The organism is Pseudomonas fluorescens group sp. PF-1, from assembly GCF_054481335.1.
The window spans coordinates 56,104-112,699 of sequence record NZ_JBTMNG010000003.1; the positions used below are offsets into that span (position 1 = coordinate 56,104).

Genomic DNA, 56,596 nt, shown 5'->3' on the forward strand with positions numbered 1-56,596 from the left:
CCGCAGGCTCAGATACTCTTGAAGTGCCTGTCGCAGCGTGTTCATCACACACCCCCCGGCCACGGCAGCGCCAGTGTCCGCAATGCCGTGATGTCGACCTTGGTGTAGATCGTGGTGGTCTGTGGATGGCGATGACCCAGCAACTCACCGATCTCGCCCAGCGAGGCACCTTGGCGCAACATCTCGGAGGCCAAGCCGTGGCGAAACTGGTGCGCTCCCCTCGTAGGGGTATTGATGCCGGCGCGCTCAAGCGAATGCCGGACCAGGGAGCACACACCGCTCGCGCCCTGGAAACCGCGGCTCGGCGCTCTGGCTCGTAAAAATACGCGACGGCTGGCGCTACGCGGGCGCCCAAACTGCAGGTAGACAGCAATCGCTTCGCCGACCTCGACCGGCAAGGGAAGCTCGTATCGCTGGCCACCTTTGCCGCCCACATGCATCTGTCCCGCGTTCCAGTCAATGTCATCGAGTTCGAGAAATGCTACTTCACCCGAACGCAAGCCCATTCGTGCGAGCAACAGCAAGATCGCATAGTCACGGCGCCCTGTCGGCTGATCCCGATCGATGCTGTCCAGCAACTGACGGACTTGGTCTGCTCCAATCGCGCGCGGAATCGACGTCATCGACCAGTTGGCCACGACCGGCACGGCGGCGGCCAGGTCCAGGGTAATGTCGCCACGATAACGCGCATAGCGCAGAAAGGAGCGCAGTGCGGTGGTCATGAGCTTTGCCCGCTTCAGATGCAGACGTGGCACTCGGTGCTGCACAAATCCCACCACATCGCCGGCCCCCAGGCGCGGGAGAGTGGCGGGGCCCTCGCCAAACTGGTGCTTGAGAAAATCCCGAACGAACGGCACGTAGTTGATGATCGTTGCTGTGGCCAAACCACGTGCTTCACACAGATACTGCGCATAGTCCTGGACACAGTGCTCAACTGCGGTCAGTCGGGCGGGCTCGACCTTCTCCTTGGGAATCACGCCTTCACCACGCAGAAAGGTAATGAGGTGTTGCAGCGCCGCCGTATCACCGCGACCAGGGCGCAGATGCCGGGCGCGATCACGTAAATACTCGACGGCGTGCGCACTGCAGATGCTTTGCACCTGGATTCCGCGTTGCCCTAGCCATCGACTAAAACCCGCAGCGATCCGGACGTGCCGCCTCAGCGAAAAGGCGCGGTACCCCTGTTCGCCCACGAAGTTCGCAAATGACACAAGGTGTGCCGCCACCGGCCCTTCAGGCGGCCGCAATAGAACGACTTGCTCATGGATGAAGTAGGTCATGATCGACTCCTCTCCCCGAATGACGGGGGTTGCTGAGAGGAGTCCAGATTATCTTTCTCTAGGTTGCCGCAAGTACTTGATAAATCAGGAGCTGACAACAGGACAAGACATAGTCAGGAAGGGTAGATAGTGCCGTAGCGTATGTGGTGACACCTTGCGTTGCTGCAACTGGGGACACTTCTTTGTCGCCACGGTGACAGCCAAGGCAATCGCCTCACCGGTGGGCACTGGAAGGGGAAATTGCTGCAGAGCATGCAAATAGAGGCCGATTGTGCGCTTAGCGTAGCGCTGGACAAGTAGGGCTTCGACGTAAGGAACGGCGGTGGCGCTGAGCGGGCTGTCGTTGAGCTCGTCGCGGCAAGAAAGTCTCGCCAGGTATTGATCCGCAGACATGATGGGCTCCTGTAGAGGGACGGGCCCTACAGGAAACCACCGAAAATTATGGCGTGTCCGAAACGCGCCAGGAGACCCGTAAAGCAGGCGGACTATGCGATCACGAAACCGAGTACGGGCGAACTGAGCATAATTTCCGACTGCGGATAATTGCGGCCGATGACGAAGGGGCGGATGGCGCGTTCGGCGGCGTTGTTATCGATCGGCAGGTGCCCGCCTTCGACGTAGCGCACCAGTCGGCTCCAGTTGCTGGCCAGGTAATTCAGCGCTTTGCCCAGGGCGTTCTGCGCAGTGATCTGGGGCTGGGTTTTCTCCAGCCAGGTTTGCAACTGGGTCAGGATCGGCAGGCTGTGTTGCTGACGGCCCTGATGGCGTTGCTCGGCGCTGGCTTCCTTGAGGTCGCGTTCGATGCTGTACAGCTTGTTGATCAGGTTCAGTGCCACGTCGGAACGCCCGGTTTTGCCCTTGGGCTGCACCTTCTGTGCTTCGATAAATTTACGCCGCGCATGCGCCCAGCAGGCCAGGCGCTCGACGCCCGCCTGTGCGGCCACAGCGTTATAACCGGCGTAGTCGTCGGTCATTAAATAACCGCGATAACCGGCGAGCAGGCGCAGGGGTATCTCCTGCGCACGGCTGGTTGTGTAGTCGAAGAGGATCACCGGTTTGTCCGGCGGGCCGCCGGTTTTCACCCACATCCAGGATTGGCTGCTCGGCTCACGCCCCGGCTCTTTGAGCACCTGCACACGGGTTTCGTCGCAGTGCAGCAGCGGGTAGTCCAGCAGTTTGTCGCGCATCAGGTTGAGCAAGGGTTGCAGGTGCGCAGCGCTCTGGATCACCCAGCGCGCCAGGGTTTGCCGTGGGATGTCGATGCCGTGGCGGCTGAGCATCTTTTCGAAGCGATACAGCGGGATGCCGTCGACATACTTGGTGCTCAGCAACATCGCCAGCACGCTGGGGCTGGCCAGGCTTTTTTCGATCAGTTGCGCCGACTTGTCAGCAGTCTCCGGGGCGGCCTCACAGCCCTTGCAGGCGTAGGTCTTGCGGATGTGTTTGATCACCCGCACCTGCATCGGGATGATTTCCAGCTGCTCGCTGGTCTCTTCACCGATCACCTGCTTGCGGCAACCGCATTCGCAGGTCAGCTCGTGCTCGGGCAGCTCGTGGATGACTTCGACGCACGGCAACTCGGCTGGCAGTGGCTTGCGCTTGCCACGACGCTTGGTCGGCGCGACGACTTCTTCCTCAATCTCTTCGGCAGCAGCTTCGGGCGCGGCTTCGGTGAGGCTTTCGGCTTCGTTGAAGATCTCCAACTGCGGCGAGTCAGGATCGGCGGTCTGCTCGGATTTACGGCCGAACAGGCGCTGAATCAGCAGCGCGTTTTGTTCGCGCAGGTGCTCGATCTGCCCGTCCTTAGCCCGCATCTCCTTATCTTTCGCAGACACCTGTTCATGCAGCGACAGCAGAAGCTGTTTCAGCAAAACCGGATCATCGGGAAGGGTTTCGGGCACGGAAATCATGCCGTGGATTATACCGGCTCAGGTGACGAAACGTGGCGTCAGCACCTTGTGCGGTTGGTTGCCCCAGAGGTCGATTCCCTCCAGTAACTGGTTCAACTCCCGCACAGTCAGTTCGATGGCTTCATCACCCGCATCTGGCTTGGTCTTGAAACGCTCAGCCTCCAGGCGCTTGAGCCACAAACAGAAGCCGTTGCGATGCCAGTACAGAACTTTCACTTGGCTGCGCGTGCGATTGAGGAAGACGAACAGCACGGGGTCGAACACCGCCACCTTGATATCCAAATCGACCAGGGCGGCCAGGCCATTGATGGATTTGCGGAAATCAACCGGCTTGGGGTAGAGGTAAACGGTTTTGACCCTGGGGTCGGGACGCATCATGAGCTGGCTCCAGAAAGAAATCGGGAGCACAGCATCAGGTTGTGCAGGGGTCATTTGAAGGTGGGGTTTATGGAGCGCTTACGCATCAACAGCTTGCTTTACAGCTCACCTGCCGAAATCGGCAACGCTACGGGCTTACCCTGTTCCGCATGGATTTCCGAACGGGTCGGGCTCCTCGATTTCGCCGGCGGCACCACATCCACGAGGGGCTATCGGTAAGAGCCCCTGCCTGTCCGCATACCTTTTGGTTCAAGCCTGTCAGCATCTTAGGCTTGGCTACTATGACGACGTTTATATGAGGTTCACTTGTGTTAGCCGTACCCGTTCATCCCTAGCACCTCTCCGCCTTGATGCTGGCAGATTCAGTCTGGCCTCGCGGTTCGACCTACCGAAATATCGGCGGTTACATTGTCCCCAGAGCTTCAGACCCGGCTGTTGCCGGCCACGCCTGTCTGGGTAGGGAACGAGTGGTGGAACAGTCGGTTCCGTCGGGCGTTAACCTGCGGAACAGAAACCCATGCGACTTTCAGGTCGCACTGCCGAAATAGAATTGGTTGCCTTTCTTGGTCTGATGCATCTCAGGGTCGCGCTTGCCTTCCTTATTCTTGGTCGAACTGGGCGCATGAATGATCGTGGCATCGACGATGGTGCCGTGGCGCAGCAGTAAGCCGCGGTCGCCGAGGTAATCATTAATGACGCCCAGAATCCCGGCGGCCAGGTCGTGTTTCTCCAGTAGGCGGCGGAAGTTGAGGATGGTGGTTTCATCCGGGATGCGCTCCAGGCTCAGCCCGGCAAAGTGGCGCAAAATCGTGGTCTCGTAGAGTGACTCCTCCATCGCCGGATCGCTGTAGCCGAACCAGTTCTACATCAGGTGAACACGCAAAATCGCCATCAACGGGTATGAAGGCCGTCCACCTTCGCCTTTGGGGTAATGCGGTTCGATCAAAGCGATCAACCCCTTCCACGGCACCACCTGATCCATCTCGATCAGAAAGCGTTCACAACGGGTTTGCTTACGCTTACCAGCGTACTCAGCATCGGCGAAGGAGATCTGCTTCATTGATTCACTCGAAAAAACGGATGGGCGTATTTCACCAGATTCGGGAAGTCTTTTTCAGAGTTTCCTTAAGTGCTTGCCAATGATCAGTTGCTGGGTCTGGACGGTACCTTCATACGGGCGCACATCGCGATAAAAGCGCTCAACCTTGTATCCGTTGATATGCCACAGGTCTGCGCTGATACATGCGCTTGTTGCCACAGTAATCGTCGCCGTCTTTCACGGCGCGATTACTGAGCGTGGCTGCATCCGATCCGACATCGGGCTCGGTCAGTGCGGTAAAAACCTGTTCGTTGGCCACTGCACACTCAAGTCAGTTAATTGAGTTGGGTCACGAATTTGGTCGTGAGGTAGCCGTCGAAGGTTTCGCTACCGCCCTCACTGCCGTAGCCACTGTCCTTGATGCCGCCGAAGGGCGTCTCCGCGACGGCGAGCCCCAGATGGTTGATCGACACCATACCTGCCTCAAGCCCACGGGAGATGGTATGCGCGTTCTTACTGGACGTTGTGAAGGCGTAGGATGCCAGGCCAAACGGCAAGCGATTAGCGCGCTGCAAGGCCTCCTCCACTGTTTTGAAGCGCACGATACCGGCCAGCGGTCCAAACGGTTCGTCGTTCATGAAGCGGGAATCTTCCGGCAAATCGGTCATTACGGTGGGTGCAAAGAAGTTGCCGTCTCCCGGTAACGCACTTCCACCTGTCAGGATGCTCGCCCCCCGTTGCCGCGCATCCTCAACAAACCTTTCCATGGCGGTGACGCGACGATGTTGCGCTAATGGCCCCATCTGGGTGCCAGCCTCCAGGCCATCGCCCACCTTCAAGGACTGGGCTTTGGCCACGAAGCACTCGACGAAGCGGTCATAGGCCCCTTCTTGAACAAAAAAGCGTGTGGGGGAAATACAGACCTGCCCCGCGTTGCGGAACTTGAAACCGGCCAGCGCTTCCGCAGCGCTGTCGATGTCGGCATCGTCACACACGATCACTGGCGCGTGGCCGCCTAGCTCCATCGTGCAGCGTTTCATCAGGGAGCCCGCCAGCGCAGCCAGATGCTGGCCCACCGGGGTCGAGCCCGTGAACGAGATCTTGCGCACGACCGGCGACTTGATCAGGTGGTCCGAGATCATCCCTGAGTCCCCTGAGACCAAGTTCAGCACACCCGGCGGAAGACCGGCATCGTGGAACAGCTGAGCGATGGCGACCACCGCACTGGGTGTATCGCTGGAGCCCTTGAGGATGACTGAACACCCGGCGCCCACTGCTGCCGCCACCTTGCGGAAGGCCTGGCTGAAAGGGAAGTTCCACGGAGAGAACGCGACGCACACGCCAATCGGCTCGCGCAAGACCATCTGTTGCACCTGACTATTGCGTGCCGGGATGAGCCGACCGTAGATGCGGCGGCATTCCTCGGCATGCCAGTCGGCATGTTCGGCGCAAATGGTCACTTCGCCCACCCCCTCAGCCAGGGGCTTGCCTTGCTCCAGTGTGATGTTGCAGCCGATGGTCTGTGCGCGCTCGCGCATCAGTTCACCCACCTTGCGCAGGATCTGACTACGCTGCAAGGGCGAGCTGTGCCGCCAGGACTCAAACGCGCGCTGCGCGCTCGACAGAGCCAAATCCAGATCAGCGTGCGTGGCGTGCGGCAATTTTCCGATCGGAAGATTCGTGGCAGGATTCAGCACATCCTGTTCACGGCGGCCTCCGCCTTGAAGGAATTGGCCATCAATATAAAGACTAAGCTCGGTATACATGGGGGCCTCCGAAGTTTCAGGGAATAAGGACCGTACGGCCGATCACCTTGCCGTTATGCAGGTCCTGCATGGCGGCGTTGACTTCGGACATAGGGCGGCGTGTCACGGGAATCGCAGACATTCCTGTACGCTTAACCAACTTCACCAACTCCCGTAACTCGGCCAGTGAGCCGACATAGCTGCCTTCAATAGTCAGCGGGCGCATCGGGATCACTGGCAGCGACAGGGTAATGTCGCCCCCCATCAGGCCGCAGATGACGATGTGCCCACCACGCGCACAACTCGCGATGGCCAGGGTTACCGTCGCCGTAGCGCCCACCAGATCAAGGACTGCACGCGCACCACCGTCGGTGGCTTGCATGATCTGTTGTGCGGCATCAGCGGCCTTGCCGTCGATGGCCGCTAACGCACCAGCCGCGAGCGCTGCCTCGCGCTTACTCGCGTCGATATCGACCACGACAGCGCCTTTGGCACCCATTGCCTTGAGTACCTCAATAGCCATCAGGCCCAGACCGCCGGCACCGATGATGACCACCGGACCTTCATGAATACGGTTACCAAACTTGGAGATAGCACTAAAAGTCGTTACACCAGCGCAAGCCAGCGGTGCCGCCTCTGCGTCGTCAAGTCCCTCGATATCCACTAAGTAGCGCGGATGCGGCACGACGACGTACTCGGCAAACCCTCCCGCCCGCATGACGCCCAACGCCTGCGGTTTGATGCAGATATTTTCCTCGCCGCGCTGGCAGGCTGCACATTCACCACAACCAATCCACGGGTGTACAAGGCTGCGCATACCAATCTTTAGGTCTCCCGCCTCGCTGCCAGCAGAGATGACTTCACCACATACTTCGTGGCTGAGGATCATCGGCGGCTTGATTCCGCGATCGGCTAGCATCAGGCGCTTGCCAGCGCCCAGATCGTAAAAACCTTCCCACAGGTGAAGGTCGGTATGACACAAACCGGCAGCTTTCACCCGCAACAGCACCTCGGTGCCCTGCGGTTGCGGGATCGGTTTGTCTGTCAGCTCTAGCGGCTGGCCGTGGTGTGTGACGCAATAACAACGCATAGAATGCCTCTTGATTGAAGATAGGAAGTTGAAGCTGCTGAGCGCGAGCGTTTGGCAAGTCGATCATGAAGTCCAGGCTAGATGCGCAGCCCGGCAGCAAGATCAACTCGTCGACCGTGCCTGCGTCAGTTGGCGGTGTAGCCGCCATCGACCACCAGCTCTGCGCCATGCACGAAGGACGACTCGTCCGACGCGAGGAAGAGCACTGCCTGTGACACTTCGATTGGCTGAGCCGGACGCTTGAGCAGGGTTGGTCCGAGCAGGGCCGGGCGGATGACGGAGTCAGCCAGCAGATCCCGCGTCATTTGTGTCTCAATTACGCCTGGATGCACCGAGTTGACACGGATGTTGAAGGGGGCCAGATCCACCGCGCACGACTTGGTGAACATGCGTACAGCTCCCTTGGATGCTTGATAGGCGCTGGCACCGGGGGCGCCGACCAAACCATAGATGGACGATACGTTAACGATATTGCCTTTGCCTGCTTTCTTCATGAATGGAATGACCGTCCGCGTGCCAATGAAGACACTACGCGCGTTAACATCGAAGATGCGGTCCCAGTCCTCATTGGTCGTGTCTTGCACAGGCTTTAAAATAAGGATACCGGCGTTGTTGATCAGCACGTCGATGCGACCTGCACGTTCGATAACCTGCCCCACCGCTGCATGCCAGTCAGCCTCGTTTGTTACATCCAGTTTCAGGAAGTCGGCCTTGCCGCCGCTCTTGCGGATACCGGCCACCGTGGTCTGGCCCAATTCCACATTCATGTCTGCCACAAACACCCATGCACCGTGCGAAGCGAGCAGTTCGCTGTGCGATTGCCCCATGCCCATTGCGCCGCCGGTAACGATAATGACTTTGTCTTGTACGCGATTCATGTTGCCCCCCTTAGTTTTCAAGTGATTTTTTACTGAAACTGGAAGCCTTGATAACCTTGATTTCGGACTTCGGTGAGCTGCTGCCGATAGGCACCGAGTCCGGCCAGGTAGAAGTACACGGTGTTGGTTTTGCCTGGGATATTGGCGCCGAAAATCCATGACTCTGCTTTCGGGAAAAGTGTCATGTTCGCAATGTCCTGGCAGGTCTTGGTCCAGCAGGCCTCGGCCTCGGGCGTAGGCTCCACCGTCTTGAGGTTCTTGGCATTGGTTTCCTGGATCAGGTCGCTAATCCACTCGACCTGGGTCTCGATTGAAGGCGGCAAGTTGGTGAAGGGGCCGTTGGGGCCTAGTACCATGAACATGTTGGGGTAATTCACGTTCGCAACTCCGAGGTAGCTGCTCGGACCGGCCTTCCAGTGGTCTTGGATGGTCAGGCCTTTACGGCCTCGGATATCGATCTTGGTGTAGTTACCGTCCACCGCATCGAAGCCGGTGGCAAAGATCAGCATATCCAACTCATGTTCGACCCCATCTGCGGTTTTCACCCCTTTGGGGGTGATCTCTGCTATCGGGTTGGCCTTGACGTCCAGCAGGCTCACGTTCGGGCGGTTGTACGTTGCGTAGTAACCGCTGTCGCACAGAGGGCGCTTAGCGTACAGGTCGTTCGGCGTGAGCTTGCGAGCAGTTTCCGGATCCTTGACGATTTCGGCAATCTTGGACCGGATGAAATCCTGCGCGGCCTTGTTGGCACGTTCGTCTGTGGCGATGTCGCAGAAGGTTTCAAACATGAAACGAAAGCCGCCACCATTTTCCCAAGCCTTCTGGAAGACTGCCTGGCGTTCCTCATCAGAAACACTCATCGCCGGCACCGTGCTTTCCTCGAAGCCGAAGGCGACCATGGAGTTTTTCACTTGCTCCCAGATTTTGTCGTAATTCTTCTTGATGTTGTCGACATACTCTCTGCTGACCGGGCCGTTACCGACCGGTACGCTGTATTGCGGCGAACGCTGGAACACTGTGAGATGCTCGACCTGTGGCGCAATGGCGGTGATCACCTGGGTACCTGTGGATCCTGTACCGATCACGCCCACACGTTTTCCCTCGAACTGAACATCCTGGGGCCAGTTACCCGTGTGGTAACACTCTCTCTGGAAGGTCTCTAGGCCTTTAATTTTTGGAATATTAGTGGCGGAGAGCAGACCAAGCGCAGTCACGATAAACTTGGCAGTGTACGACTCACCCGTGTCGGTATGCACCTCCCAGAGGTTAGTCGTTTCGTTGAAATGCATCGCGGTGATCCCAGTATTGAACTGGATATCCTTGCGCAGATCATGGCGGTCCGCCACTTTCTCGAGGTATTTGAGGATTTGCGGCTGGGTAGTGTACCGACTGGTGATATCCATCTCCTGCAACAGTTCTTTGTCCCACGAATAGCAGTAAACATGGGTTTCAGTATCGGACAGGGCGCCCGGATAGCGGTTCCAGTACCACGTTCCGCCCACATCACCTGCCTTGTCGAAGACGCGAACATTGAGACCCTGCTCGTCGCGCAGTTTTTTCAGCATATACAGACCGCCAAACCCTGCGCCAACGACGATGGCGTCGAAATCTTTAGTTGCTACCACGACGTTTCTCCTTTTTATGGCCAAAGCTCCGCCTGGCGGAAGCCTGTGCCCGCATTAACTTTTTGAGATGATGAAGCTCCGGGCAGCTAAACCCGGAAATAGCAAGGGGCTACCCCGTCACGCGGATTTGAACCACTTAGCGATATGGCTGAGCTCGGCATCGGCCTCGAGGGCACGCCCCGCCAAGATCGGGAATACGTGCTGCATGCCATCCACTACAGACAGGGTCACATCCACACCGGCGGTCTTGGATATTTTTTCCAAGTCAGTGGCGTTGTCGAGTAGCGTCTCTAGCGAGCCAACCGAGATATACAGGCGCGGGAATTCCTGGTAGTTGGCTTTAAGTGGATTAGTAAGCGGATTGGTTCGCGAACCGGTCTCGCCAAGGAACATACCCGACATCCTCTGAAGAACAGCTTTACTCACCAACGCGTCAGTTGCATGGTTGGCCTCCAGAGTCTGGCCAATATGCTCCATATCGAGCCATGGGGAAAAAACGATGACGGAACCCGGCAAGGCCATGCCCTCGTCGCGCAATTTGAGCACTGTTGCAATTGCGAGGTTGCCGCCAGCCGAGTCACCGCTTGTCGTAATGTTTTGCGATTTGAAGCCGCGTTCAAGAAGCTCGCGGTACACGGCTGTCGCATCCTCTATCTGTGCGGGAAAGGGATGCTCGGGTGCACGACGGTAGTCGATGACAACCGCTGTGACACCCAATTGTTTGGCAAGATGTCCTGCAAACTTGCGGTGGCTCGCGGCTGACCCAACAGCGAAGCCCCCCCCATGGGTGTACAGAATCACCTTGGAGGAATCGGCGCTCTCCGGCAGCGCCCAGATGGACTCGACTCCAGCAACAACGTCTGATTTGTAGGTCACACCCTCGGGCTCCAGCGTAGGCTGGTGCCATTCGTCAAACAGGCTGCGTAAGTCAGCAATTGTCAGATTGGGATTGGCCGCCATACGGTCGGTCCAGGACTGATACAGAGCGCGCAGAAAATCTGCTTCGGAAGAGGTATTCATGCTAATTGGCTCTATTATTATTGTGAGTGTGGAACAGCTAGCACGTATACTGATTGTTGAACCGATTGGGGGTATTGAACGTTTTTTACATTTTTTGGAATAGAATTGCTAATCGCGGGCGGCCAAAGGGCACCTCTAAAAACACAGATCCGGGCTTAGCCAGACGGCAAAAAAGTGCAGTTCCTTACATTCGAGCACCGGGTTAGGTGTGCAGTCCCGGGAAGTCATGGTGCATTCTTGAACCCTCATCAGGAGGATGCGCTATGGCAACAGGTCTTCATGGCTCAGCCCGCACAACGCCGCGAGTTCGAGCCGAGCTCCAAGCGTCGCAAGAGTCGACGCGCGCCCTTGCCGCCCGCTACGGACTGAACGTCAAAACCGTAGCCAAGTGGCGTACGCGCTCGACGACAGCTGACAAGCCTATGGGGCCTGCCAAGCCGCGTAGCGTCCGACTCTCGGATGCTGAGGAAGCGATGGTGGTCGAGCTCAGGCGCTGCACCCTGCTTCCCTTGGACGACCTGCTGGGGCATCTGCGTGAACCCCTCCCTCAACTGACTCGCAGTGCCTTGCATCGCTGCCTGGTACGCCATGGCATCAGCAGACTGCCCAGCAAAGAGCCGGTCGGAGCCAAGCATGGAAAGTTTGCGCCAACCGAAATTGGCTACCTGCATATCGACAGCAGTGAGCTCCGTCTGGAGCAGGGAAAACAGCACATGTTCCTGGCGATTGATCGCGTCACCAAGTTCACCCATGTGGCGTTTTTCGATGCTGCAACAAAGCAGAACGGCGCGGCGTTTCTCGAAGAGGTGGTGACGGCATACCCGTACACCATTCACACAGTTCTCACGGACAACGGCGTGGCGTTCACCGAGCAGCCACGGTATCGCAACGGCCTGACCAATCGGTTTGGTGGGCACATTTTCGACCGTGTCTGCCAGGAGCATGGCATCAAGCACAAGCTCACCAAGCCCTATCACCCGTGGACCAACGGACAGGTCGAGCGCATGAATCGCACCGTGAAGGAGGCCACCATCAAGTCGTTCCACTATCCGGACTTCGATGCGCTGAAGGCCCATGTGCGGGCCTTTGTTACGGCATACAACTTTGCCAAGCATCTGAAGGCTTTACGGTGGCGTACTCCGTTCAAAACGATCTGTGATGCCTGGACTCGAACGCCGAACCGTTTCAAGCTTGACCCGCACCACCTCATCCCGGGACTGCACACCTAGGCTCTCGCAGAGCATCGTGAATGGCCGTCTGCCGTGCGCAACCAGCGACCTTGCTCAGGCCATTTCCCGGAGACTCGACCTCCGCTTGGGGTTGTAGAACGCCGATTTAACGCACGAGTCAGGGGTCTGGAGCCCAATGCGTGGCTGCGCTACGTCCTCGAACGCCTACCGCAGGCGCGCAGAGTAGAGGACTGCGAAGCGCTGCCGCCGTGGGCCTACAAACCAGCGACGACAATGTAACGCACCGACTCCATCGTCGGCAGATGGAGTTTACGGAGCGTTTTCCTCGCTCTGCCTGCACAATTATGATTGGCTTCAAGAGGAATCCTGTGATGCGCAACAAGTGAGAGAAAGAAAGTTTTCGCGTATTTTCGGAGAATGGAGAGCCCCATGGAGGCTCCGCCACCCGCGCGCGTGGCAAACAGCTCGAAATATGCGAAAAATTTTCTTTCGGAGCTTATCACCCGATATGGATGTTCATGATCAGCACGTCCGTGCACGTATAACTTCCTCAAAAGCCCTATCTTTAGGTATTATTTTTTATATCCATGCATTGCAGTCGATCGACTATACTCCGTCGGTGTCACGTTGAGAAATTTTCGGAAGAGGCGCGTCATGTGACTCTGGTCGGAGAATCCGCTACAGGCAGCGACAACCTTCAACGGCATGTCCTGGCGCGCAATTAACTGCTTTGCATGCTCAATCCGTTGCCGCATCACATAGACATGCGGAGAGCAGTTAAACTCGTTCTGGAATTTCCGAATAAGACTGAATACGGTTAGATTTGTCAGCCCGGCCATATCCTCCAGCGAAATATTCTGATCGATATTCTCCTTAATGTATTGAACAAGGAGCCCACACTGTGCCGACGAGAGCTTCCCATAGGCGCAATGTTCTCGAAAAATGATGTTCGCGTAGCGGCGCAACACATGAATACACAATTGGTTTTTCAGCGACTCCACGTAAAGACTTCCCCCAAGCCCGCCCTCTTTCAATTCACTTTCAAGCATCGCCACCAAAGTTGGCAGGGTCGGATCTTTGGCGCTGACCAGATCGTACATTTCGACGTCCTTGATGTCGCGCTCGAACACCTCGCCTGCGACACGCGCGACGGCGGCTTGTGATAGGTACAGGTGGGAAACATCGATCGGTTTGTTCCAGCGCCATTGTGATTGCTCGCCGCGGGTGAGAATCGACATGACGCCGGGCTCTACTGTTTCGGAATGCCATGGCCCACTGCTACGCCGACTCATCTCGGACATGCCGCGCTTATAGATGACGATCATGAAATCACGCATCTCAGGTATCGCTACGTCCAGATCGGTGTAGCGATACCCCTTAAGCGTCATGCCTTCCCAAGATAGGGGAGCGCTGTCTAAGGTGAGTTCACCCGGAATCCACTTTGGTACTTGTTCTGGCGAGATAAGTTTTTTCATCTTACTTTCTGCCTCTTATGTCTCCATGTGGTCTGGAACCAATGCTCTCTCGCATTGTTTTTCCATTCCATCAAAGACTTTCTTATATTTTTTTTCAGCATTTTGCATGAGTCAAAAAATGACTTTTCTATTCGACAACCCTGCATTTCAAACGAATTAGCTATCAATCCAGCATGCCCTCAAAGCACACCACAACTCCTGCTGATCGTCAAGGCATGAAGGGATGCTTTCCGACTTACAGCAACCCTTGAGCAGCACGGGCTTTGGCGATCCTGCAGGACTGAAATATCGGGTTACTTCTCCTCAGACACTTAGGACTTTCGAGAAGCCTCACTTCGCTCGAATCTTGATCAGCCCTCACGACAATGGCAATTGTGGATATGAACATGCGTTCTTCAAGCCATACCGGGCTGACTTCACTCAGAAAAACACCCCGCAGGCCTGCGCCCATCGGGGTGTTTCCACCCGGTGGACGACGCCGTGTCGCTTACTGCTTCTGCAGGTCGAACTGTTTGTCCTTGATGTGATCAGCAGGCCAAGGAAGCAGAAGACGAAGACAATGACCCAAGTATTTCTCCTGGGGGCGTCCACACTTGTTTGAATGGCTGTCGTGGTGCTCATAACGAACGAAGCCTTTTGTTGTTCTAGCGAAACGGGAAAAGTGCCTCCTCCCCGCGCTGCTGGACCCATCTGGACGCGCGTCCGGGATACCTATGCCACCGAGCGAGTGCCAATGGCATGGACGCGCGGGCAGGGTTAGCGCTGAGCTTCGCGGATCATGTTGCGGGCGATGATCACCTGCTGGATCTGGGTCGTACCCTCGTACAGGCGGAACAGGCGCACGTCGCGGTAGAAGCGCTCGATGGCGTATTCGCTGATGTAGCCTGCGCCGCCATGAATCTGGACTCCACGATCGGCTACGCGACCGCACATCTCGGTGGCGAACATCTTGGCGCAGGAGGCTTCGGTACTGACGTTCAGGCCCTCGTCGCGCTTGCGTGCAGCGTCCAGCACCATGCAGCGGGCGGCGTAGATCTCCGCTTTGCTGTCGGCCAACATGCCTTGGATCAGTTGGAACTCGGCGATGGGCTGGCCGAACTGCTTGCGCTCGATGGCGTACTGCAGCGTGTCTGCGAGCATGCGCTCGGCAGCGCCGACGGACAGCGCGGCGATGTGCAGCCGGCCCTTGTCCAGCACCTTCATGGCGGTCTTGAATCCCACGCCTTCCTTGCCGCCAATCAGGTTGGCGGCAGGAACGCGCACGTTCTCGAAGATCACGTCGGCTGTGTGGGCACCCTTCTGGCCCATCTTGTGGTCGCGCTTGCCGATGGTGATGCCCAGCGTGCCGGCTTCGACTATGAACGAGCTAATGCTACCAGCGCCCTTGATCTCCGGATTGGTGCGGGCCATCACAGTGAAAATGCCGGCGTGCGGCGCGTTGGTGATGAAGCGTTTAGTGCCGTTGATGACATAGAAGTCGCCGTCGCGCACTGCAGTGGTCTTCAGTGAGGCTGCGTCGGAACCCGAATCAGGCTCGGTCAGGCAGAAGGAGCTGAGGCACTCGCCGGCCGCCAGCTTCGGCAGGTATCGGTCCTTCTGCTCAGGGGAGCCGTCGAGCAGGATACCGATGGAGCCGATGCCATTGTTGGTGCCGATGTAGGAGCGGAATGCGGGGGAGGTGCGGCCGAGTTCGAAGGCGATGTTCACCTCTTCTTCCATGGTGACGCCCAGACCGCCGAACTCTTCCGGGATGGTCAGACCGAACAGGCCCATCTCACGCATCTGCTCGATGATGTCCTGCGGGATGGCGTCGGTCTCGGCAACTTCGTTTTCGCGAGGGATCAACGCTTCGTCGACGAACTGATGGATCGAATCCAACAGAAGCTGCAGGGTTTCTGGGTCACGGATCATGTGCTCTCCTCAAGGGCCCACAGGTGGGCCCGGCTGGCGAGGCACTGTCACCCGAGGATCAACGAGCGGCAGCGCCTATGTTGTTAACCATGTTGATCAGGCGGGGCCCGATGTCGTCCTCGAGCCTCTCCCGTGTCAGTTGGAAGCTCGGTCCTCCGCAGTTGAAGGCCAGCAGCCCGTACTGCGGATGTAGCAAGGGCACGGCGACGGAATTGACGTCGCGATGCCATTCGCCGATAGACAGGCAGTAGCCGTAGTCGGCGTAGTCCCTGAAGGCGCGGTCCAGCCCCTTGCGGATGGACGGCCATTGCTCCAGATCGCGCTGGCGGATGTGATCGAGCAGAAACTCCCGTTCGTTCTCCGGCATCGCCGCCAGGCACGCCCGCCCAACCGAACTCTGGGCCAGCGGCAGGTAGCTGCCGATCTGTCGGCGCATGGTCATGTTCCCCTCGCCTTGCACCACATCCAGATAAACCATCTGCAGTCGATCACGGGCAGCCATGGCAACCGCGGCCTGAGCGTGATTCGCCAGTTCCTCCATCAGTGGGTGTGCTACGGAGCGAATCGACAAATTCGAGAGCATCGAATAGCCGAAGCCCAGCACTCCCACATCCAACTGGTACTTTCCCGAATGAATTTCGCGCTTCAGGCAGCCCAGCCGCATCAAGGTGTTGGTAAGCCTTGTCACCGTCGGCTTAGGCAGGCCGGTCTTCCTGGCCAGGTCCTGATTGCCGAGCACGTTTTCACGCGGACTGAAGCAGCGCAGCAACTCCAGCCCCCGCGCCAGCGCGGTAACGAACTGGCCGCTATTTTCCTCTTCACTCAGGGCTGACACCGGATCGAGAAGCCCCTTCTCAAGCAGCTCCAGTTCAGTCTCGTGATCAGTCGATACGGATGCCTGCGAATCCGTCCTGTTGTGGCGCATGGTAGAACCCTCAACTCCAAAAAATCAATAAAATAAAATCAAGTTTCGTATGGCGAAATTGTAGTGAGCATCCGTACAAAGAGCAACCGGAAAACATTCCGGTTTGAATTGCCTGATTTTACTGGATTTTAAGCGGTTTTTGATCAATGGCGTTTACATCGGCACCAACCTGTCACTATGATTTGTTCGTATTCGAAATGTGATTTCGTGCAGCGAAACAAAAGGCGAGATTTTAGACGTCATGAATTCAGAGCAAGCGAAACAGGTCCTAGTGACTTTCCAGGAAACCGGCGTGGCCGTTGTACGGATCAGTCGCCCCGAGGCGAAGAACGCCCTCAACAGTCATGTGCGTCAGCAACTGGCCGAGCATTTCCGGGCCTTGGCCATCGATCCGCAGGTACGGGTGATCGTCCTCACCGGTGGCGAAGAGTGCTTCGTCGCTGGCGCAGATGTCCGCGAGTTCGCCCAGGCCAGCCCGATCGAAATGTATCGCCGGCACACCGAGTACCTGTGGGAGGCCATCAGCCGCTGCCCGAAACCGGTGATCGCCGCAGTGAACGGCTTCGCCCTGGGCGGCGGCTGCGAGCTGGCCATGCACTGCGACATCATCGTTGCCGGTGAGTCGGCGCGCTTCGGCCAGCCGGAAGTGAAGCTCGGGCTGATGCCCGGCGCTGGCGGCACCCAGCGCCTGATCCGCGCGGTGGGCAAGTTCCAGGCCATGCGCATCGCTCTGACCGGCTGCCTGGTCAAGGCGCCGGAGGCGCTGGCCATGGGCATGGTCAGCGAAGTGGTGGCCGATGAGCGCACCCTGCCGCGTGCCCTAGAGCTGGCCGCTGAGATAGCCGCACTGCCGGCGCTGGCGGTGGCGCAGATCAAGGAGGTGATGTTGGCCGGTGCTGATCTGCCGCTGGACAGTGCTCTGGCACTTGAGCGCAAAGCCTTCCAGTTGCTGTTCGACTCCCGTGACCAGAAGGAGGGTGCCGCAGCCTTCCTCGAAAAGCGCAAAGCCAACTTCCAGGGGGAGTGAGACATGACTCGTATGATCGATCGCATGGCCATCGTGGGTACCGGTGTGATGGGCAGCGGCATCGCCCAAATCGCCGCGCAGGCCGGCATCCAGGTGAAACTCTTCGATGCCCGAGAAGGCGCTGCGCAGGTCGCCCGTGACAACCTGGAGCGCACCCTCGGCAAGCTGGCAGACAAGGGCAAGATCAGCGGCGCCGACGTCGAGGCCACACTGGAGCGCCTGCAGGTGGCCAGCACCTTGGAAGAACTGGCTGATGCACAACTGGTGGTCGAGGCCATCGTTGAGCGCCTGGATGCCAAACAGGCGTTGCTCGGCGAGTTGGAAGCCGTGATCACCGCCGATTGCATCCTGGCGACCAACACTTCGTCGCTCTCGGTCACCAGCATCGCCCGTGGCTGCCGACACCCCGAGCGGGTGGCCGGCTTCCACTTTTTCAACCCGGTACCACTGATGAAGGTGGTCGAAGTGATCGACGGCCTGGCCACCGACGCGCAGGTGGGCGACTGCCTGCAGGCGCTGGCGGCGCGCATGGGCCATCGCGGCATTCGCGCCAAGGACACCCCGGGATTCATCATCAACCACGCCGGCCGCGCCTACAGCACCGAGGCGCTGCAGATTCTCCGGGAAGGCGTAGCCGAACCGGCGGATGTCGACCGCATCCTGCGCGAGGGGCTGGGGTTTCGCATGGGCCCACTGGAGCTGTTCGACCTGACCGCGCTGGACGTGTCGCATCCGGTGATCGAGTCGATCTACAACCAGTTCTACCAGGAGCCGCGCTACCGTCCCTCGCCGCTGACCCGGCTGATGCTCGAGGCCGGTTATGTGGGGCGTAAGGTGGGCCGTGGCTTCTACCGCTACCAGGACGGGCAAATGATCGACCCGCCAGTACCGCAGGCGGTGCCGACAGTGGAGGCGTTGCCGCCGGTGTGGATTGGTGCCGAGAACGACACCGACCGCGAATGCCTGACCGGTTTGCTGGAGCAGCTCGGCGCTCGCATTGAGCAGGGCACCACGCCGTCGTGCGAGGCACTATGCCTGCTGGCGCCCTATGGCATCGACGCGACCAGCGCCTGCTCCCGCTTCGCCACCGATCCGGCACGGACGCTGTGCATCGACCTGCTACTCGACCCGATGCGGCACCGCTGCCTGATGCAGTCCCCTGCAACCCGTCCGGCGATGCGCGATGCGGCCCATGCGCTGCTGGCTGGCGACGGGGTCGGGGTTACCGTGATCAACGACAGCGTCGGCTTCATCGCCCAGCGCATGCTGGCGATGATTGTCAACCTAGCTGGTGACATCGTGCAGCAGCGCATCGCCAGCGTGGACGACCTCGACGAAGGCGTGCGCCGTGGTTTGGGTTATCCGCAGGGACCGCTGGCCTGGGGTGACAGCGTTGGCGCCGCGCGCTTGCTGCTGATTCTTGAACGCATGACCGCGCTGACCGGCGACGCCCGCTACCGCCCGGGACCCTGGTTGCGCCGCCGGGCCGCCCTCGGCCTGTCGCTGCGCCATGCCGAACCGGCGCTGGGTTGAGTCTTCACTTTCACTTCAATAAGGAGCCTTCAATGCTCAATGCTTTCCTGTACGCCGGCCTGCGCACGCCCTTCGGACGACATGGCGGCGCCCTGGCGCCGGTGCGTCCGGACGACCTGGCCGCGCATGTGATCCGTGAATTGCTGGACCGCCACGGGGTGCCGGGCGATGCCATCGAGGACGTGATCCTCGGCAACACCAACCAGGCAGGCGAGGACAGTCGCAACGTGGCGCGCCATGCTGCATTGCTCGCGGGCCTTCCGGTCACGGTGCCGGGACAGACGATCAACCGCCTGTGCGCCAGCGGGCTGGCGGCGGTCATCGACGCGGCGCGGGCGGTGACCTGCGGCGAGGGCGAGCTGTTCGTGGCCGGCGGCGTGGAAAGCATGTCGCGCGCGCCCTTCGTAATGGCCAAGGCCGAAGCCGCCTACAGCCGCGACCTGACGGTCTACGACAGCACCATCGGCGCACGATTCCCAAATCCGAAGATCGTCGCCGCCTTCGGCAACGACAGCATGCCGCAGACCGGCGACAACGTGGCCCGCGAATACGGCATCAACCGCGAGCAGGCCGACCGCTTCGCCGCAGCTTCCCAGGCGCGTTACGAGGCGGCCCGCCAAGCCGGCTTCTTCAACGACGAGATCGTCCCGGTGAGCGTTTCCACCGGACGCAAGACCCCGCCGAACGTTGTCGAGCAGGACGAACATCCACGGCCGGAGTCCGACGAGGCGGCCCTGGCACGCCTGAAGCCGCTGTCCGAGGGCGGCGTGGTCACCGCCGGCAACGCCTCAGGCGTGAACGACGGCGCTGCCGCGCTGCTGATCGGGTCCGCAGCAGCGGGTGAGCGTTATGGCCTGGTGCCTATGGCGCGCGTGCTGTCGGCCGCAGCGGTGGGTGTGGAGCCGCGCATCATGGGCGTCGGTCCGGTGGAGGCAATCAACAAGGCCTTGGCCCGGGCCGGGCTCGGCCTGGCGGATATGGACATCATCGAGATCAACGAGGCCTTCGCCTCCCAGGTGCTCGGCTGCCTGAGCGCTCTAGGGGTGGCCTTCGACGATCCGCGGGTCAACCCCAACGGCGGAGCCATTGCTGTGGGCCACCCGCTGGGAGCGTCCGGCGCGCGCCTGGCGCTTAGCGCCGCGCGGCAGTTGCAGCGCAGCGGCCAGCGCTACGCTGTTGTGAGTTTGTGCATCGGAGTCGGCCAAGGGCTGGCGATGGTCATCGAGCGCGTGTGACTGAGCAGCTAAAGAAGGTGAGATGAAGATGGGTGCATTAAGCGGATATCGTGTACTCGACCTCAGCCGCGTACTGGCCGGTCCCTGGTGCGGCCAAGTGCTGGCGGACCTGGGAGCGGAAGTGATCAAGATCGAACGGCCTGGCGTGGGCGACGACACCCGCGGCTGGGGTCCCCCCTTCATGAAGACCGCGGATGGCGCGGACAGTCCCGAAGCTTCCTATTACCAATCAACCAACCGCAACAAGCTGTCGGTGGCATTGAACCTCGCGACTCCCGAAGGCCAGGCGCTGGTACGAGCCTTGGCTTGCGAGTGCGATGTCCTGATCGAGAACTACAAGGCCGGTTCGCTGACCAAGTACGGGCTGGACTACGAGAGTCTGGCGAAGCTCAATCCGCGCCTGGTGTACTGCTCCATCACCGGTTTCGGGCAGACGGGTCCGCGTGCGGAAGAGCCCGGCTACGACTTCATCATCCAGGGCATGGGCGGCCTCATGAGCATCACCGGCGAGAAGGATGGCGTGCCCGGGTCCGGCCCGCAGAAAGTGGGTGTCGCGGTGTCGGACGTGATGACCGGTCTGTATTCCGTTATAGCCATCCAGGCCGCATTGCTGGCGCGCGAGAAGACTGGCCGTGGCCAGCATTGCGACATGGCGCTGCTGGACGTGCAGGTGGCGATGCTCGGCAACCAGAGCCAGAACTACCTCAGCACCGGGCGCTCGCCCGGCCGACTGGGCAACGCCCACGTCAATATCGTGCCGTACCAGGTGTTCTCCGCCAGCGATAGGGATTTCATCATCGCCTGTGGCAACGAAAGCCAGTTTGTCGCGTTGTGCGAGGCTATCGGCCTGCCGGAACTGCCCAGGGACTCGAGGTTCACCAAGAACGCTGATCGAGTGCGTAACCGTGAGGTGCTCGTCGGGAAGCTGGCCGAACACTTTCTGGGTGACACCGCTGACAATTGGGTTACCAGAATCCACGCGGTCAAGGTGCCTGTCGGTGTGATCAACGACATCGGCCGGGCCCTGGAAGAACCGCAGGTGCTGGCCCGCGACATGCTGGTCGACATCCCCCATGCCTTGAATTCCGGGTTCCGCATGGTCGGCAGCCCGGTCAAGCTGTCCGACACCCCGGTGGAGTACCAGCGTCCGGCACCACAACTCGGTGAGCACACCGATGACGTGCTCAAGCGCCGACTCGGGCTGGATGACGTCCGCTTGGCCGAGCTCAAGGCCCAAGGTGTCATCGAGCAACTCGGCGATCTCTGACGCTGCTCTTGCGCCGGAGTCGCCTTTGCCGCTCCGGCCCTCTTCCCTTTCTGGAGGCTGCCATGAAAATCCTCGTCGCCATCAAACGCGTGGTCGATTACAACGTCAAAGTCCGCGTCAAGGCGGACAACTCCGGCGTTGACCTCGCCAATGTGAAAATGTCCATGAACCCCTTCTGCGAGATCGCCGTGGAAGAAGCCGTGCGCTTGAAAGAGCAAGGCATGGCCACTGAAATCGTCGCCGTCTCCGTCGGCCCGACCGCCGCCCAGGAACAACTGCGCACTGCCATGGCCCTCGGCGCCGACCGCGCCATCCTGGTCGAGAGCAATGACGAGCTGAGCTCCCTGGCGGTGGCCAAGCTGCTCAAGGCCGTGGTCGACCAAGAGCAGCCGCAGCTGGTGATCACCGGCAAGCAGGCTATCGACAGCGACAACAACCAGACCGGCCAGATGCTCGCCGCCCTCACCGGCTTCGCCCAGGGCACCTTCGCCTCCAGGGTCGAGGTGAATGGCGACAAGGTCAACGTCACCCGCGAGATCGACGGCGGCCTGCAGACCGTGGCCCTCAACCTGCCGGCCATCGTCACCACCGACCTGCGCCTCAACGAGCCGCGCTATGCCTCCTTGCCCAACATCATGAAGGCCAAGAAGAAGCCGCTCGACGTGCTTACCCCCGGGGCACTGGGCGTCTCCACCGCCTCGACCGTGAAGACCCTCAAGGTCGAAGCACCGGCTGCCCGCCAGGCCGGGATCAAGGTCAAGTCGGTGGCCGAGCTGGTCGAGAAACTGCAGAACGAAGCGAAGGTGATCTGATGGCCATTCTCGTCATTGCCGAACACAACAACGTCGCCCTGGCCGCCGCCACCCTCAACACCGTGGCCGCCGCCCAACAGATCGGTGGCGACATCCATCTGCTGGTCGCCGGCCAGGGCTGTGGCACGGTGGCCGAAGCGGCCGCCCAGGTCGCCGGCGTGGCCAAGGTGCTGCTCGCCGATGCCCCGGCCTACGCTAACCAACTGCCGGAGAACCTGGCGCCGCTGGTGGCCGAACTGGCCCGCGGTTACAGCCACGTGCTGGCCCCGGCCACCACCCACGGCAAGAACTACCTGCCGCGCGTCGCGGCCATGCTGGACGTCGACCAGATCTCCGAGATCGTCAAGGTCGTCTCGGCCGACACCTTCCAGCGGCCGATCTACGCCGGCAACGCCATCGCCACCGTGCAGTCCTCGGCGGCCATCAAGGTGATCACCGTGCGTGGCACCGGCTTCGACGCCGTGGCCGCCCAGGGAGGCAGCGCCAGCATCGAGGCCATCGGCGCCTCCTGCGATGCCGGCGTCTCCGCCTTCGTCGGCGAGGAGCTGGCCAAGTCCGAGCGTCCCGAGCTGACTTGCGCCAAGATCATCGTCTCCGGCGGCCGCGGCATGCAGAACGGCGACAACTTCCAGCTGCTTTACAGCGTGGCCGACAAGCTCGGCGCCGCCGTGGGTGCCTCGCGTGCCGCGGTGGACGCCGGCTTCGTGCCCAACGACATGCAGGTCGGCCAGACCGGCAAAATCGTCGCGCCGCAACTGTACATCGCCGTGGGCATCTCCGGGGCCATCCAGCACCTGGCCGGCATGAAGGACTCCAAGGTAATCGTGGCGATCAACAAGGACGACGAGGCGCCAATCTTCCAGGTTGCCGACTACGGCCTGGTCGGTGACCTGTTCGAAGCACTGCCGGAACTGACCAATTTGCTCGACTGATCCCCCACGCGGCAGAAGCCGCAAATTTGGCCCCGGCACCGATCGTGTGTTTGAGGGCATGGGCAACTCACCGGGTTGCCCATTTTTTTGCCTGCAGGTTTTCTGCGAAGAAATTTGAGGTCACAAATGCAACGCGAATACATGGAATTCGACGTCGTCGTCGTCGGCGCCGGCCCCGCCGGACTGTCCGCCGCCTGCCGACTGAAGCAGAAGGCCGCCGAAGCCGGCCAGGAGCTCAGCGTCTGCGTGGTGGAGAAAGGCTCCGAAGTCGGCGCCCACATCCTCTCCGGCGCGGTGTTCGAGCCGCGTGCGCTCAACGAACTGTTCCCCGACTGGAAGGACCTCGGCGCGCCGCTCAATACCCCGGTCAAGCGCGACGACATCTACCTGTTCAAGAATGCCGACGCCGCCACCCGCATCCCCGACTTCGCCGTGCCGAAAACCATGCACAACGAAGGCAACTACATCATCTCGCTGGGCAACCTGTGCCGCTGGCTGGCCCAGCAGGCCGAGAACCTCGGCGTCGAGATCTACCCGGGCTTCGCCGCCCAGCAGGCGCTGATCGACGACCAGGGCGTGGTACGCGGCATCGTCACCGGTGATCTGGGCGTCGACCACGCGGGCAAGCCGAAGGACGGCCTGTACACCCCCGGCATGGAACTGCGCGCGAAATACACGCTGTTCGCCGAAGGCTGCCGCGGCCATATCGGCAAGCAGCTGATCAACAAGTACAAGCTGGACACCCAGGCCGACGCCCAGCACTACGGCATCGGCATCAAGGAACTGTGGGAAATCGATCCGGCCAAGCACGAGCAGGGCCTGGTGGTGCACACCGCCGGCTGGCCGCTGAACGACGACAACCCCGGCGGCTCGTTCCTCTATCACCTGGAGAACAACCAGGTGGTGGTCGGCCTGATCGTCGACCTCGCCTACAGCAACCCGCACCTGTCGCCCTTCGACGAGTTCCAGCGCTACAAGCACCATCCGGTGATCAGGCAGTACCTGGAAGGCGGCAAGCGCATCAGCTATGGCGCCCGCGCCATCTGCAAGGGCGGCCTCAACTCGTTGCCGAAGATGGTCTTCCCCGGCGGCGCGCTGATCGGCTGCGATCTGGGCACCCTCAACTTCGCCAAGATCAAGGGCAGCCACACTGCGATGAAGTCCGGCATGCTGGCCGCCGAGGCGATCGTCGAGGCGCTGGGCGTCGGCCGCGAGGGCGGCGACGAGCTGAACAACTACGTCAAGGCGTTCGAGAGCAGTTGGCTGTACGACGAACTGTTCTGCAGCCGCAACTTCGGCCCGGCGATCCACAAGTTCGGCGCCATCCTCGGCGGCGCGTTCAACTTCGTCGACCAGAACCTGTTCGGCGGCAAGATCCCGCTGACCCTGCACGACAACAAGCCGGACTACGCCTGCCTGAAGCCGGCTGCCGAATCGCAGAAGATCGACTACCCCAAGCCGGACGGCAAGCTGAGCTTCGACAAGCTGTCCTCGGTGTTCCTCTCCAACACTAACCACGAGGAAGACCAGCCCTGCCACCTGAGGCTGGCCGATGCCTCGATCCCGCTGGGCAAGAATCTGCCGCTGTACGACGAGCCGGCGCAGCGCTACTGCCCGGCCGGGGTGTACGAGATCGTCACCCAGGAAAACGGCGAGAAGAAGTTCCAGATCAACGCGCAGAACTGCGTGCACTGCAAGACCTGCGACATCAAGGACCCGGCGCAGAACATCACCTGGGTGGCTCCGGAAGGCACCGGCGGACCGAACTACCCCAACATGTAAGGCGGAGCCCCCGAGGGTCCGCCCGTTAGTGAGCGGACCTCCTCTGCAGTAGCGAAGCCCGATGTCATTTTCAGAAGACGACTGCACCAGTTGATTGGGCGTAATGGCTGTTGTGCAGCCAGCTCCTGACAGTTCAATATCAGAAGTGATCTGCACCAATCTCGACTATGCTCAATACTCGTGTGCACCAAAGCGAGGTGAGCATGGCGACGGACACCCCACGGATTCCAGAACAAGGCGTGGCCACTCTGCCTGATGAGGCTTGGGAGCGTGCGCGCCGTCGTGCGGAGATCATCAGTCCGTTGGCGCAGTCGGAGACGGTCGGGCACGAAGCGGCCGATATGGCGGCTCAGGCGCTGGGCTTGTCTCGGCGCCAGGTATACGTTCTGATCCGGCGTGCCCGGCAAGGCAGCGGCCTCGTGACGGATCTGGTGCCCGGCCAGTCCGGTGGAGGTAAAGGTAAGGGGCGCTTGCCGGAACCGGTCGAGCGCGTCATCCACGAGCTACTGCAAAAGCGGTTCCTGACCAAGCAGAAGCGCAGCCTAGCGGCCTTTCACCGCGAAGTCACTCAGGTGTGCAAGGCTCAAAAACTGCGAGTGCCGGCGCGCAATACCGTGGCCTTACGGATCGCTAGCCTTGACCCGCGCAAGGTCATCCGCCGGCGGGAAGGCCAGGATGCCGCTCGTGACCTACAAGGTGTGGGCGGCGAGCCTCCTGCCGTGACCGCGCCGCTGGAGCAGGTGCAGATAGACCATACGGTCATCGACCTGATCGTGGTCGATGACCGCGACCGGCAACCTATTGGCCGCCCGTACCTGACCCTCGCCATCGACGTGTTCACCCGCTGCGTGCTCGGCATGGTCGTCACGCTGGAAGCGCCGTCTGCCGTTTCGGTTGGCCTGTGCCTCGTGCATGTCGCCTGCGACAAGCGCCCTTGGCTGGAAGGACTGAACGTGGAAATGGATTGGCAGATGAGCGGCAAGCCCTTGCTGCTCTACCTAGACAACGCGGCCGAGTTCAAGAGCGAGGCCCTGCGCCGGGGTTGCGAGCAGCATGGCATCCGGCTGGACTATCGCCCGCTGGGACAGCCGCACTATGGCGGCATCGTGGAACGGATCATCGGCACGGCGATGCAGATGATTCACGACGAACTGCCGGGAACGACCTTCTCCAACCCTGACCAGCGCGGCGACTACGATTCCGAAAACAAGGCCGCCCTGACGCTGCGCGAGCTAGAGCGCTGGCTCACATTGGCGGTCGGCACCTACCACGGTTCGGTGCACAACGGCCTGCTCCAACCGCCGGCCGCGCGCTGGGCCGAGGCCGTGGCGCGTGTCGGCGTACCGGCCGTCGTCACACGCGCTACTTCGTTCCTGGTCGATTTTCTGCCGATCCTCCGGCGCACGCTGACCCGCACCGGCTTTGTCATCGACCACATCCACTACTACGCCGATGCGCTCAAGCCGTGGATTGCGCGGCGTGAACGCTGGCCGTCCTTTCTGATCCGGCGCGATCCGCGCGACATCAGCCGTATCTGGGTCCTGGAACCGGAGGGACAGCATTACCTGGAAATTCCCTACCGTACCTTGTCGCATCCGGCTGTCACCCTCTGGGAACAACGGCAGGCGCTGGCGAAACTGCGGCAGCAAGGGCGCGAACAGGTGGATGAGTCGGCGCTGTTCCGCATGATCGGCCAGATGCGTGAGATTGTGACCAGCGCGCAGAAGGCCACACGCAAGGCGCGGCGTGACGCGGATCGCCGCCAGCACCTCAAGACATCAGCTCGGCCGGACAAGCCCGTTCCGCCGGATACGGATATTGCCGACCCGCAGGCAGACAACTTGCCACCCGCCAAACCGTTCGACCAGATTGAGGAGTGGTAGCCGTGGACGAATATCCCATCATCGACCTGTCCCACCTGCTGCCGGCGGCCCAGGGCTTGGCCCGTCTTCCGGCGGACGAGCGCATCCAGCGCCTTCGCGCCGACCGCTGGATCGGCTATCCGCGCGCAGTCGAGGCGCTGAACCGGCTGGAAGCCCTTTATGCGTGGCCAAACAAGCAACGCATGCCCAACCTGCTGCTGGTTGGCCCGACCAACAATGGCAAGTCGATGATCGTCGAGAAGTTCCGCCGCACCCACCCGGCCAGCTCCGACGCCGACCAGGAGCACATCCCGGTGTTGGTCGTGCAGATGCCGTCCGAGCCGTCCGTGATCCGCTTCTACGTCGCGCTGCTCGCCGCGATGGGCGCGCCGCTGCGCCCACGCCCACGGTTGCCGGAAATGGAGCAACTGGCTCTGGCACTGCTGCGCAAGGTCGGCGTGCGCATGCTGGTGATCGACGAGCTGCACAACGTGCTGGCCGGCAACAGCGTCAACCGCCGGGAATTCCTCAACCTGCTGCGCTTCCTCGGCAACGAACTGCGCATCCCGTTGGTTGGGGTAGGCACGCGCGACGCCTACCTAGCCATCCGCTCCGATGACCAGTTGGAAAATCGCTTCGAGCCGATGATGCTGCCGGTATGGGAGGCCAACGACGATTGCTGCTCACTACTGGCCAGCTTCGCCGCTTCGCTCCCGCTGCGCCGGCCTTCCCCAATTGCCACGCTGGACATGGCTCGCTACCTGCTCACACGCAGCGAGGGCACCATAGGGGAACTGGCGCACTTGCTGATGGCGGCGGCCATCGTCGCCGTGGAGAGCGGCGAGGAAGCGATCAACCATCGCACACTCAGCATGGCCGTTTACACCGGACCCAGCGAGCGGCGGCGGCAATTCGAGCGGGAACTGATGTGAAGCCTGCGCCGCGCTGGCCGCTGCATCCCGCCCCGAAAGAAGGCGAGGCGCTGTCCTCATGGCTCAACCGCGTGGCCCTTTGCTATCACATGGAGGAGCCCGACCTGCTGGAGCACGATCTTGGTCACGGCCAGGTCGATGACCTGGACACCGCGCCACCACTCTCGCTGCTGGCGTTGCTTTCCCAGCGGAGCGGCATCGAGCTGGACCGGCTGCGCTGTATGAGTTTCGCCGGATGGGTGCCTTGGCTACTGGACAGCCTTGATGACCAGATTCCAGACGCCTTGGAAACCTATGCGTTTCAGCTCTCGGTGTTGCTGCCAAGACTCCGCCGTAAGACGCGATCCATCACGAGCTGGCGTGCCTGGCTGCCCAGCCAGCCGATAAACCGCGCCTGTCCGCTCTGCCTGAGCGATCCGGAGAACCAAGCCGTACTGCTCGCGTGGAAGCTGCCCCTGATGCTGAGCTGCCCGCTGCATGGCTGCTGGCTGGAATCCTATTGGGGCGTGCCAGGGCGGTTTCTCGGCTGGGAGAACGCCGACGCCGAACCGCGCACCGCCAGCGACGCGATTGCGGCGATGGACCAGCGTACCTGGCAGGCACTGACAACCGGTCACGTGGAGCTGCCGCGCCGACGCATCCACGCCGGATTGTGGTTTCGACTTCTTCGCACGCTGCTCGATGAGCTGAACACCCCGCTTTCCGCGTGCGGAACCTGCGCGGGGTATCCCCGCCAAGTCTGGGAAGGCTGCGGGCATCCGCTGCGTGCTGGGCAAAGTCTGTGGCGACCGTATGAAACCCTGAATCCGATAGTACGGTTACAGATGCTGGAGGCGGCGGCAACGGCAATCAGCTTGATTGAGGTGAGGGACATCAGCCCGCCAGGCGAGCAGGCAAAGCTATTCTGGTCCGAGCCCCAAACCGGGTTCACCAGTGGCCTGCCGACGAAAGCGCCGAAGCCCGAGCCCATCAATCACTGGCAGCGTGCAGTCCAGGCCATCGACGAGGCCATCATTGAAGCGCGACACAACCCCGAGACGGCACGCTCGCTGTTCGCGTTGGCTTCCTATGGTCGGCGCGATCCCGCTTCCTTGGAACGGTTGCGCGCCACCTTCGTGAAGGAAGGCATCCCGCCGGAATTTCTGTCACATTACCTGCCTGATGCACCCTTTGCATGTCTTAAACAAAATGACGGGTTAAGTGACAAATTTTGACGGATAGAGCTTTCCGGCTCACACTGTCACATAATCGAACGTATATGTGACAGGTACGACATGCTGATAGGCTACATGCGGGTATCGAAGGCGGACGGCTCCCAGGCTACCGATTTGCAGCGCGACGCGCTGATTGCCGCCGGGGTCGATCCAGTACATCTTTACGAGGACCAGGCATCCGGCATGCGCGAGGATCGGCCCGGCTTGACGAGCTGCCTGAAGGCGTTGCGAACTGGCGACACACTGGTCGTGTGGAAACTGGATCGGCTCGGACGCGACCTGCGACATCTCATCAACACCGTGCACGACCTGACTGGGCGCGGCATCGGCTTGAAGGTATTAACCGGGCACGGCGCGGCCATCGACACCACGACCGCCGCCGGCAAGCTGGTCTTTGGCATCTTCGCCGCCCTGGCCGAGTTCGAGCGCGAGTTGATCGCGGAGCGCACGATTGCCGGCCTAGCCTCGGCCCGCGCGCGCGGGCGGAAAGGCGGCCGGCCGTTCAAGATGACCGCCGCCAAGCTGCGGCTGGCGATGGCGGCAATGGGTCAGCCAGAGACCAAGGTCGGCGACCTGTGCCAGGAACTTGGCGTCACGCGGCAGACCCTGTATCGGCATGTTTCACCCAAGGGTGAGCTACGTCCAGATGGCGAGAAGCTACTCAGCCGAATTTGATGCCGGCATGAGGCAACGTAGCGACAGCGTGGTTTGTCTCAATGGGAAGCGCTCATGATCGATCTTTGAAGGCCCGCAGCAGTCGTGTCACAGACAGGACGAACAAACCGGTCAGCGTGAGGGCTGCGATACCCCAGTACTCTCCGATGAACGCGCCGGCCGTCGTGCCGGCCAGCACAATGGCGAGAATCGGCAAATGGCAGGGACAGGTGAGCACGGCCAGCGCGCCCCACAGGTAGCCGGTGATCGGTTTGTGCGTCTCGGACGGCAAGCGCTCGGGGCTGTTCATGGCAGACTCTCCGCGTGCTGTGCCGGCTCGGTCGGCATGGTGGCCAACTGCACCTCCAGATCGGCCAACGCTTCGCGCCGACGCTCGACGAACTGGCGCAGAACGGCAAGCTGCGCGGCCGCTTCATCGCCGTCCGCAGCATCCAGCGCCCGGCACAGCCGCGCCAGCGCGTCCAGGCCGATGCCCGCCTCGAAGGCCGCCCGCACGAAGCACAGCCGTTGCAAGGCGGCATCATCGAACAGGCCATAGCCGCCCGGGGTGCACGCCACCGGACGCAGCAATCCGCGCAGCAGGTAGTCGCGCACGATATGCACGCTCACCCCGGCATCAAGGGCCAGCCGGGACACGGTGTAGGCGCTCATTGAAAACCTCCTTTTTTTATCCAGCGCAGCAGGAAAGCTGCTTCACGTCCTTGTTGAAGGTCTGCGCCGCAAGCTTCAACCCCTCGACCATTGTCAGGTAGGGGAACAACTGGTCGGCCAGTTCCTGCACCGTCATGCGGTTGCGGATGGCGAGCACCGCCGTCTGGATCAGTTCGCCCGCTTCCGGGGCCACCGCCTGCACGCCGATGAGCCGTCCGCTACCTTCCTCGATGACCAGCTTGATGAAGCCGCGTGTGTCGAAGTTGGCAAGCGCTCGCGGAACGTTGTCGAGTGTCAGCGTGCGACTGTCGGTCTCGATGCCATCGTGGTGCGCTTCCGCCTCGCTGTAGCCCACGGTGGCGACTTGCGGGTCGGTGAACACCACTGCCGGCATCGCGGTCAGATTGAGGGCTGCGTCGCCGCCGGTCATGTTGATCGCGGCACGGGTGCCGGCGGCCGCTGCCACGTAGACGAACTGCGGCTGGTCGGTGCAGTCGCCGGCCGCGTAGATGTTCGGGTTGCTCGTGCGCATGCCTTGGTCGATAACGATGGCCCCTTGCGCATTGACAGTGACCCCCGCCGCGTCCAGCGCGAGGCTGCGCGTATTCGGTGCCCGACCGGTGGCAACCAGCAACTTGTCAGCGCGCAATTCACCGTGTCCGGTGGTCAGCACGAATTCGCCGTTCACATGGGCGACCTGGCTGGCTTGCGTGTGCTCCAGCACCTCGATGCCCTCGGCGCGGAAAGCGGCTGTCACGGCCTCGCCGATGGCCGGGTCTTCCCGGAAGAACAAGGTGCTGCGTGCCAGGATCGTGACCTGGCTGCCGAGCCGGGCAAAGGCTTGCGCCAGTTCCAACGCCACCACCGACGAACCGATCACGGCCAGGCGTGCGGGAATGGTGTCGCTGACAAGCGCTTCGGTGGAAGTCCAGTAGGGTGACTCTTTCAGGCCCGGAATCGGCGGCACGGCCGGACTGGCACCGGTGGCGACCAGGCAGCGGTCGAACGTTACCTCGCGCTCGCCACCCTCGTTCAAACGGACGACCAGGCTCTGGTCGTCCTTGAAACGCGCTTCACCGTGCAAAACGGTGATGGCTGGATTGCCGTCCAGGATGCCTTCGTATTTGGCGTGCCGCAGTTCATCGACACGGGCCTGCTGCTGGGCCAGCAGTTTGCTGCGGTCAATCGCAGGCACAGTTGCCGCAATACCGCCGTCGAACGGACTTTCCCGGCGCAGATGGGCAATATGGGCAGCGCGGATCATGATCTTGGACGGCACACAGCCGATATTGACGCAGGTGCCGCCGATGGTGCCGCGTTCGATCAGCGTGACCGTCGCGCCTTGCTCGACGGCCTTCAGCGCCGCCGCCATCGCGGCCCCGCCGCTGCCAATGATGGCGATATGCAAACCGGCGCCCTCAAGTGCATCACGGATTTTTGGTTCATCTTTGAAATCACCAACCCGGATCGAGCCTTGATAACCCAATGCGGCGATGGCGGCCAGCAGTTGGTTGTGGCTCACGGCGGTGTCTGCCATGACTTGCGCGCGGCTTTCTGGATAGGACACCACAGCGGCATTCACGCCGGGAATCTTTTCCAAAGCATCTTTGACATGGGTGGCGCAGGATGTGCAGGTCATGCCATTCACGGTGATTTCGGTCATTTTTTTACTCCATTGAATTTCGGGGTGCAGCAGGCATCGGCTTGGCGTTTTCGTTGGATGGCGTAGATGGTCAAGCCGATGAAAATCGCCAGCGCAGGCAGCAGCACATAGTCCAGATAGCCGGTCAGCGCGGACAAGCCGACCACACCGAGCAAAATGACCAGAACAGGGGTGAAGCAACACAGCGCCACGAGGGTTGTGCCAATGATGCTGACCCGCAGCAGTGTCTTCGGGTCTTTCATGATCAGTTCTTGACTGATGATGGGTAGCCCGCATCCTCGGTAGCCTTGGTCAGTTTCTGCACGCTGGTCTTGGCATCATCGAAGGTGACCACCGCTTCGCGCGTCTCGAAGGTCACGTCAACTTTACTGACGCCATCGACCTTGGAAATCGCCTTCTTGACAGTGATCGGACAGGCCGAGCAGGTCATGCCCGGTACGGACAGCGTAACGGTCTGGGTGGCGGCCCACACGGGGGCAACAACGGCAGCGAGGGCAAGGGCGGAAAGCAGCTTTTTCATGGTGAACTCCTGTGATCAATAGAAAAATGGCACGACGTAGGGAAATCCGAGCGCGACCAAAACCAGCACGGCCACGCCCCAGAAAATGAGCTTGTAAGTAGCTCGCACTTGGGGAATCGCGCAAACCTCACCCGGTTTGCAGGCGGCTGACGGCCGGTAGATGCGCCGCCAGGCGAAGAACAACGCCACCAGCGCCACGCCGATAAAGATGGGGCGATAGGGTTCCAACACCGTCAAGTTGCCGATCCAAGCGCCGCTGAACCCCAAGGCGATCAGAACCAGCGGCCCGAGGCAGCAAGCCGAGGCGAGGATGGCGGCCAGCCCGCCAGTGAAGAGCGCGCCGCGCCCGTTTTGAGGTTCAGACATACGTTTGTCCTTTCGAATCTGAATTGGATAGCTTAAGCTTACTTCCGTAGTTATGTACGGAGTCAAGCGATATGGAAAACAATTTGGAGAACCTGACCATTGGCGTTTTCGCCAGGACGGCCGGGGTCAATGTGGAGACCATCCGGTTCTATCAGCGCAAGGGCTTGCTCCCGGAACCGGACAAGCCTTACGGCAGCATTCGCCGCTATGGCGAGACGGATGTAACGCGGGTGCGCTTCGTGAAATCAGCCCAGCGGTTGGGCTTCAGCCTGGATGAGATCGCCGAGCTGCTGCGGCTGGAGGATGGCACCCATTGTGAGGAAGCCAGCAGCCTGGCCGAGCACAAGCTCAAGGACGTGCGCGAGAGGATGGCTGACCTGGCGCGCATGGAGGCCGTGCTGTCTGATTTGGTGTGCGCCTGCCATGCGCGGAAGGGGAACGTTTCCTGCCCGCTGATTGCGTCACTGCAAGGGAAGAAAGAACCGCGCAGTGCGGACGCGGTGTAGCCCGAGGGAACTACGCCTTAGCGTGCTTTATTTTCCGTTTTCTGAGGCGACTCCAACGTCAGAAAAGACCGTGCGGTCGACTTTTGATATTTCGTGCTGTCGCCTTCTGAAAGTGACACCACGGCCCCCATCTTGCGGTAGCGGAAGTGGTAGCCGGCCAGCAGGTTGTCGTCATAGAAATCGAACTGCGTACCGTCCGCGGCCACCGCCTTGCCGTCGCCCCAGAGCTTGGGCAGGTCGAGCTGCAGGTAGAGCTCCACCAGCTCACGGTTGGCCTTGTCCAGCTTCTCCAGCGAGAGATGACGGCGGTTGGTATAGGACAGCATGTGCGGCGTGACATTACCGGCCAGATGGCGCGCGGCCTGGTTGGGACCGAGGTTGCAGCCCATGGCAAAGATCGTCATCAGGTAGCGCTCGGCCGGTTCTTTGAGCTTTGGCTCGTTGCCGGACATCGGCCCGAAATGCCGAGTGAACTGAATCCAATGCTCAATGTTGGCCATGATGTCGAGCACGTGCCTGGCCGGCATGCGCTGCATAAGCGCCGTCTGTAGCGAGATGGCCGAAGGCGGGATGTCTCGTGCGATCACTCGGCGCAGCACCGGTTCGCCGGCCTCGTTGATTGATACGTCCCCCCGGCAAGTGGGGAATTTTTCATCCAGTTGCTGCGCGGTTTCCTCCAGCTGGGTCTTGAGAGAGGCAACAAACTCCTTCGCCGTGCCAGGCAGTCCCACCTTGTCGCAGTAGGCCGGTAGTCGTTGGAGACATTCTTCCCAGGGCAGTAACTGCTTACGGTAGTCGGCGAAAGATTCCGACCCCAGCACGCACATATCACCCGAGCGCAGCTCACTGGCCAGGTAGGAGAACACGCAGACTTCCAGATAGCGCCGGTTGGTCGGTGGCCCTTCACTGGCAGGACGACGCACGACTTTGACCCAGCGCTCCGACGCAAACGACAAGTCGACGTGCTCGTCGATCCATTCGCGGTGTAGATTCTCGCTGTCCTGGATCAGTTGAAGTGCCTGAATCAGCGACCGATCCTGAGTCGTGGGTTCCAGTTGGAGAAGGTGACTGAGACGGAACAACAGCGAGCGATGGGATCTGAAGTGCTTCCAGATCAGCGGCAGGTAGTTATTACCGCCGGTAGCCTGGACTTCGGCGCAAGTCTCGCGCAACCGATCCAGATTGCCATCGGGAGAGAGGTATTCCCGAATCAGGCTGCCAGCCTCCTGGTCATCCGGTTCTTGAACCAGAATCTGCACCACGCCGTCCAGGGTCGCGGCCAACTGCTCCAGCTTCTGGCGTTGCCGCGCCTGGATTTGCTCCAACTCCTCTTTGGCGCGTTTGTGGATCGTCGAAATCCGTCGGATGAACATCTCGGCCAGGTGATCCCGGGTCCGCACGCGCATGCGGTAGATCAAGGCCAGCATCAGCGTGTAACGTTTCGGCAACGAGCAGTCCTTCAGCTCGGCGACGTCTGACGCCGCGGCTTGGGCTGCGAAGTGACGGATCTTAGTGTCGACTATTCCATCAAAAATGGCCGCCAGATCTCCGAAGCTCTCTAGCCAAGCCAGATGATCAATCAGCACCTCCAGGTGTTTGCGAGATGGCTTCTTGGGTGCCTGTTTCAGCGCATTGAAGTCGCTCTGGCGTCGGCCGAAGTCAGTGTCGAGCAGCTCCTTTAGCTTGTGGATCACCTCGATTGGCGTTCTGGTTACTACGAGGTTGAATATTGCCTCTTGGGATTCGGCTTGAATCCTCTCAGCGAGATCATTCAGGGTTGAGTACGCAGGAAGCTCATAATCCTGGCGGATCAGTTCTTCAATCACGGAGTTAATGATGTCGGCACGCTGGTCAAGCACGAACGACATTGCTTTGGCATGCCGCTCGGCGAGTTCGATAGCATCAGAGCCGTAGAATGCAGTCACACCGAGGCGAGCTCGGATCGCGTTCATGTGGCGATATTGCTGAAACCACTTGTATTCCGCGAATTTCACCTTGCTACGCTGACCCAACTCTTCGCGAATGAACGCCACCAGTTGATCAGGTACGTCGGTGATATCAGGGAAATATCGGAGTACCTGAAAGGTCTTCAGGAGAACGGCGAGATTGAGGTGAAAGGGGGCCTTGGACTTGCTTCGTACCCACTTAATCTCATCATCTGAGAAGGAGAAATCCCGCTGCAGCTCAGCTTTTGAATACGCCTTTGACAGAGTGGGGTACGCCGTGCGCTCTAATGAAGCCATAGGACCTCCTTTTCTGAGGAATCAGAAAAGATAGTCCACAATCACGGGCGGTGCGGATGACTTATAAAAGTTAACAATATCAATACCTTGCGCGCGAAGTGAGTGAATTTTCCCTTTATCTCGGCATGACCCCTCTCTGGCAAAGAACCTGGCGAACAAAAGCGGCTCGGTGATTACTCACACCTTGGCCACTACGCCAGCCCATTCTGGTCCGGTACCGGCCCAGCACACTGCAAAAACGAAACAGCATCAGACCGTTGATTGATCATCGAGGCCGGCCGGGAGATCTTCACGATACACCCGGCCAGGCACGCAAAACTCGCTCCCTCACCTCACGCTTCCCGTCAGCACGGGCTGTAACGACCGCACAGCGCCCTGGAGGCTCAGGAAGGGTTAACCTGGCCCTGAAGGCTACAAAACCGCATATCCCCTCCGAACGGCCCTTATCGGCAGTTTCCGGCCCGTTTGAAACCCGCAGCTTCGGCGTCCGCAGCGCTCGCAAACTCTACCCGGTTGCGCGTTCCGACTTTTTCATAGCTCGGACAGCCCACTGGCAGGTGGTAAACATTGCTATTGCGGTTGCCAATCACCGGCGAAAGCGAGCTGGAGGCGTATCCACCAGATACCTGGTGCTGAACTGGTTCGCTCCGAATGGCCTGTGCCATTGTGCCCGCTCCCTTCACTCGCATACCGAGATTCCAGGATCTTTCACCTGTTACGAATGGGTTGCTATGCCCCATTACTCTGGCGATCCGCCGGTCACGCTCCTGTTCCCACGCGCTCACCGGGTATTGACGATCCCAGGCCATCAGCAACTGCTGTTGTGCTCTGGACATCGATAGCCCGTAACGGTCGTGCATGTAGAAGTAGATTCGGGCTACCGCGCCCTTCACCTGGTCGCGAGGCTCTGTCACGCGCTGCTGAAAATCTGTTCTGGTCGGGCAAGCGCCGTATTGCATCGGTGTTGAGGGTAAAACGCCATAGCGAAAATTGCTTCGGTCAGCATTGACCTCGCCAACACTCACCGCAAGGTTGTGCATGTCGGCTTCCATTTTGCGAAATACCGGATCGGTATCGATGCAGTTCTTGCGCCCCCCGTTCTGCCAACACTGCCGCTGGCTGCCGAAGGCGTATGCTGGCAAGACGTGCTCCCATTCGATGCGCTGCGCGCGATTCTCCTGAGCGCGGACTTCGTACCCGCACGAGGCGAAGTCCACACGGCCTCCGGATCGCCCTACCCACTTCCAGTCGCACCCACAGTAAAGATCGCCGGCTTCGCTGGTGTTGCGGTCGTAGTAGACCTTCTGGCGTAGCTCAACCTTGGCCTGCTCGAAGGTCGTAGGTGCGGAGGCAAGAGCGAAGTGAGACGTGGCCATCTGCATGGCCAAAAACATCATGAGGATCGATTTCACGGTCTTTTCCTTAAAACAAGGGTGATTCCAGGCTATTCAGGGGAAAAAAAACCCAAGCAAGGCTTGGGTTTGAGCGCTGCTCGCAGTAGCTACCGCAGCGGGGTAAGAAGCTCGCCAATGCGACGAACCCTGCGAAAGATAATTTGCGCGATCGATTCATGGCCCGTGGCAATGACACCAAACAACCCTGCCAGGAGAAGTGCCCAGAAGCTGTTGCGCTTCCAGTCGCTTGCCTCGGCCAAGGCACTCTGGCGATGCTGTTCGGCTCGATCAGAAAGAGACGGGCTTTCTGGGCCAAGCGCAGTTGCCTCGATGGCGTAGGCAATGCCGGCCGGCACGGAGAAGTCGCCCTTAATTTTTCCCTCTCGCAGATTTTTCGCTGTCAGAACAACCCACTTCGAGGAGCTGCCGCCGGCAACAGATGCTTGGGCTAGCACATACGCCCTGGCCACCTCGTCCAGATCCTCTCTGGAGCTGAGCAGACGCTGAAGCGTCGGTAGGTTCTTAGACTCAACCGCGGAATAAAACTCGCTGGGCTTGCTTGCCGTGCTTGCCGTGCCCGGATCTAGTATCCCCAGAAACGCTCCCATGATGTGCGGCATCATGCCGACCATGACGGCGGGAACGATGTTGAACAAGCGTCCGGTAATAACCGCAAGGCCTACACCCGCAATCATTGCAACCGCGCTGATCATTTTGAGAGCTGTGCTATTGAGGATCGAGTCGACGGCTGATTCGACCCCCATCAACCCGCCAATACCGCCGCCCTCGTGGCCCGATGCTTGGAAGGCCTTGGCGATCGCATCAGGAACCAGGATCTGGTCAATAGCCGTTGTTGGCTCTGCGGCGATACCCAGCGCGTAAAATACGCCCCCGAATACCGCCAAACCCAGGGCGGTACCACCGTAGATGAGCGTGCCTTTGCGTAGCTTCTTCGCCCGCGAGATCAGTTCCTGGAGGGGCGCGTCAAAAGGCGTCGGCGCTTTTGCCGGCAAAGCTGGTTCGGGTTGGGCTCGATGTGTCTTCGGCGCTGTCGACTCTGCTTTCGCTTCGTTTGAGGCTTGTTCGTGCTTGGCGGTGGCATGTACCGGCTGCCCAACCGGCTGCCGTAATAGCTTCAGATCCTGACCGAGCACACGCTGTGTCTTGCCTGCAACGAGACCACGAGATATTTCCTTTCTACGAGCACCGTAATTAGCGAGGAGCTTGTCGAGCTCTGCATCAGGAACGTCCTTCGCGGCGACTTTTCCATCAACAAGCAGCGTGTACAACTGCGGGTCAACCTCTGGAGTCTGCCTGGACAGTTCCAGCTCTTGACCGAGAACGCGCTCGGTCTGGCCAGCCATCAGCCTATTCAAGGTACTGTCCTCCACGACGCCATAGTCATTCAAGAGACTCGATAGCTGCGCTAAGGGAATGTTTTCCTTCGCAACGAGACCGTCGACCCGCAACCGGAAAAGTTGGACTGGTTCGGTCATCAGTGAAGCTCCTTCACTTCATCAGTCCTGCCCAGGCGCTTCTGGAGATCGAGACGCATGCCCTGGATCTCTTTCTCTGCGGCCTTGCGTTGAGCTACGCCCTCACGCTGGATTTTGATTACGTCTTCGACGGTCTGGATCAGCGTGGCCTGGACCTTCTGCAAGGTGTCCACGTCGATTACCAACCGCTGGTTAGCTTTGGCCGTCTCTACGGAGTTGCGGTGCAGCAGCTCGGCGTTGCGTTTGAGGAGATCGTTGGTGGTGTCGTCGATTTTGGTGGCCAGCTGGACGGCGTTCCGCTGCTCGTTCAGCGTCAAAGCCAGCATGAATTGGCGCTTCCAGGCCGGCACAGTGATTTCCCGGATGGTGTGGAACTTGTCCACCAGCATCTGGTTATTCGCTTGAATCATCCGAATCGTCGGGAGGCTCTGCATCGCAGACTGCTGGAGCGCCGTGAGGTCGCCAATACGCTTGTCGAGGTTGGAGATCAGTGCATCCAGATCCGCAACTTGCTGCAAGCGGGCCGGGTCGTTCCCGATGTTCGCCCGAAGCTGAGAAACCTGCATCTGTAGCTCCGCAAGGCGCTGCTTACCGGCGGCAATGTGGATGCCAAGCAGGCGATGCTCCTCGCGTACCGCAACGAACATGGACTCGAGGCCGGTATTCCGAGCAGAAATGCCCGCTTGTGTTTGGTCGACTTCAGCAACGAGCTTTTCAATTTGCTCTCGCGTGGTGTCGAACTGACCCATGACGGACTTGCCGCGCAGGGTTACTTTGTCGATCAGCGGGCCGATGACAGGGATGCGCGAACGGCGATTGGAAAGCGCGCTGACATTGAGCGACTGCGCGACGGCAACCACCTCGCTCAGCTTTGCGCCGGCATCGTCCAGGTCGCTGTTACGAACCTGGTCGAGCAAGCTGTCGGCGTAGGAGGACGTGTGTTCTGCCACTTCCCTGCCGAACTGAGAAACCGAGAGCGGGTTTTCTGCCTGGATCAGTGCCGCTACAGCCTTGATCTGGGGGATGTCCTGTTCCTGGAGACCAAGAGCCTGAAGCCCAGCTGGGGTAAGCTCGGTGTTGGTAGTGGCGAGATCTGTCACGGTAATTTCCGGCTGCATGTTTTGCTCCTCAGTGCTTCACGCCATTCAGGCTTTCAGACAGGCTGGCCATCAGCGCCTGATGCGCCTTGCTGGCAGCCTCGACCATCGCCGGGCTCATGTGTTTGGTGGTGATCAGGGTAAGGGTGTGTTGCCGCCATACTGGAACCAGTACGGTGACTGTCTCTCGGAAGCGATCGAGCATGTCGAGGGCTTGGGCGCGGCTCAGCTTCATCTGGCTAACGCTCAGTTCGTGTGAGGCCAGAAGTGTTGCCAAATTGGCGAGCTTTCGCGCCAGCCGCTCTCGCGGCCGATCAAACTCGATCTCCCCCTCCGCTACCGTCCCGATGAGAGGGTTCTCTTCGAGGAATTCGCGCCCGGCCTGGATGAACACTTTCAGTGCTTCCGCCTCTTCGGCGTGGGCAACGATCATTCTGCTGATGGCACTGACCGTATCGCGTACACCTTGGGCGTGTCCTTCAGCTTCGGCCAGTAGCTGTTCCAGTGTTGACCGGGCGACTTGATAGCGAACCTGCTTTTCCACGGCTCCGCCCAGAACCTTCTCGAACCAGGTCGGCTTCCGGGTAATCTGCTCCGGCGAGGCGTCGGCCATTTTCGAGAGGATTTCTGCGATTTTGGCCGCAAGCGCTGCCGCCGACCCGCTCTCCATGAGATCTGATAGTTGATCGATTTTGGCAGAGCTATCCGCTACGCCCCCGTACTCGCCGAGGCGAGCCGGGAAAGCAAACAACTCAGGGAGTACCTGCTGTTTGAGGTGGTCGATGTTGACCACTGAATGAGTCATGGCGGAAAATTTCTCCTTGGATTTGTTGGAGATCGTACCTGCCGTATTCCTTGGCGGGTTGTTATTTCAGACGCTTTTACCGACTGAAAGCGCAGCTCGAAGACGTTGTATCGCGATCTCGAATTGACATCCTCCCCGGTCTTTCGCCGGGGATTCCCTCTACAGGACGCCCATGCCCGAGCGCGAGAATATTCCTGGCCGCGTTCACGTCGCGGTCGTGAGTGACACCGCACTCACAGATCCATTCCCTTATTCCAAGCCCTGCGATACCTCTCGGCCTGCTGGCGGGCAATGCACCGCAACAGCTACAGGTTTGGGTGGTGTACGCCTCGTTCACGACCCTGAAGACGATGCCTGCGTGCGCGCATTTGTAGGCCAGCATCGTTTTCAGTTGACCCCAGCCGGCATCGAGCACCGACTTGGCCATCCTGGTTCTGACGAGTTTCTGCGGGCTGACATCGCCCACGATGATGGTGTTGCAGCGCTCGACCAGCGAGCGGCTGAATTTGTGTAAGGCATCCTTGCGCCGGTTGGCTATCTTGGCGTGGATTGCCCGCACCCGAGCTTTCTTGCCGGCACGCTGGGCGCTGGCCAGCTTGGGCTCCAGGTCGCGGTAGAAACGGCCATTCTCCAGCCGCTGCCCGTCGCTACAGGTGGCCACGTCCTTCAGGCCCAGGTTGATGCCAACGGCCCCTTGCCCCGTCGATAGCTGGGTTTCCAGCTCGACGACGACATTGAAGTACCAGCGGCCACGAGCGTCTTCGCTGAAGCTGCCGGAGCGGAGGCGGTACTGGGCCAGCCCGTAGCTGTCCCAGACCTTGAAATAGTGCCCGTTGTGGTAGACCTGGCCGTTCTTCCAACTGGCGGCCGCGGTGTTGAACGGCACCCACCCCAGTGACCGCCGCACACCACCAGACTTGCGCCAGTTCAGCCGCGCCTTGCGAAACTGTTTTCGCCGGGTGACGTACTCAGCCGCGACACATTGCAGCGTCTGGCTGTGCAGGCCCAGTTCCTTACCTGCGCCCTTGGTGTACGGATGAAGGTCGAAGGCGGATAGAAACACCCCGCGCTCGCGGATCGAGCGATGGCTCAGTTCGTTCAGGTAGTTCCAGACGAAATTCACCTGCCGGGCCATCTGCCGTAGCAGCGGCGCATGCTTGTCTCGAACGCGAACTTGGAGGGTCTTGATGTGCTTCATGATTTCAGCGTGCCATAGTTCTGGAATAACCCAAGGCCACCAATGCGTCCCACACTACCCATCCCTCACTCGAGGTAAAGCGCAACCAGTACCACGTACAAGCGAACTGCTCCCTGCATGTGCAGAGAGGCAGGCCAATTGACAATTAGATCCAAAAGCCAAAAACACGATTTCGCCAGCCGATCTTCGGGAGGTGTTGATTCCTCCAGGTGCTGCTTGAGTTCGTTGAACTGGATCTTGCTCCGCTGGAAATAACCTGTGTCCCGGCACATTTGAGCCAAGACCTGGAACTCTCTACGCTTCTCAATCAACATCGAGCGCATCTCAGTATCGTCCCGTTCCATCGCGGAAAGCAGGTCCCCCATGATGCTGTAAAACAGTTGCGCCTCGTACCTTGCGGCCTCGTTCATGACTCGCATACCTCTCTCCTTTGGCTTGTTGGGAATCGGTTTACCCGATAAGTAGGGAATTCCAAGCATGCAACAGCGAGTAAGGAATCCGGCGCGATTTCAGGCGTATTTTCCGCCCGAATACGAAGCTTCGACGCAATCACGAACGGTAAAATGGCTTAGGAGCGAGCCCAGGCCGGGCATATCCTCTACGAAACATCAAACACAACTAGAGGCTTACTGACATGTCCAGCGAACACGATAAAGCTCTTCTTAAAACCGCACTCAGTTCGGCGAAAGCGTTACGGAAGTCCCTGGAAGCTCTTGTTACCGATGGGTCTCCATACCTCGGTGAACTGGTCCTACTACAGGTAGATAGTGCGGATTTGATACTTCAGCGCCTTACTCGGTGGGAACGATTATGCGCCTCACACCTCGACCCTAAAGACAGCGATAGCCCATCCCCGCCGGTGGCTGCTGGAAAAAAATGGAGCGTGGACGAGGAGGCTGAGATGTTGCGTCTTTGGCAAACGTACTTGATGTCAGCCGACTCAATTGCTGCTGAACTGGAAAGAACCGAAGGAGCAATCATTGCGCGGCTTGTCCATTTGGATATCTACCCTGACCGTGAATCTGCTCGTGAGGAAGATGAACGCAGACGTTCAGCAATAGCCCTTTCTCGGCCAATCCATAGTTACATGCAGTAATCCCCCGCCGCTTGAGCACCCGCAAGCAACTAACTGCGACCTGCGAGTTTTGCGGGCAGATGAGTTTTGGTTTTGCGGCAGCGGACTGTGGGTGTGTCCTGAGCCAGCTCTTCCTGGAAGGGAAGAAGCCTGCATACCCCGGACGAGGCAGGCCGCGGGCCTCGAAATCAAGGGCTGCATCGTCAAAACGGTGACTTTCTCATCGCGGCAAGACAGCAAAAAGCCCTAGCCCTGCTGGGCTTTTTGCTGTTCAGGGCGCTTGCTAGAACAACCTCGAATCAGGGGTGAAAAGCTCAACCTGAATAGTCGCGCTCTGTGCTTCTGGGTGCCGAGGGTTGAACAGGTAGTTCACCGTGCTCGGTATGATAGCGCTGGGCACTGGCAGTAGCAGTGCGTTGCACTCATCAAGGAACTGGTTACCAATGCCTCTGGTGAGCTCGGTCTCTGCCGACCAACCAGCCGGCAGAGTGGGCATCTGGGCTTGCGATACAGAGTCAGGCACTTCGATACGGAGAAGCTGCATCGTCGCCGGAAAATCCTCCGGATCAATTTCCAGATGAACAAGCACCTCGAGCATCGCTCCCGGCGGGCTGGTCGCGGTGTAGACGACCGGTCTGCCGGCCTGGTGCCAGCGGCCGCTCACGCGCAAGCCACCTGTCCCGCTCAAGTCAGCATATGAGCTGATCCGCCACAGAATCACAGAGCGAAGCCTTCGGCGATTTGCAGCAGCATCTCTTCAACCTGGCTTGTGCCTTGCTGAGTTGTGAGCAGTTGCATGGGCGTCAACCCAGAGAATCGTTCCTTAGGCTTGGAGAGCCATCGCTTGGCCTTGTCGGCGTCCCCAAAGATAGCCTCAGCCATCGCCGTGATGTGCGCCGATCGGAAGAGCCGATCGCTTTCCTCGACAGTGAGGGGCTGATCGCGCTCGATCCGGTTTTTCAGGGTGCGCAGCGGGATAATCTGGTCTCGCTCCAGCGGGGTAACCACCCCCTCTTCAGTGAGCCTCATTAACCGCGCTGCGGAAAAGCCATGGCTGATTCTGGTGTGAATCTCGAAGTCGCTGGCAGACTCTGGGATCTCCAGCAGTATTTGTAAGCGCGCACGGTAAGCTGAATACCCGTGGTCGCGTAGGACTTCAGCAAGCATGATGGTTCTCCTATCCGGCGTTTCCCGGTTAGTATGCGGGAAACGCCGGAGGATGCAAGCTTACCGTTTGGGTGGCCCGGCTGCGGTCGCCTGCCGGTGGAGATGTGGCGGTCACTTTCAACCCATCCAGGATGATGATCGAGGAGCGCCTTTGGTGGGTCGGTCTACTGGCTGCGTTGGCCAAACATGTCTGCTTGTTGGTTCGCTGGATCTGTTTTCGGCGTGTTCAGCGGGTGGCCTAGCTGCCGGCGCACCTCGGCGAGCCACGCCTTGTAGGGAGTGTTTTTTCGTTCTCCCCACGGGTATGCCTCGGCCAGCGCCTTTCGGAGGGCCTGCTGGTCGCTTCGCCCTACGCGGCGAATTACCTCCCCAACAATTGGTGCTGCGCGATCTGCCCAGGACATGCTGATCCCCTTAACTTGTTCTCAACACGGCAGCATAGGCGCGCAGCACCTCACCGCGAAGCGCGCGATCCAGCTTCACAAGCCCCAAGGCAACACCGTAGAAGCCGCCCTCGGGCGCAGGCTCAATCTCGACACCAGGGAAGTTGGACACGAAGGCCATAAAGCCCACCTCGAACTCATCAGCGCCTTTGGCGGCACGGAGCAGGGTAAGGTCGTCGGTTGCGGCTACTTGCTCAAGAGCGCTGGCCAAGTAGTTTCGCCACATGCGGCTGTCATCACCGCCAGGCATCAGGGCTGCAATCTGTGCCGCGATACTCAATTTCTGCTCAGTCATTTCGGTTTCCCTAGCTTCGGGTGGTGTTCAGCTCAGTTGTCCAGCAGCCGGCGACAATCTTCGGTCATGACTCGAACCTGCTCGCGTAAGTCCATCATTTCATGTTCGCGGATTACCCTCGGGTGCAACTCGCGCAGGCGGTCATTGATACGATCTGCCGTGTGTAATAAAGCTGGCAGGTCGATAGCCTCGATCAGTGTCGAGATATCGCGATGCAGCTCGGCCAAGGCGGCTACCCGAGCCTGTAAGTGGGTCACCATCGCGGAGTCTAGTTTGATCAAGGGCATGGTCCATTTTCCTAGGTCAGATTTCGGTACTACCGATCCACTGGCCACCCAAGTAGCCATCGGCGCCGTCAGGAGTAACCGCTTCATGCTCTACAGCAGTGGCTACCAGCTGCGCATGCGTCCACCCGGACTCAGGCGCTGGCACCGTGACAAGCACGTCGCCGGCGAGCGAGCGGATTTCAAACGCTGAGTGCATTACCACACTCAAGATATCCGGCTCACCAGCTTCTTGTTCGGTCACAAGGTGCAACATGGCGGGTTTCCTCAAACACCTTCTATCTTGGAGTCCAGTTGAGCTTTTGCAGCCGCCGCGATGCGGTCTACGCCTTCTTGCCCAAGGATTTCCAAGGCAGTCGGCATCAGAGCAAAGGGATCATTACTTACGCCTGTGGCCATCAGGTGCTCACTGAGTTTATTGGCCTGAGCAATGTGCTCTACGAAGTAATCGACACAGCCATGGACACCATTGTTTTCAGCGACTTTGCAGATCGTTTCGGCATGATCGCCGTTGAGCACAAAGAATACGCGCTCGCGCAGGACGATAGCTGTCGTATCACTGCCATAGTCGCCGCTACGCGGGTTGTAACTGACGTGAACGTCAGAGCCAAAGCTTCGCGTTACGTTGGGGGAAGGCGAATGCGTAACTGGGCAGAAGCTGCTCTTCATCCCTGTGGACTTCTTCGAGAGTACGGATTGCATGACGTTTTCCTTGAGAGGCAGTCTCGGGTTTGAGGCTTTCAGCATCGCACGAGATTTAGAGAACCCAAGAACGCATGCTTTCGATGAAGGCGCTCAGGACTTGGCCGGGAAAGGAGGGATATTTCTTCCTTTCGGATCAGCCGCAGCATTCCACGACCACCACCCTGCCCCGCCGTACTCCCGATTGTACCAAGCCGTTTTGACGGCCTTCCGTTCCAGGTAGGCAGGTGTGCTCATGCCGAACACTTCCAGGGGGTAGTCCTTACCCGTGTCCAAAAGCCAGAAGTCAGGGAAAACCTCACTTTCATCAGCGTCGTAGCGAAGAGGTTTATCGAAGCTGCGGCCAGCGGCGTGGAGCATGGCCTCAATCACCCCTTCGTAATCTGAGTCGACAGGAATCCAACGCTCACTGACCTGCATCAGGGCCAGCTCAACGACATCTGCTTGCGAAAACGACTCGCCCTTCCTCGGCGTAACCTGAGCGATGGCGATAACTCGACTTCCGCGCTTCCAGGCGGAAAGTTAAAGCACGCCACGCTTGAAACCGCCAAAACTGGTTCAGGTAGCTATCCACTACCCGCTCGCCCCTCTCGCTCGTCTACAACTAAGTCCAGCGTCATTTTTTGGATCAGCTCTGCCTATCGTGACTGACCGCTCCTGGCCGATTCTGTTGAAAAAGTCCCTTTGACGATCAAGACCTTGCTGCTGGCCGCCTCACTGAGCGCCGTCAGCCCCTTCACGTTCGCCGCCTCTGCGCTCTCTGTGATCGGCCACGACTATGTGTTCCCTCATCAGCTCGAAGGGCTGCCGGGTAAACTCAGCGAGTTTCCCGAGCTGCAGATCAACTCATTCAAGACCAATGACGGCGTCACCCTTAAGTATTGGGAAGCAGGTAAAGGCCAGCCGATCGTGTTCATTCCAGGTTGGTCCGCCAATGGCGCGGAGTACGTCAACGTGATGTACCTACTGGCGAAGCACTACCGGGTGATCGTGCTCGACCCACGCAACCAAGGCCTGTCGGATAAGGTTGAGTACGGCGCTCGCATTGCCCGCTACGCCATGGATTTGAAACAGCTGAACGAGCACCTGGGCATCACGTCCGCCAACTACTGTGGCTGGTCCATGGGCGCATCCGTGCTGTGGAGCTACATCGATCTGTTTGGCAGCGAAGGCATACGCAAAGCGGTATTTGTCGATGAGCCTATTTCGATTGTCGCCCACGCCGATTGGTCCGAGCAGGAGCGGCGAGACGCTGGCGCTATGGTGCCCTCCCCAGACGTTTTGATTGCAGCGCTCAAAGCACCTGTTTCGCAACACCCGGACCCACAAACCACCAACTTTGCGGAACGCGCGATGTTGCGAGACTCGCCGTACTTTGCCAACTCCGAGGGTTTTGCCGCAGCCGTGATAAAAAACGATCCGACCGCGGTGGTACGTGTGCTCTACGACCATGCGTCCAACGACTGGCGCGACGTGCTGCGACACAAGATCACCATGCCGGTGGCCATCTTCTCAGGGGAGTACAGCGCCAACCTGCCCAGCCAACGTTGGGCACATTCGGTTATTCCAGGCTCGGCGCTTTACGTCTACAGCAAGGCTGAGCATGGCGACCACTTTCTGATGTTTAAAAACCCGTACAAATTCACCAGCGACTTACGCGGATTTATCGAGCAGAACACACCGTGAGTCGAGCCTTACTGGCTGCAGTGCTGGCGCAAAGCCGACGAGTCTGACAGGCAGTTATCGGCCGAGCCCGTCGAAAAAGGGGACAGATTTATTTTCATTACTTTAAACGACCGCTTCTGGCCGTCCTGTTGTGAGCGATTGCAATCGGCAAAAGGCGACCAATTCCATCCACGATACCGATTAACGGTTTTAACCATATCCAGCCCGAATAGCGGCCGGCGAGCAACGGCATCTAACCGGTGATGTCGCCCGCGGAGAATCCCCCCTACCCCTCCCCCTATGCAATTGCTTTTCGGTCTTTTGAAAACAAGCGCTCCTACAAATTTGAGCAGAAAAAAAACCGGCCACCTTGATCTCCAAAATGACCGGCAAAAAACACTACACCTAGTGTTCAGGCTGAAGAAGACGGGCTGTGTACCCCGTGCAGTTGCCGCTCAAACGGCTGACCGCCTACAGGCCTTTCTTCTGTTTAAACGAATGCATCATGGCGTCGGTGGCCACAATCGCGTCGTAAACCAACTCGGGCGTTACGGTAAACGGCATGTTGTGCATGGTGTCGTTTACATCGCAGGCGGCTTGGGCAACTTGTCGCCATTCACTTTCCTTGAAGTGCTTAAGCCCCAGGTCGCTCAGGGTCAGGGGCAAGCCGACGGCAATGGCGATATCGACCACCTCCTCTATCTCTTCCATCGGCGCGGCCTCCATCACCAACTGGGTGAACAAGCCAAACACTACTTTTTCGCCGTGCTGGGCGCCATGCAGGTCGTGCACAAAGGTCATGCCGTTATGAATCGCGTGCGCCGCTGCACAGCCACCGGACTCCGCACCGACGGCGGACATGTAGATGGTGGCCTCAATGGTGTTCTCCAGCGCCGCCGTAATGGACTTACTGCGCACCGCAAACGCGGCCTGCGCCGAGTACTTTTTGATGGTTTCGTAGCAGGTTTTGGCAATGGCGAAACCAATCAAGGTTGGCTTCAGCATCTTGCCGTCGTTGCCCAGAATCAGGTTGTCGCGCTGGGCAGCGTAACAGGCGCGGGCTTCGAAATAGGTGGCCAAACCATCACCCACGCCTGCTGCGAAAAACCGTGGCGGCTGCTCTGCCATGATCCGTGTATCGGCCAACACCACATCCGGGTTCTTGGCTAAAAACAGGTAGCGGTTGAATGTATCGTCGTCGTTGTAAATCACTGAAATAGCCGTGCACGGCGCATCGGTAGACGCCAACGTCGGCAGAATCAGTACCGGTTTACCCAGGAAGTGCGCAGCGGCCTTGGCGGTGTCCAGGGTTTTGCCGCCACCAATACCAACGACATAGTCATAACTGCGGGCAGCTTCAACGTGCTTGTTGATTTCGCTGTCCGAACATTGCCCGCCAAATACGGCCACCTCAGCGGCCTGCTCGTTGTTGAAACCCGGCATGGCTTTTTCACGCACCCGGCCAACAATGAACTGATCACAAATCAAATAGGCTTTCGCGCCGTACGCTTTGCCATGCACAGACAGGTCAACCAGGGCATCGGCCTGAACCAGGAACTTGGCTGGCGATGCAATACCTTTTGTAATGGACATGTCACACCCTCATGTTGGTCCCGGCATCCGTTAACGCGATGGGTTCGGCGATGCCTGGAGCGCTTTACTGGAGTTAGTTGAACACCATGCCGCCATCAATAATGACGGCCTGCCCAGTCATGTAGTCCGAGTCCGGTCCGGACAGGAACGACACACAGGCGGCCACGTCTTTGGGCTGGGAAAGACGCTTCAAGGTGATGTGCTGAGCAAACTGCTCCATGCCCCACTCCACGCTTTGGTTGGCGTTGTCGGCCACGTCCTGAGCGACCTTGCGCATCATTGGCGTATCCACAATGCCCGGGCAGTAGGCGTTCACGGTGATGCCCAGGGGCGCCAGCTCGCGAGCCGCCGTTTGGGTGATACCGCGCACGGCGAACTTGGTGCCGCCGTAAACGGCTAGATCCGGGTTGCCGATATGCCCGGCTTGTGACGAGGCGCTGATGATTTTGCCGCCGTGGCCCAGTGCCTTGAACGCTTTCACCGCTGCCTGAATGCCCCACAGAACGCCGCCGACGTTGATGTCGAAGCATTTGCGGTAGATATCCGGCGTGATGGTTTCAATCGGTGAAATGGGCGCGATGCCGGCGTTGTTGATGACCACATGCAGGTCGCCCAGGCCGTCGACGGTTTCCTGCACGGCGCGAAACACGTCATCGCGGTCAGCCACATCCACTTTGACGGCCAACGCACGCCCGCCTTCTTTTTTGATTTTTTCGGCCACCAGGTTGGCGGTTTCGATGTTCATGTCTGCGCAGCCAACCGCAAAGCCGTCAGCTGCCAGGCGCAGTGCAATGGCTTCGCCGATGCCTTGGCCGGCGCCGGTGACGAACGCTACTTTTCCTTGGGATTTGCTCATGTTCGTTATCCTTTTTTGTGTTTGTTGGGACTGAAGGTTTAGAAACTGGCCTGGAGTTTCACGCCAGCCACCACGGCGTTATCCACTTCGTAAACGCCGCCCGGGCTGCGGACGTATTGCACGTTGGGGCGCACGGTCAGCCAATCGGTAACGTGCACGCCGTAGTTGAGTTCGATGTTGTATTCGCTGTGCTGCACGGGGACGTACGACGGGTTGTCGTAGTCGGTGATGGCGTTGGCGGTGTTGATTTGGCGCTGACGTTTGGTGACGTCGTCATTGATGTGGATACGCGCAATACCCAAGCCAAAATCATCTTTGGGGCGGGCATCGAACAGGCCCATGTACACCATGCCAAGGTTCTGAAAGCTGTCGATGCTGCTGGTTTCTTTGTCGTGGAACGTGGCGCTGGCGAACACGCTAAGGCCGCGCGCTGCATCACCGTTACGGGTGGTCAGTTGTTGACGGCCCATCACCCACCAACCACTTTTGCTGCTTTGGCTTTTGGCGGCCTGGCCGGTGATGCCCTGGGGGTTGCCGTTGACGTCGTCGTACACGTCGTTGGCGCTGGCACTGCTGTGGTAGTAGCCGACGCGGTATTCGCCCGGCAACGCTTGCGCGCCCACGGTGGGTTTGTAGATCACCTCGACCGGTACCAGAGCACCTTTGGTGCCGCTGCCGCTCAATTTGAAGCCGTTGTCTGGATCCAGGTTCGAAGGATTCTGTTCGAAAACGCCGATTTGCACGGCCCACTGCTCGTTCAAGTTGTACTTGGCGCGCAGCGCCCATTGGCTGACAGGACCGCTGTACCAGACGTCGCCAGCGACGTTACCGATAGGCGCGGCGCAGAACGACAGGCTCTGGAAATCGCACGGGAAGCTGTTGAAGTCTTCGTTGACGCCCATGCGCCCAATCTTCAGATCCAGGGATTTATCGAGGAACTGCTGGCGGTACCACATTTGCGTCAGACGCCAGCTTTTGCCGCGCCCCCACACTTCCTGCACCGAGCTCAATTGGCCGGTGCGCGGGTCGCTAATGCGGTCGTTGGACAGGTTGTCGCCGTTACGATCAGTGAGCAGCACCTGGAATTCGGCGTCGTTCCAGCCGAGTAGTTTTTGCAGGTCCAGGTGCGTGCCCAATGCCCACTGCGAGACGTAGCGCGCCGTGCGGTCATCGTTGTAGCCACCGTGGAGATTGGTTGCGCCTTCACCGACATAGCCGATGGTGAAGTCCACACCTTGTTCGAGGAGTTCGCTACGGGTACCGCCCCAATCGCCCAAGCCCCAGGTAGCGGCTTTGTCGGCGGCGGTGACAGGTAGAGAAACGCAGGCGAACAGGCTGAGCCCGATGGGCAGTTGCCAGAGGTCTTTCATGTCGAGTATTCCTTGTTTTTATGTTTTTACGACACAGCGATTTCCACACCGCAGGGCACGCCCTGCGGTTGGAGAAGGAACAGCGGTAGAGCGCTGTCAGGGGTAGCGATGCCCTGACAGTGAGGCTGGCTCCATCAAACCCCGGCCAGGCACAGATACTTGATTTCGAGGTAATCCTCGATGCCGTACTTGGAACCTTCTCGGCCCACGCCGGAGGCCTTGATGCCGCCAAATGGCGCGGCTTCGGAACTGATGATTCCGGTGTTAACTCCGACGATGCCGTACTCCAGCGCTTCGCCAACACGGAACACACGGCCTATGTCTTTGGCGTAGAAATACGCAGCCAGGCCGAACTCGGTGTCGTTGGCTTTGCGGATGACTTCGTCGTCGCTAAAGAAGCGGAACACCGGGGCCAGCGGGCCGAAGGTTTCCTCTTTGGAGACCCGGGCGTTGTCCGGTACGTTGACCAGAATGGTCGGTTGAAAGAAGTTGCCGCCCAGTTGATGAGCAGAACCACCCTGCAAAACCTTGGCGCCTTTTTCCAGGGCGTCGTCGATATGCTGGCGAACCTTGGCCACCGCTTTTTCATCGATCAGCGGGCCAAGGGTGGTGCCGGCCTCGAAGCCGTCACCTGTTTTCAGTGCGCCCACGGCAGCGGCGAGCTTGTCGACGAAGGCGTCGTACACTTTGTCGTGCACGTACAGGCGGTTGGCGCACACGCAGGTCTGCCCAGCGTTACGGAATTTAGAAGCCAGGGCACCGTCTACGGCGGCATCCAGATCGGCATCTTCAAACACAATAAACGGCGCGTTGCCACCCAGTTCCAGCGAGACTTTTTTGATGTCGTGGGCGCACTTTTCCATGATGCCGCGGCCGATCTCAGTGGAGCCGGTGAAGGAAATTTTGCGCACCACAGGGTTGCTGGTCAGCTCTTCGGCGATCTCCGCCGCCGCGCCAGGCACTACCGACAACACGCCTTTTGGAATGCCGGCTTGCTCAGCCAATACCATCAGCGCCAAGGCGGAAAACGGTGTTTGCGAAGCAGGTTTGATCACCATGGTACAGCCAGCGGCCAATGCCGGTCCGGCCTTGCGGGTGATCATGGCGCTGGGGAAGTTCCACGGCGTGATGGCGGCGCACACACCGATGGGTTGTTTGAGGACCAGCAGGCGCTTGTCAGCCGAGCCTGGAATCACGTCACCGTAGATGCGCTTGCCCTCTTCCGCGTACCACTCGATATAGGAGGCGGCAAACACGATCTCGCCACGCGCTTCGGCCAATGGTTTGCCTTGTTCGAGGGTCATGATCTGCGCCAGGTCGTCCTGGTGTTCGATCATCAGGTCAAACCAGCGACGCAGTTTGCTCGCGCGCTCTTTGGCCGACAGGGCTTTCCAAGCCGGCAAAGCTCGCTCGGCCGCCTCGATGGCGCGGCGGGTTTCTGCGCCGCCCATACGCGGAACATGGCCGATAACCGCATTGCTAGACGGATTGGTTACAGTGATCGTGGCGCCGCTGTCAGCAGCCAGCCACTGACCTTCGATGTAGGCCTGTTCACGGAATAATTTGGGGTTGTTCAGGTTCACTGCAGGTTCTCCATGGGTTGCCCAGGGCCTTGCGGCCGCTGGGCGAACACAGCTGTCCAGAGGTGCACCAGGACAGGTGCGGTTTATCTCACTCAGTCTCGGGGCTACTTAGTGCAGAGCTTTTTGTGCGTACTTACCCGACAGCGCAAGGCCTTTGAACTTGAAGCCGCGGTAATCCTCATTCTTCACTTCAGTGAGGATGTCGCTGAACGGGCCGAGGCCACCCATGTAGAAGTAAACCGAGTTGGTTTTGCCGGGAATGTTGGCACCGAAGATCCACGAATCGGTTTTGGCAAACAGGGTTTGGTCGGCGATATCACGGCAGGTAACGCCCCATTCATGCTCGCTTTGCGGATCGGCTTCCATGCACTCCAATTCGTTTTCTTCCATAAAGCCGATCATTTCGGACACCCACTCCACCTCGGTCTCAATGGTCGGCGGCAGGTTAGTGAACGGACCGTTCGGGCCAAGAATCATGAACATGTTCGGGAAGTTGGAGGTGGCCACCGACAGGTAGCTGGACGGACCGTCGCGCCAGTGGTCAGCGATACTCACGTCGTTGCGGCCGCGAATATCGATGCGCTTGTAGTTGCCGTCTACCGCGTCGAACCCGGTGGCGAATACCAACACGTCCAACTCGTGCTCAACGCCGTCGGCGGTACGAATACCCTTCTCGGTGATTTCCTCGATGGGATTGGCTTTCACGTCCACCAGAGCCACGTTCGGGCGGTTGAAAGTGGCGTAATAGCCGCTGTCGCACAGTGGGCGCTTGGCGTACAGGTCACGCGGCATTAGCTTGCGCGCTGTTTCCGGGTCTTTGACGATTTCAGCGATCTTGCCGCGTACAAAGTCTTGAGCCGCCAGATTGGCTTGCTCGTCGGTGGCGATGTCGTTGAAGGTTTGGAACATAAAGCGGAAGCCACCGCCGGTATCCCAGGCGTGTTGGAAAATCTGCTTACGTTGTTCTGGCGACACACTCATAGTCGGGATGTTGCTTTCTTCAAAGCCAAAGGCCAGGCGCGAAGAGCGAACTTCCTTCCAGATCTCGTCGTAGTTCTTTTTGATTTGCTCAACGTACTCGCGGCCAACCGGGCCATTACCCACCGGCACGGTGTACTGCGCGGAACGTTGGAACACGGTCAGATGGCCAACGATTGGCGCGATGGCGGTAATCACCTGGCAACCGGTGGAGCCGGTGCCGATCACGCCCACACGCTTGCCTTCCAGCGACGCATCGGCCGGCCAGTGGGCGGTGTGGTATTGCTTACCCTTGAACTGCTCCAGACCTTTGATCTTCGGCACGTTGGTGGCTGACAGCAGGCCCAGCGCAGTGACCAGATACTTGGCGCTGTAGCGATGGCCGTTGTCGGTGGTCACTTCCCAACGGCTGGTTTCTTCGTCGAAGACTGCCGAGGTAATCGCCGTTTCCAGCTGGATGTCTTTGCGCAGGTCATGGCGATCCACGGCGTGGTTTAGGTAGGAGAGGATTTGCGGTTGGTCGACATAGCGCGTCTTGATATCCCATTCCTGGCACAGCTCGCGGTCCCAGGAGAAGCAGTACACAAAGGTCTCACTGTCGGACAGCGCACCCGGATAGCGATTCCAAAACCAGGTGCCGCCCACGCCGCCGGCCTTGTCAAAAGCGCGGACATTAAGGCCCAGTTCATCGCGCAGTTTCTTCAGCATGTAGATACCGCCGAAACCGGCACCAATGATGATCGCGTCGTAGTTGATGACGTTGGTGCCTACCGAACGCTTGGCCAGAACTGTAGTTGTCATTGTGTTCTCCTAATTGATCCTTGCGCCTGCCATACCTTGGCGAACCCTCACCAAGCCAGTCTGCAGGCAAGCCGATGCCGTCTCCCTGAATTTGTTTTCAGGGAAATTCGAACTCGATAGTTGAAATTAGCGGGCCAGTTGCGACCCGCTCGCTCACTTACAGCGAGAAGCCGCCATCCACTGCAATGGCTTGGCCGGTGACGTGCGGTGCGCAGGCGAGATAAACCGCCAGCTGACCCATGTCCTCAACGGTTTGTGCTTCGCCTTGAGGCAACAGTGCTGACTGATGGCGTTCCCAGGATTGCTCTTCGGTTTCACCCGGTTCAGCCCAGCGGCCGGACAGGCCGGTTTCACCACGCCACATGCCTGTGCCCACCACACCTGGGCAAAGCGCATTGACGGTGATGCCCTCACGGGCGACTTCTTTGGCGAACGCGTTAGAGAAACCGATAACAGCGAACTTTGAGGCGCTGTAGTGAGACAGGTCGGGAAAGCCGACCTTGCCTGCAATTGATGCCAAATTGATGATGCGTCCGAACTTGTGCTCACGCATCAGCCGCAGCTCTGCCTGGCAGCAGAGGAAGACGCCACGTACGTTGATATTCATGATGCGGTCCCACTCGCTAACGGCGAGCTCTTCGACCTTACCCAAACTCACTACACCGGCGTTGTTAACAGCTACATCCAGACGACCGAAGTGCTCGCGCACTTGCTCAATCATTTCCTTCACGCTTTCTGGCTGACCTACATCCACCTGCAACGCGACGGCGCGACGACCCAACGCACGAACAGCAGCGGCGGCTTCTTCCGCGATGTTGATATCGTAATCGGCGAGCACCAGGTCCGCACCGGCCTTAGCGAGGCTCAACGCGATACCTTGACCGATACCGCGCCCAGCCCCTGTAACCAAGGCAACTTTGCCGACCAGGGAGAAATTGACAGCAATAGATTCACTCATGACATGCCTCTAATTATTCTTGTTGGGATGCGACCGCTCATGTCGGTTCGCTGATAAACGCTTCAGCAAGGTAGATGCCAATATCGTAAAAACGACCTGAAAGCAGCGTTTTAGAGCCGCCATACCATTTATGAAGGTTATGTGTGCAGGGAGTCGATTAAGACGTTATGTGTCTCGGTAAGTGAGACGGCGAGAGACGCTGAGACGTTATGTCTCGCGCACAGGACGTAAAACGAATCCGCTTGTCGCGCTGCGTGAACGCGCATTAAATGTGTCCTACAAAAAACAAGACAACCATGCGGAGGTTTTATGTCCTCTGGCTACTCAAAAGCTCACAACGAACATGTGAGCCGAGTGCTACGCACTGCCCAAAGCGCCCCGACTATGCCGATTCCTAGCAGTATTGTTGATTCGTGGCGCCGTTCCGTACTGCATCAAGTTGACCCCGGTTCCTTGCAGGGGCCGCGCGTGCTTGAAGCCCACCAGCTCAACGAACACCGCCAACGCATCGACGACTTCCTGCGCCTGGCCGGCGATGAGATTGGTCGCCTCCACCACCGCGTGCGCGACGCCGACTACTGCGTGATGCTCACCGACACCCTCGGCTGCACAGTCGACTACTGCATCGACTCCACCATCAAAGGCGAATACCGCCGCGCCGGTATCGACCTAGGCACCTGCTGGACCGAAGACGAAGAAGGCACCACCGCCGTGTGCGCCGTACTCGTCGACAAGCAACCGATCACCGTGCACAAGCACGACCACTTTCGCGCCGCCTTCATCGGCAACACCTGCTCCGCCGCCCCGGTGTTTTCCCCCAGCGGCGAGTTGTTCGCCGTGCTTGACGTGTCCGCCATCCGCTCCCCCGACGACCGCCGCAGCCAACACCTGATTCGGCAAATGGTGATCCAGAGCGCCGCCGAAATCGAAAACGCCTACTTCATGTACAGCACCCAGGACCTCTGGGTACTGCGCGCCCACGCCCTGCCCGGCTACGTCGACAGCCAGCCCCAGTTCCTGTTCGCCTGGGACAGCGACGGCGTTATCCAAGCCCTAAACCCCGCCGCCCGCCGCTTACTGATTCAACGCCATGGCCGCATCCCGCTCACCGCCCAAGAAGCCTTCGCCTCGGCACGGCTTCCCAACGCCA

The 56,596-nt window shown here is 59.5% G+C and carries 55 protein-coding genes and 3 pseudogenes (2 of these 58 running past the window's edge); 17 read left to right on the forward strand and 41 right to left on the reverse strand.

Annotated elements, in window-relative coordinates; genetic code table 11:
* The 12 genes and pseudogenes from ACX3YD_RS32080 to ACX3YD_RS32135 form a co-directional block, all read right to left on the reverse strand.
* Positions 1–45 carry the beginning of a tyrosine-type recombinase/integrase gene (locus tag ACX3YD_RS32080; RefSeq protein WP_319298810.1) on the reverse strand. Its footprint begins 900 nt before the window's first position, so only the first 45 of its 945 coding nucleotides appear in the window; it begins with the start codon at positions 43–45; the stop codon falls past the left edge of the window.
* A complete protein-coding gene (locus tag ACX3YD_RS32085) occupies positions 45–1,280 on the reverse strand; it encodes a site-specific integrase (RefSeq protein WP_319298812.1) in 1,236 nt (411 codons plus the stop codon). Before ACX3YD_RS32085 ends, ACX3YD_RS32080 begins: the two co-directional genes overlap by 1 nt.
* Positions 1,281–1,364: 84 nt before the next feature.
* Positions 1,365–1,673 carry a hypothetical protein gene (locus ACX3YD_RS32090; protein WP_319298813.1) on the reverse strand — a complete coding sequence of 103 codons (309 nt, stop codon included), beginning with the start codon at positions 1,671–1,673 and terminating at the stop codon, positions 1,365–1,367.
* A gap of 152 nt (positions 1,674–1,825) precedes the next feature.
* A pseudogene (tnpC, locus tag ACX3YD_RS32095) lies at positions 1,826–3,190 on the reverse strand (IS66 family transposase); the annotation flags it as partial.
* Positions 3,191–3,208: 18 nt separating this feature from the next.
* Positions 3,209–3,568, reverse strand: a complete 360-nt coding sequence (tnpB, locus tag ACX3YD_RS32100) for an IS66 family insertion sequence element accessory protein TnpB (RefSeq protein ID WP_319298814.1) — start codon at positions 3,566–3,568, stop codon at positions 3,209–3,211.
* Between the two features lie 538 nt (positions 3,569–4,106).
* Positions 4,107–4,628 (reverse strand): annotated as a pseudogene (locus ACX3YD_RS32105) (IS5 family transposase); the annotation flags it as partial.
* A gap of 139 nt (positions 4,629–4,767) precedes the next feature.
* Positions 4,768–4,926, reverse strand: a complete 159-nt coding sequence (locus ACX3YD_RS32110) for a hypothetical protein (RefSeq protein ID WP_319298815.1) — start codon at positions 4,924–4,926, stop codon at positions 4,768–4,770.
* A 16-nt stretch (positions 4,927–4,942) separates the two neighbouring features.
* Positions 4,943–6,373 carry an NAD-dependent succinate-semialdehyde dehydrogenase gene (locus ACX3YD_RS32115; protein WP_458962122.1) on the reverse strand — a complete coding sequence of 477 codons (1,431 nt, stop codon included), beginning with the start codon at positions 6,371–6,373 and terminating at the stop codon, positions 4,943–4,945.
* A 16-nt stretch (positions 6,374–6,389) separates the two neighbouring features.
* A complete protein-coding gene (locus ACX3YD_RS32120; RefSeq protein ID WP_458962123.1) occupies positions 6,390–7,442 on the reverse strand; it encodes an alcohol dehydrogenase in 1,053 nt (350 codons plus the stop codon).
* Between the two features lie 125 nt (positions 7,443–7,567).
* Positions 7,568–8,320, reverse strand: a complete 753-nt coding sequence (locus tag ACX3YD_RS32125) for a glucose 1-dehydrogenase (RefSeq protein WP_144000676.1) — start codon at positions 8,318–8,320, stop codon at positions 7,568–7,570.
* 29 nt (positions 8,321–8,349) lie between these two features.
* Entirely contained in the window at positions 8,350–9,945 is a 1,596-nt protein-coding gene (locus ACX3YD_RS32130; RefSeq protein ID WP_458962124.1) for a flavin-containing monooxygenase, read from the reverse strand.
* A 117-nt stretch (positions 9,946–10,062) separates the two neighbouring features.
* Positions 10,063–10,965: an alpha/beta hydrolase gene (locus ACX3YD_RS32135; protein ID WP_458962125.1), complete on the reverse strand. Its 903-nt coding sequence runs from the start codon at positions 10,963–10,965 to the stop codon at positions 10,063–10,065.
* Positions 10,966–11,228: 263 nt separating this feature from the next.
* Here ACX3YD_RS32135 and ACX3YD_RS32140 point away from each other — a divergent pair, with 263 nt between their 5' ends.
* Positions 11,229–12,194, forward strand: coding sequence for an IS481 family transposase (locus ACX3YD_RS32140; protein WP_031312623.1), 966 nt, complete (start codon positions 11,229–11,231; stop codon positions 12,192–12,194).
* 33 nt (positions 12,195–12,227) lie between these two features.
* Positions 12,228–12,434 (forward strand): transposase domain-containing protein, encoded by a 207-nt coding sequence (locus ACX3YD_RS32145; protein WP_103470362.1) that lies wholly within the window; start codon positions 12,228–12,230, stop codon positions 12,432–12,434.
* A gap of 293 nt (positions 12,435–12,727) precedes the next feature.
* On the opposite strand, the gene ACX3YD_RS32150 is transcribed toward ACX3YD_RS32145, so the two are convergent.
* The 3 genes from ACX3YD_RS32150 to ACX3YD_RS32160 form a co-directional block, all read right to left on the reverse strand.
* A complete protein-coding gene (locus tag ACX3YD_RS32150) occupies positions 12,728–13,630 on the reverse strand; it encodes a helix-turn-helix domain-containing protein (RefSeq protein ID WP_023049448.1) in 903 nt (300 codons plus the stop codon).
* A gap of 756 nt (positions 13,631–14,386) precedes the next feature.
* Positions 14,387–15,541 carry an acyl-CoA dehydrogenase family protein gene (locus ACX3YD_RS32155; RefSeq protein WP_023049450.1) on the reverse strand — a complete coding sequence of 385 codons (1,155 nt, stop codon included), beginning with the start codon at positions 15,539–15,541 and terminating at the stop codon, positions 14,387–14,389.
* A 58-nt stretch (positions 15,542–15,599) separates the two neighbouring features.
* The gene (locus tag ACX3YD_RS32160) at positions 15,600–16,466 is read right to left on the reverse strand and encodes an IclR family transcriptional regulator (protein ID WP_023049451.1); all 867 of its coding nucleotides are present in this window, start codon (positions 16,464–16,466) and stop codon (positions 15,600–15,602) included.
* 241 nt (positions 16,467–16,707) lie between these two features.
* Here ACX3YD_RS32160 and ACX3YD_RS32165 point away from each other — a divergent pair, with 241 nt between their 5' ends.
* The 11 genes from ACX3YD_RS32165 (at position 16,708) to ACX3YD_RS32215 (ending at position 29,737) form a co-directional block, all read left to right on the forward strand.
* The gene (locus tag ACX3YD_RS32165) at positions 16,708–17,493 is read left to right on the forward strand and encodes an enoyl-CoA hydratase (RefSeq protein WP_023663046.1); all 786 of its coding nucleotides are present in this window, start codon (positions 16,708–16,710) and stop codon (positions 17,491–17,493) included.
* Between the two features lie 3 nt (positions 17,494–17,496).
* Positions 17,497–19,026: a 3-hydroxyacyl-CoA dehydrogenase gene (locus ACX3YD_RS32170; protein WP_033962532.1), complete on the forward strand. Its 1,530-nt coding sequence runs from the start codon at positions 17,497–17,499 to the stop codon at positions 19,024–19,026.
* Positions 19,027–19,058: 32 nt separating this feature from the next.
* A complete protein-coding gene (locus tag ACX3YD_RS32175) occupies positions 19,059–20,261 on the forward strand; it encodes a 3-oxoadipyl-CoA thiolase (RefSeq protein WP_033962534.1) in 1,203 nt (400 codons plus the stop codon).
* A gap of 28 nt (positions 20,262–20,289) precedes the next feature.
* A complete protein-coding gene (locus ACX3YD_RS32180) occupies positions 20,290–21,528 on the forward strand; it encodes a CaiB/BaiF CoA transferase family protein (RefSeq protein ID WP_031325813.1) in 1,239 nt (412 codons plus the stop codon).
* Between the two features lie 62 nt (positions 21,529–21,590).
* Positions 21,591–22,340 carry an electron transfer flavoprotein subunit beta/FixA family protein gene (locus ACX3YD_RS32185; RefSeq protein ID WP_023049108.1) on the forward strand — a complete coding sequence of 250 codons (750 nt, stop codon included), beginning with the start codon at positions 21,591–21,593 and terminating at the stop codon, positions 22,338–22,340.
* Positions 22,340–23,272, forward strand: a complete 933-nt coding sequence (locus tag ACX3YD_RS32190) for an electron transfer flavoprotein subunit alpha/FixB family protein (protein ID WP_023049107.1) — start codon at positions 22,340–22,342, stop codon at positions 23,270–23,272. The genes ACX3YD_RS32185 and ACX3YD_RS32190 overlap by 1 nt, the downstream gene beginning before the upstream one ends.
* A 126-nt stretch (positions 23,273–23,398) precedes the next feature.
* Positions 23,399–25,054, forward strand: coding sequence for an electron transfer flavoprotein-ubiquinone oxidoreductase (locus ACX3YD_RS32195; protein ID WP_023662934.1), 1,656 nt, complete (start codon positions 23,399–23,401; stop codon positions 25,052–25,054).
* Positions 25,055–25,257: 203 nt separating this feature from the next.
* A complete protein-coding gene (locus ACX3YD_RS32200; protein ID WP_000179844.1) occupies positions 25,258–26,937 on the forward strand; it encodes a Mu transposase C-terminal domain-containing protein in 1,680 nt (559 codons plus the stop codon).
* 2 nt (positions 26,938–26,939) lie between these two features.
* Positions 26,940–27,848, forward strand: coding sequence for a TniB family NTP-binding protein (locus tag ACX3YD_RS32205; protein ID WP_003155746.1), 909 nt, complete (start codon positions 26,940–26,942; stop codon positions 27,846–27,848).
* Positions 27,845–29,062 carry a TniQ family protein gene (locus ACX3YD_RS32210; RefSeq protein WP_006122485.1) on the forward strand — a complete coding sequence of 406 codons (1,218 nt, stop codon included), beginning with the start codon at positions 27,845–27,847 and terminating at the stop codon, positions 29,060–29,062. Before ACX3YD_RS32205 ends, ACX3YD_RS32210 begins: the two co-directional genes overlap by 4 nt.
* Before the next feature lie 60 nt (positions 29,063–29,122).
* Positions 29,123–29,737: a recombinase family protein gene (locus tag ACX3YD_RS32215; RefSeq protein WP_000904941.1), complete on the forward strand. Its 615-nt coding sequence runs from the start codon at positions 29,123–29,125 to the stop codon at positions 29,735–29,737.
* A gap of 52 nt (positions 29,738–29,789) precedes the next feature.
* On the opposite strand, the gene merE is transcribed toward ACX3YD_RS32215, so the two are convergent.
* From merE to merT, 6 genes are read right to left on the reverse strand one after another with little or no spacing between them, the layout of a single operon-like run.
* Entirely contained in the window at positions 29,790–30,026 is a 237-nt protein-coding gene (gene merE, locus ACX3YD_RS32220; RefSeq protein WP_001087809.1) for a broad-spectrum mercury transporter MerE, read from the reverse strand.
* Positions 30,023–30,388, reverse strand: a complete 366-nt coding sequence (gene merD, locus ACX3YD_RS32225; protein WP_003465059.1) for a mercury resistance co-regulator MerD — start codon at positions 30,386–30,388, stop codon at positions 30,023–30,025. Before merD ends, merE begins: the two co-directional genes overlap by 4 nt.
* A 16-nt stretch (positions 30,389–30,404) precedes the next feature.
* The gene (merA, locus tag ACX3YD_RS32230) at positions 30,405–32,051 is read right to left on the reverse strand and encodes a mercury(II) reductase (RefSeq protein WP_000136268.1); all 1,647 of its coding nucleotides are present in this window, start codon (positions 32,049–32,051) and stop codon (positions 30,405–30,407) included.
* Positions 32,048–32,293, reverse strand: coding sequence for a mercury resistance system transport protein MerF (merF, locus tag ACX3YD_RS32235; RefSeq protein ID WP_000654684.1), 246 nt, complete (start codon positions 32,291–32,293; stop codon positions 32,048–32,050). The genes merA and merF overlap by 4 nt, the downstream gene beginning before the upstream one ends.
* A gap of 2 nt (positions 32,294–32,295) precedes the next feature.
* Complete coding sequence (gene merP / locus ACX3YD_RS32240) at positions 32,296–32,571, reverse strand: mercury resistance system periplasmic binding protein MerP (protein WP_000735441.1); 276 nt, start codon at positions 32,569–32,571, stop codon at positions 32,296–32,298.
* Positions 32,572–32,586: 15 nt separating this feature from the next.
* A complete protein-coding gene (merT, locus tag ACX3YD_RS32245) occupies positions 32,587–32,937 on the reverse strand; it encodes a mercuric ion transporter MerT (RefSeq protein WP_001294667.1) in 351 nt (116 codons plus the stop codon).
* A gap of 71 nt (positions 32,938–33,008) precedes the next feature.
* Here merT and merR point away from each other — a divergent pair, with 71 nt between their 5' ends.
* Positions 33,009–33,443 (forward strand): Hg(II)-responsive transcriptional regulator, encoded by a 435-nt coding sequence (gene merR / locus ACX3YD_RS32250; protein WP_000429838.1) that lies wholly within the window; start codon positions 33,009–33,011, stop codon positions 33,441–33,443.
* Positions 33,444–33,562: 119 nt separating this feature from the next.
* On the opposite strand, the pseudogene ACX3YD_RS32255 reads toward merR, so the two are convergent.
* From ACX3YD_RS32255 to ACX3YD_RS32285, 7 genes and pseudogenes are all read right to left on the reverse strand, one after another.
* A pseudogene (locus ACX3YD_RS32255) lies at positions 33,563–35,686 on the reverse strand (Tn3 family transposase); the annotation flags it as partial.
* 443 nt (positions 35,687–36,129) lie between these two features.
* Entirely contained in the window at positions 36,130–37,083 is a 954-nt protein-coding gene (locus tag ACX3YD_RS32260) for an endonuclease (RefSeq protein ID WP_170962160.1), read from the reverse strand.
* A 104-nt stretch (positions 37,084–37,187) separates the two neighbouring features.
* Complete coding sequence (locus ACX3YD_RS32265; protein ID WP_458962126.1) at positions 37,188–38,576, reverse strand: hypothetical protein; 1,389 nt, start codon at positions 38,574–38,576, stop codon at positions 37,188–37,190.
* Complete coding sequence (locus ACX3YD_RS32270) at positions 38,576–39,694, reverse strand: toxic anion resistance protein (protein ID WP_458962127.1); 1,119 nt, start codon at positions 39,692–39,694, stop codon at positions 38,576–38,578. The genes ACX3YD_RS32265 and ACX3YD_RS32270 overlap by 1 nt, the downstream gene beginning before the upstream one ends.
* A 10-nt stretch (positions 39,695–39,704) precedes the next feature.
* Complete coding sequence (locus ACX3YD_RS32275; protein ID WP_011600753.1) at positions 39,705–40,478, reverse strand: tellurite resistance protein; 774 nt, start codon at positions 40,476–40,478, stop codon at positions 39,705–39,707.
* Positions 40,479–40,554: 76 nt separating this feature from the next.
* On the reverse strand, positions 40,555–41,676 hold the full coding sequence (locus tag ACX3YD_RS32280; RefSeq protein ID WP_458962128.1) for an RNA-guided endonuclease InsQ/TnpB family protein: 1,122 nt from the start codon (positions 41,674–41,676) through the stop codon (positions 40,555–40,557).
* Between the two features lie 65 nt (positions 41,677–41,741).
* Positions 41,742–42,095: a hypothetical protein gene (locus tag ACX3YD_RS32285; RefSeq protein WP_047296962.1), complete on the reverse strand. Its 354-nt coding sequence runs from the start codon at positions 42,093–42,095 to the stop codon at positions 41,742–41,744.
* 215 nt (positions 42,096–42,310) lie between these two features.
* Here ACX3YD_RS32285 and ACX3YD_RS32290 point away from each other — a divergent pair, with 215 nt between their 5' ends.
* Positions 42,311–42,772: a hypothetical protein gene (locus tag ACX3YD_RS32290; RefSeq protein ID WP_047296960.1), complete on the forward strand. Its 462-nt coding sequence runs from the start codon at positions 42,311–42,313 to the stop codon at positions 42,770–42,772.
* Positions 42,773–43,034: 262 nt separating this feature from the next.
* On the opposite strand, the gene ACX3YD_RS32295 is transcribed toward ACX3YD_RS32290, so the two are convergent.
* From ACX3YD_RS32295 to ACX3YD_RS32325, 7 genes are all read right to left on the reverse strand, one after another.
* A complete protein-coding gene (locus tag ACX3YD_RS32295) occupies positions 43,035–43,472 on the reverse strand; it encodes an RES family NAD+ phosphorylase (protein WP_011078034.1) in 438 nt (145 codons plus the stop codon).
* Positions 43,469–43,918, reverse strand: coding sequence for an antitoxin Xre/MbcA/ParS toxin-binding domain-containing protein (locus tag ACX3YD_RS32300; protein ID WP_011078033.1), 450 nt, complete (start codon positions 43,916–43,918; stop codon positions 43,469–43,471). The genes ACX3YD_RS32295 and ACX3YD_RS32300 overlap by 4 nt, the downstream gene beginning before the upstream one ends.
* A gap of 414 nt (positions 43,919–44,332) precedes the next feature.
* On the reverse strand, positions 44,333–44,656 hold the full coding sequence (locus ACX3YD_RS32305) for a hypothetical protein (protein ID WP_047296954.1): 324 nt from the start codon (positions 44,654–44,656) through the stop codon (positions 44,333–44,335).
* A gap of 32 nt (positions 44,657–44,688) precedes the next feature.
* The gene (locus tag ACX3YD_RS32310; protein ID WP_047296953.1) at positions 44,689–44,943 is read right to left on the reverse strand and encodes a hypothetical protein; all 255 of its coding nucleotides are present in this window, start codon (positions 44,941–44,943) and stop codon (positions 44,689–44,691) included.
* Between the two features lie 16 nt (positions 44,944–44,959).
* Complete coding sequence (locus ACX3YD_RS32315) at positions 44,960–45,196, reverse strand: hypothetical protein (protein ID WP_047296951.1); 237 nt, start codon at positions 45,194–45,196, stop codon at positions 44,960–44,962.
* Between the two features lie 11 nt (positions 45,197–45,207).
* Positions 45,208–45,642, reverse strand: a complete 435-nt coding sequence (locus tag ACX3YD_RS32320) for a hypothetical protein (protein ID WP_047296950.1) — start codon at positions 45,640–45,642, stop codon at positions 45,208–45,210.
* A 93-nt stretch (positions 45,643–45,735) separates the two neighbouring features.
* Positions 45,736–46,134 carry a DUF1173 family protein gene (locus ACX3YD_RS32325; RefSeq protein ID WP_458962164.1) on the reverse strand — a complete coding sequence of 133 codons (399 nt, stop codon included), beginning with the start codon at positions 46,132–46,134 and terminating at the stop codon, positions 45,736–45,738.
* A gap of 207 nt (positions 46,135–46,341) precedes the next feature.
* On the opposite strand from ACX3YD_RS32325, the gene ACX3YD_RS32330 reads away from it, so the two are divergent.
* Positions 46,342–47,328, forward strand: coding sequence for an alpha/beta fold hydrolase (locus ACX3YD_RS32330; protein WP_458962129.1), 987 nt, complete (start codon positions 46,342–46,344; stop codon positions 47,326–47,328).
* A gap of 450 nt (positions 47,329–47,778) precedes the next feature.
* Here the strand turns inward: ACX3YD_RS32330 and ACX3YD_RS32335 are convergent, their stop codons facing one another.
* The 6 genes from ACX3YD_RS32335 to ACX3YD_RS32360 form a co-directional block, all read right to left on the reverse strand.
* The gene (locus ACX3YD_RS32335; RefSeq protein ID WP_458962130.1) at positions 47,779–48,900 is read right to left on the reverse strand and encodes a glycerol dehydrogenase; all 1,122 of its coding nucleotides are present in this window, start codon (positions 48,898–48,900) and stop codon (positions 47,779–47,781) included.
* Positions 48,901–48,973: 73 nt separating this feature from the next.
* Positions 48,974–49,756 carry a (S)-acetoin forming diacetyl reductase gene (locus ACX3YD_RS32340; RefSeq protein WP_458962131.1) on the reverse strand — a complete coding sequence of 261 codons (783 nt, stop codon included), beginning with the start codon at positions 49,754–49,756 and terminating at the stop codon, positions 48,974–48,976.
* 38 nt (positions 49,757–49,794) lie between these two features.
* Positions 49,795–51,126 (reverse strand): carbohydrate porin, encoded by a 1,332-nt coding sequence (locus tag ACX3YD_RS32345; protein ID WP_458962132.1) that lies wholly within the window; start codon positions 51,124–51,126, stop codon positions 49,795–49,797.
* A gap of 134 nt (positions 51,127–51,260) precedes the next feature.
* Positions 51,261–52,709 (reverse strand): NADP-dependent succinate-semialdehyde dehydrogenase, encoded by a 1,449-nt coding sequence (gabD, locus tag ACX3YD_RS32350; protein WP_458962133.1) that lies wholly within the window; start codon positions 52,707–52,709, stop codon positions 51,261–51,263.
* 108 nt (positions 52,710–52,817) lie between these two features.
* Positions 52,818–54,488 (reverse strand): flavin-containing monooxygenase, encoded by a 1,671-nt coding sequence (locus tag ACX3YD_RS32355; RefSeq protein ID WP_458962134.1) that lies wholly within the window; start codon positions 54,486–54,488, stop codon positions 52,818–52,820.
* A gap of 157 nt (positions 54,489–54,645) precedes the next feature.
* Positions 54,646–55,446 (reverse strand): SDR family NAD(P)-dependent oxidoreductase, encoded by an 801-nt coding sequence (locus ACX3YD_RS32360; RefSeq protein WP_458962135.1) that lies wholly within the window; start codon positions 55,444–55,446, stop codon positions 54,646–54,648.
* A gap of 309 nt (positions 55,447–55,755) precedes the next feature.
* On the opposite strand from ACX3YD_RS32360, the gene ACX3YD_RS32365 reads away from it, so the two are divergent.
* Positions 55,756–56,596: the 5' portion of a sigma-54-dependent Fis family transcriptional regulator gene (locus ACX3YD_RS32365; RefSeq protein ID WP_458962136.1), read on the forward strand. The gene runs 1,025 nt beyond the window's last position; only the first 841 of its 1,866 coding nucleotides appear in the window; the start codon lies at positions 55,756–55,758; the stop codon falls past the right edge of the window.

Coding starts and splice junctions, on each gene's coding strand:
- ACX3YD_RS32265 (WP_458962126.1), bottom strand. CDS start 38,576: ATGACCGAACCAGTCCAACTTTTCCGGTTGCGGGTCGACGGTCTCGTT.
- ACX3YD_RS32215 (WP_000904941.1), top strand. CDS start 29,123: ATGCTGATAGGCTACATGCGGGTATCGAAGGCGGACGGCTCCCAGGCT.
- ACX3YD_RS32125 (WP_144000676.1), bottom strand. CDS start 8,320: ATGAATCGCGTACAAGACAAAGTCATTATCGTTACCGGCGGCGCAATG.
- ACX3YD_RS32115 (WP_458962122.1), bottom strand. CDS start 6,373: ATGTATACCGAGCTTAGTCTTTATATTGATGGCCAATTCCTTCAAGGC.
- ACX3YD_RS32175 (WP_033962534.1), top strand. CDS start 19,059: ATGCTCAATGCTTTCCTGTACGCCGGCCTGCGCACGCCCTTCGGACGA.
- ACX3YD_RS32195 (WP_023662934.1), top strand. CDS start 23,399: ATGCAACGCGAATACATGGAATTCGACGTCGTCGTCGTCGGCGCCGGC.
- ACX3YD_RS32140 (WP_031312623.1), top strand. CDS start 11,229: ATGGCAACAGGTCTTCATGGCTCAGCCCGCACAACGCCGCGAGTTCGA.
- ACX3YD_RS32305 (WP_047296954.1), bottom strand. CDS start 44,656: ATGACTGAGCAGAAATTGAGTATCGCGGCACAGATTGCAGCCCTGATG.
- ACX3YD_RS32185 (WP_023049108.1), top strand. CDS start 21,591: ATGAAAATCCTCGTCGCCATCAAACGCGTGGTCGATTACAACGTCAAA.
- ACX3YD_RS32155 (WP_023049450.1), bottom strand. CDS start 15,541: ATGATCCGTGACCCAGAAACCCTGCAGCTTCTGTTGGATTCGATCCAT.
- ACX3YD_RS32085 (WP_319298812.1), bottom strand. CDS start 1,280: ATGACCTACTTCATCCATGAGCAAGTCGTTCTATTGCGGCCGCCTGAA.
- merP (WP_000735441.1), bottom strand. CDS start 32,571: ATGAAAAAGCTGCTTTCCGCCCTTGCCCTCGCTGCCGTTGTTGCCCCC.
- ACX3YD_RS32165 (WP_023663046.1), top strand. CDS start 16,708: ATGAATTCAGAGCAAGCGAAACAGGTCCTAGTGACTTTCCAGGAAACC.
- ACX3YD_RS32120 (WP_458962123.1), bottom strand. CDS start 7,442: ATGCGTTGTTATTGCGTCACACACCACGGCCAGCCGCTAGAGCTGACA.
- ACX3YD_RS32275 (WP_011600753.1), bottom strand. CDS start 40,478: ATGACTCATTCAGTGGTCAACATCGACCACCTCAAACAGCAGGTACTC.
- merA (WP_000136268.1), bottom strand. CDS start 32,051: ATGACCGAAATCACCGTGAATGGCATGACCTGCACATCCTGCGCCACC.
- ACX3YD_RS32290 (WP_047296960.1), top strand. CDS start 42,311: ATGTCCAGCGAACACGATAAAGCTCTTCTTAAAACCGCACTCAGTTCG.
- ACX3YD_RS32260 (WP_170962160.1), bottom strand. CDS start 37,083: ATGATGTTTTTGGCCATGCAGATGGCCACGTCTCACTTCGCTCTTGCC.
- ACX3YD_RS32135 (WP_458962125.1), bottom strand. CDS start 10,965: ATGAATACCTCTTCCGAAGCAGATTTTCTGCGCGCTCTGTATCAGTCC.
- ACX3YD_RS32320 (WP_047296950.1), bottom strand. CDS start 45,642: ATGCAATCCGTACTCTCGAAGAAGTCCACAGGGATGAAGAGCAGCTTC.
- tnpB (WP_319298814.1), bottom strand. CDS start 3,568: ATGATGCGTCCCGACCCCAGGGTCAAAACCGTTTACCTCTACCCCAAG.
- ACX3YD_RS32285 (WP_047296962.1), bottom strand. CDS start 42,095: ATGCGAGTCATGAACGAGGCCGCAAGGTACGAGGCGCAACTGTTTTAC.
- merR (WP_000429838.1), top strand. CDS start 33,009: ATGGAAAACAATTTGGAGAACCTGACCATTGGCGTTTTCGCCAGGACG.
- ACX3YD_RS32360 (WP_458962135.1), bottom strand. CDS start 55,446: ATGAGTGAATCTATTGCTGTCAATTTCTCCCTGGTCGGCAAAGTTGCC.
- merD (WP_003465059.1), bottom strand. CDS start 30,388: ATGAGCGCCTACACCGTGTCCCGGCTGGCCCTTGATGCCGGGGTGAGC.
- ACX3YD_RS32310 (WP_047296953.1), bottom strand. CDS start 44,943: ATGCCCTTGATCAAACTAGACTCCGCGATGGTGACCCACTTACAGGCT.
- ACX3YD_RS32190 (WP_023049107.1), top strand. CDS start 22,340: ATGGCCATTCTCGTCATTGCCGAACACAACAACGTCGCCCTGGCCGCC.
- merE (WP_001087809.1), bottom strand. CDS start 30,026: ATGAACAGCCCCGAGCGCTTGCCGTCCGAGACGCACAAACCGATCACC.
- merF (WP_000654684.1), bottom strand. CDS start 32,293: ATGAAAGACCCGAAGACACTGCTGCGGGTCAGCATCATTGGCACAACC.
- merT (WP_001294667.1), bottom strand. CDS start 32,937: ATGTCTGAACCTCAAAACGGGCGCGGCGCGCTCTTCACTGGCGGGCTG.
- ACX3YD_RS32170 (WP_033962532.1), top strand. CDS start 17,497: ATGACTCGTATGATCGATCGCATGGCCATCGTGGGTACCGGTGTGATG.
- ACX3YD_RS32315 (WP_047296951.1), bottom strand. CDS start 45,196: ATGTTGCACCTTGTGACCGAACAAGAAGCTGGTGAGCCGGATATCTTG.
- ACX3YD_RS32180 (WP_031325813.1), top strand. CDS start 20,290: ATGGGTGCATTAAGCGGATATCGTGTACTCGACCTCAGCCGCGTACTG.
- ACX3YD_RS32300 (WP_011078033.1), bottom strand. CDS start 43,918: ATGCTTGCTGAAGTCCTACGCGACCACGGGTATTCAGCTTACCGTGCG.
- ACX3YD_RS32090 (WP_319298813.1), bottom strand. CDS start 1,673: ATGTCTGCGGATCAATACCTGGCGAGACTTTCTTGCCGCGACGAGCTC.
- ACX3YD_RS32200 (WP_000179844.1), top strand. CDS start 25,258: ATGGCGACGGACACCCCACGGATTCCAGAACAAGGCGTGGCCACTCTG.
- ACX3YD_RS32160 (WP_023049451.1), bottom strand. CDS start 16,466: ATGCGCCACAACAGGACGGATTCGCAGGCATCCGTATCGACTGATCAC.
- ACX3YD_RS32340 (WP_458962131.1), bottom strand. CDS start 49,756: ATGAGCAAATCCCAAGGAAAAGTAGCGTTCGTCACCGGCGCCGGCCAA.
- ACX3YD_RS32345 (WP_458962132.1), bottom strand. CDS start 51,126: ATGAAAGACCTCTGGCAACTGCCCATCGGGCTCAGCCTGTTCGCCTGC.
- ACX3YD_RS32355 (WP_458962134.1), bottom strand. CDS start 54,488: ATGACAACTACAGTTCTGGCCAAGCGTTCGGTAGGCACCAACGTCATC.
- ACX3YD_RS32335 (WP_458962130.1), bottom strand. CDS start 48,900: ATGTCCATTACAAAAGGTATTGCATCGCCAGCCAAGTTCCTGGTTCAG.
- ACX3YD_RS32280 (WP_458962128.1), bottom strand. CDS start 41,676: ATGAAGCACATCAAGACCCTCCAAGTTCGCGTTCGAGACAAGCATGCG.
- ACX3YD_RS32150 (WP_023049448.1), bottom strand. CDS start 13,630: ATGAAAAAACTTATCTCGCCAGAACAAGTACCAAAGTGGATTCCGGGT.
- ACX3YD_RS32270 (WP_458962127.1), bottom strand. CDS start 39,694: ATGCAGCCGGAAATTACCGTGACAGATCTCGCCACTACCAACACCGAG.